This is a genomic window from Pontibacter diazotrophicus (assembly GCF_003367245.1).
GTDB classification, from domain to species: Bacteria; Bacteroidota; Bacteroidia; order Cytophagales; family Hymenobacteraceae; genus Pontibacter; species Pontibacter diazotrophicus.
Genome location: NZ_QRGR01000042.1, coordinates 1 through 44,104, shown reverse-complemented (window position 1 = coordinate 44,104; position 44,104 = coordinate 1). Strand labels below are relative to the sequence as shown.

37 protein-coding genes and 1 pseudogene are annotated in these 44,104 nt (G+C 48.6%); 17 read left to right on the top strand and 21 right to left on the bottom strand.

Features of this window, described 5'->3' with window-relative positions:
* Positions 1-258: pseudogene (locus tag DXT99_RS27435) on the top strand (hypothetical protein); the annotation flags it as partial.
* 202 nt (positions 259-460) lie between these two features.
* On the opposite strand, the gene DXT99_RS24755 reads toward DXT99_RS27435, so the two are convergent.
* From DXT99_RS24755 to DXT99_RS24720, 8 genes are all read right to left on the bottom strand, one after another.
* Positions 461-1,258 (bottom strand): DUF6503 family protein, encoded by a 798-nt coding sequence (locus DXT99_RS24755; protein WP_115568285.1) that lies wholly within the window; start codon positions 1,256-1,258, stop codon positions 461-463.
* Positions 1,259-1,375: 117 nt separating this feature from the next.
* A complete protein-coding gene (locus tag DXT99_RS24750; RefSeq protein ID WP_115568284.1) occupies positions 1,376-2,968 on the bottom strand; it encodes a 4Fe-4S binding protein in 1,593 nt (530 codons plus the stop codon).
* 35 nt (positions 2,969-3,003) lie between these two features.
* Positions 3,004-3,228 carry a hypothetical protein gene (locus DXT99_RS24745; RefSeq protein WP_115568283.1) on the bottom strand — a complete coding sequence of 75 codons (225 nt, stop codon included), beginning with the start codon at positions 3,226-3,228 and terminating at the stop codon, positions 3,004-3,006.
* 219 nt (positions 3,229-3,447) lie between these two features.
* Positions 3,448-3,993, bottom strand: a complete 546-nt coding sequence (gene msrA / locus DXT99_RS24740) for a peptide-methionine (S)-S-oxide reductase MsrA (protein ID WP_115568282.1) — start codon at positions 3,991-3,993, stop codon at positions 3,448-3,450.
* 166 nt (positions 3,994-4,159) lie between these two features.
* Entirely contained in the window at positions 4,160-4,570 is a 411-nt protein-coding gene (locus DXT99_RS24735) for a methionine-R-sulfoxide reductase (protein WP_115568281.1), read from the bottom strand.
* A gap of 125 nt (positions 4,571-4,695) precedes the next feature.
* Positions 4,696-5,415, bottom strand: coding sequence for a hypothetical protein (locus tag DXT99_RS24730; RefSeq protein ID WP_115568280.1), 720 nt, complete (start codon positions 5,413-5,415; stop codon positions 4,696-4,698).
* Positions 5,416-5,683: 268 nt separating this feature from the next.
* Positions 5,684-7,264, bottom strand: coding sequence for a PQQ-dependent sugar dehydrogenase (locus DXT99_RS24725; RefSeq protein ID WP_115568279.1), 1,581 nt, complete (start codon positions 7,262-7,264; stop codon positions 5,684-5,686).
* A 237-nt stretch (positions 7,265-7,501) separates the two neighbouring features.
* Positions 7,502-8,059, bottom strand: coding sequence for a TetR/AcrR family transcriptional regulator (locus DXT99_RS24720; protein ID WP_181885253.1), 558 nt, complete (start codon positions 8,057-8,059; stop codon positions 7,502-7,504).
* Positions 8,060-8,352: 293 nt separating this feature from the next.
* On the opposite strand from DXT99_RS24720, the gene DXT99_RS24715 reads away from it, so the two are divergent.
* Positions 8,353-9,387, top strand: coding sequence for a PDDEXK nuclease domain-containing protein (locus DXT99_RS24715; RefSeq protein ID WP_115568277.1), 1,035 nt, complete (start codon positions 8,353-8,355; stop codon positions 9,385-9,387).
* A gap of 276 nt (positions 9,388-9,663) precedes the next feature.
* Here the strand turns inward: DXT99_RS24715 and DXT99_RS24710 are convergent, their stop codons facing one another.
* The gene (locus DXT99_RS24710; RefSeq protein WP_115568276.1) at positions 9,664-15,528 is read right to left on the bottom strand and encodes a DUF3320 domain-containing protein; all 5,865 of its coding nucleotides are present in this window, start codon (positions 15,526-15,528) and stop codon (positions 9,664-9,666) included.
* A gap of 309 nt (positions 15,529-15,837) precedes the next feature.
* Between DXT99_RS24710 and DXT99_RS27225 the strand changes: the two genes are divergently transcribed.
* Positions 15,838-16,068, top strand: a complete 231-nt coding sequence (locus DXT99_RS27225; protein ID WP_181885252.1) for a hypothetical protein — start codon at positions 15,838-15,840, stop codon at positions 16,066-16,068.
* Between the two features lie 812 nt (positions 16,069-16,880).
* Here the strand turns inward: DXT99_RS27225 and DXT99_RS24700 are convergent.
* Complete coding sequence (locus DXT99_RS24700) at positions 16,881-17,795, bottom strand: poly(ethylene terephthalate) hydrolase family protein (RefSeq protein ID WP_115568275.1); 915 nt, start codon at positions 17,793-17,795, stop codon at positions 16,881-16,883.
* Between the two features lie 832 nt (positions 17,796-18,627).
* On the opposite strand from DXT99_RS24700, the gene DXT99_RS27220 reads away from it, so the two are divergent.
* From DXT99_RS27220 to DXT99_RS24690, 4 genes are all read left to right on the top strand, one after another.
* Positions 18,628-18,774 carry a hypothetical protein gene (locus DXT99_RS27220; protein ID WP_181885251.1) on the top strand — a complete coding sequence of 49 codons (147 nt, stop codon included), beginning with the start codon at positions 18,628-18,630 and terminating at the stop codon, positions 18,772-18,774.
* Between the two features lie 709 nt (positions 18,775-19,483).
* Positions 19,484-19,669 (top strand): hypothetical protein, encoded by a 186-nt coding sequence (locus DXT99_RS24695; RefSeq protein WP_115568274.1) that lies wholly within the window; start codon positions 19,484-19,486, stop codon positions 19,667-19,669.
* 64 nt (positions 19,670-19,733) lie between these two features.
* Positions 19,734-19,859, top strand: coding sequence for a hypothetical protein (locus DXT99_RS27800; protein WP_262511382.1), 126 nt, complete (start codon positions 19,734-19,736; stop codon positions 19,857-19,859).
* 61 nt (positions 19,860-19,920) lie between these two features.
* Entirely contained in the window at positions 19,921-20,175 is a 255-nt protein-coding gene (locus DXT99_RS24690) for a hypothetical protein (RefSeq protein ID WP_115568273.1), read from the top strand.
* Positions 20,176-20,217: 42 nt separating this feature from the next.
* Here the strand turns inward: DXT99_RS24690 and DXT99_RS24685 are convergent, their stop codons facing one another.
* Complete coding sequence (locus tag DXT99_RS24685; RefSeq protein WP_246001027.1) at positions 20,218-21,294, bottom strand: Fic family protein; 1,077 nt, start codon at positions 21,292-21,294, stop codon at positions 20,218-20,220.
* Positions 21,295-22,496: 1,202 nt separating this feature from the next.
* Between DXT99_RS24685 and DXT99_RS24675 the strand changes: the two genes are divergently transcribed.
* The gene (locus tag DXT99_RS24675) at positions 22,497-24,812 is read left to right on the top strand and encodes a TonB-dependent receptor (RefSeq protein WP_115568271.1); all 2,316 of its coding nucleotides are present in this window, start codon (positions 22,497-22,499) and stop codon (positions 24,810-24,812) included.
* An 86-nt stretch (positions 24,813-24,898) separates the two neighbouring features.
* On the top strand, positions 24,899-26,023 hold the full coding sequence (locus tag DXT99_RS24670; protein WP_115568270.1) for a PepSY-associated TM helix domain-containing protein: 1,125 nt from the start codon (positions 24,899-24,901) through the stop codon (positions 26,021-26,023).
* 528 nt (positions 26,024-26,551) lie between these two features.
* Here DXT99_RS24670 and DXT99_RS24665 read toward each other — a convergent pair.
* Complete coding sequence (locus tag DXT99_RS24665) at positions 26,552-26,953, bottom strand: hypothetical protein (protein WP_115568269.1); 402 nt, start codon at positions 26,951-26,953, stop codon at positions 26,552-26,554.
* Between the two features lie 155 nt (positions 26,954-27,108).
* Between DXT99_RS24665 and DXT99_RS24660 the strand changes: the two genes are divergently transcribed.
* On the top strand, positions 27,109-27,552 hold the full coding sequence (locus tag DXT99_RS24660; protein WP_147294305.1) for a hypothetical protein: 444 nt from the start codon (positions 27,109-27,111) through the stop codon (positions 27,550-27,552).
* A 72-nt stretch (positions 27,553-27,624) separates the two neighbouring features.
* Positions 27,625-28,197: a heme NO-binding domain-containing protein gene (locus DXT99_RS24655; RefSeq protein WP_115568267.1), complete on the top strand. Its 573-nt coding sequence runs from the start codon at positions 27,625-27,627 to the stop codon at positions 28,195-28,197.
* Positions 28,198-28,415: 218 nt separating this feature from the next.
* Here DXT99_RS24655 and DXT99_RS24650 read toward each other — a convergent pair whose 3' ends face one another.
* Together DXT99_RS24650 and DXT99_RS27215 are read right to left on the bottom strand one after the other, a co-directional pair.
* Positions 28,416-28,658, bottom strand: a complete 243-nt coding sequence (locus DXT99_RS24650) for a hypothetical protein (protein ID WP_115568266.1) — start codon at positions 28,656-28,658, stop codon at positions 28,416-28,418.
* The gene (locus DXT99_RS27215) at positions 28,655-28,813 is read right to left on the bottom strand and encodes a hypothetical protein (RefSeq protein WP_181885250.1); all 159 of its coding nucleotides are present in this window, start codon (positions 28,811-28,813) and stop codon (positions 28,655-28,657) included. The genes DXT99_RS24650 and DXT99_RS27215 overlap by 4 nt, the downstream gene beginning before the upstream one ends.
* A 397-nt stretch (positions 28,814-29,210) precedes the next feature.
* On the opposite strand from DXT99_RS27215, the gene DXT99_RS24645 reads away from it, so the two are divergent.
* Both DXT99_RS24645 and DXT99_RS24640 read left to right on the top strand, forming a co-directional pair.
* Positions 29,211-29,714, top strand: a complete 504-nt coding sequence (locus DXT99_RS24645) for a GAF domain-containing protein (RefSeq protein ID WP_115568265.1) — start codon at positions 29,211-29,213, stop codon at positions 29,712-29,714.
* Positions 29,715-29,740: 26 nt separating this feature from the next.
* Entirely contained in the window at positions 29,741-30,313 is a 573-nt protein-coding gene (locus DXT99_RS24640) for a heme NO-binding domain-containing protein (RefSeq protein WP_115568264.1), read from the top strand.
* A 47-nt stretch (positions 30,314-30,360) separates the two neighbouring features.
* Here the strand turns inward: DXT99_RS24640 and DXT99_RS24635 are convergent, their stop codons facing one another.
* Positions 30,361-30,747 (bottom strand): response regulator, encoded by a 387-nt coding sequence (locus DXT99_RS24635; RefSeq protein ID WP_115568263.1) that lies wholly within the window; start codon positions 30,745-30,747, stop codon positions 30,361-30,363.
* A 196-nt stretch (positions 30,748-30,943) separates the two neighbouring features.
* On the opposite strand from DXT99_RS24635, the gene DXT99_RS24630 reads away from it, so the two are divergent.
* Positions 30,944-31,159 (top strand): hypothetical protein, encoded by a 216-nt coding sequence (locus tag DXT99_RS24630; protein ID WP_147294304.1) that lies wholly within the window; start codon positions 30,944-30,946, stop codon positions 31,157-31,159.
* Between the two features lie 44 nt (positions 31,160-31,203).
* Here the strand turns inward: DXT99_RS24630 and DXT99_RS24625 are convergent, their stop codons facing one another.
* The 3 genes from DXT99_RS24625 to DXT99_RS24605 all read right to left on the bottom strand — a co-directional run bounded on the left by DXT99_RS24625 (position 31,204) and on the right by DXT99_RS24605 (position 34,613).
* Positions 31,204-32,289, bottom strand: a complete 1,086-nt coding sequence (locus DXT99_RS24625; protein ID WP_115568261.1) for a sensor histidine kinase — start codon at positions 32,287-32,289, stop codon at positions 31,204-31,206.
* A 570-nt stretch (positions 32,290-32,859) separates the two neighbouring features.
* Positions 32,860-33,246: a response regulator gene (locus tag DXT99_RS24620; RefSeq protein ID WP_115568260.1), complete on the bottom strand. Its 387-nt coding sequence runs from the start codon at positions 33,244-33,246 to the stop codon at positions 32,860-32,862.
* A gap of 1,118 nt (positions 33,247-34,364) precedes the next feature.
* Complete coding sequence (locus tag DXT99_RS24605) at positions 34,365-34,613, bottom strand: hypothetical protein (RefSeq protein ID WP_181885249.1); 249 nt, start codon at positions 34,611-34,613, stop codon at positions 34,365-34,367.
* 564 nt (positions 34,614-35,177) lie between these two features.
* Between DXT99_RS24605 and DXT99_RS24600 the strand changes: the two genes are divergently transcribed.
* From DXT99_RS24600 to DXT99_RS24585, 3 genes are all read left to right on the top strand, one after another.
* On the top strand, positions 35,178-35,966 hold the full coding sequence (locus tag DXT99_RS24600; RefSeq protein ID WP_115568256.1) for an IS5 family transposase: 789 nt from the start codon (positions 35,178-35,180) through the stop codon (positions 35,964-35,966).
* Between the two features lie 993 nt (positions 35,967-36,959).
* Positions 36,960-41,048 carry a DUF7619 domain-containing protein gene (locus DXT99_RS24595; RefSeq protein WP_115568255.1) on the top strand — a complete coding sequence of 1,363 codons (4,089 nt, stop codon included), beginning with the start codon at positions 36,960-36,962 and terminating at the stop codon, positions 41,046-41,048.
* Between the two features lie 738 nt (positions 41,049-41,786).
* Positions 41,787-42,839 (top strand): hypothetical protein, encoded by a 1,053-nt coding sequence (locus DXT99_RS24585; protein ID WP_115568253.1) that lies wholly within the window; start codon positions 41,787-41,789, stop codon positions 42,837-42,839.
* Between the two features lie 116 nt (positions 42,840-42,955).
* Here the strand turns inward: DXT99_RS24585 and DXT99_RS24580 are convergent, their stop codons facing one another.
* From DXT99_RS24580 to DXT99_RS24570, 3 genes are all read right to left on the bottom strand, one after another.
* Positions 42,956-43,393, bottom strand: a complete 438-nt coding sequence (locus tag DXT99_RS24580; RefSeq protein ID WP_181885248.1) for a PepSY-like domain-containing protein — start codon at positions 43,391-43,393, stop codon at positions 42,956-42,958.
* 101 nt (positions 43,394-43,494) lie between these two features.
* Complete coding sequence (locus DXT99_RS24575; RefSeq protein ID WP_115568251.1) at positions 43,495-43,719, bottom strand: hypothetical protein; 225 nt, start codon at positions 43,717-43,719, stop codon at positions 43,495-43,497.
* 118 nt (positions 43,720-43,837) lie between these two features.
* A partial coding sequence (locus DXT99_RS24570; RefSeq protein ID WP_147294302.1) for a transposase occupies positions 43,838-44,104 on the bottom strand: 267 nt, incomplete at its 5' end.

Here is a 44,104-nt window from a genome sequence, read left to right as displayed (position 1 = left end):
TATGGCCTGCGCAACATCAATGTGCTGGGAAAATCAGGCGCTCATAAGGTCATGCTCCTGGCTGCCGCTGCCTTCAACATAAGAAAGTACATGAGGAACAGACCGAAAAAGTCTGTGAGCATGGCAATAGCAATGGAAAGGGAGCAGCCACATGTTCATACCTTCAGCTATTGGTTTCACCCCTGTCGCTTGACCACAATCAAAGAGAGGAGCATTATATGCTTATTCCGAATAATGGCTGCAAGAAAGTCGTACTAAAAGCTGAGTTGTGCAACAGCCACTAACGTTTTGCGATACAAGATAAGGCAGATGCCTAGGGACTAGTGCTGGGCCAGGTCAGCGCAAGAAGAAAGGATATGTGTAAACCAGCTGAAGGATTAGCAAAGAAAAGCCGTTACCCTACTTCAGGACGAGGCAGCCACTTTAAAGAAAAAGGCTGGCAGTTATTGCATCCGGCAAGCTAATTTTCAGCAGGTACCCTGTAGGATGTAAGAGGTTCTGCCTTGATGATGGTGTCGGTGCCGATGTATTCTTTGTTTTTATTCCAGTACCACTTGCGCACCTTTGGCATCCGGATGCCGTCTACCATGACCTCCTCTTCCAGCAGAATGTACTCCCCGCTTTCCGGCTCACCGTGGTTAAAGCGGTAAGCCTCCATGGCATATGTCTCTGGGTTGAGGTAAAAAAACCAGTTATCAGAACCCACGGCATCATCATAGTTTACCTCCAGCACCCGGTATTCTTTCCCCTCGATTTCCTCGCTGCTGGCGGCCTCCGCTACGTTTACCCCTTCATCCGTCAGCTTCATGGGAAGCCCGTACAGGTAGCTGTAGAAACTGTGTACCCACTTCAGGTCATCGGGGGTAAGGCCGTATTTTTCCCTGTCTTCTGCGCTTATATCTCCTTTGCCGTCCAGCAGGTAAAACTCCTTGCCGTCGGCGATGCCTTTCACCGCTTCTTTCCCGTCCTGCCGGCTGATGTGGGCGAAATAGCCGGTGCTGTTGTCCAGCTCTATCTCGAAGGGGTTCTCTTGCCCGGCGGTATCGGCAGAGCTTAAGTAAAGGCGGGTTTTCAGCTCTGGCCAGTTGCCCTCCGGGTCGTGGTAAGCCAGCGTTTTCTCAAGCAGTTCTGAGTCAACGGTTGGCTCCTGCTGGCAGGAAATCAGCAGCAACAAAGACAGAAAACCAGTGATGCGCAGAAGGGGCCAGAAGCTGTTAGAGGTCATAAAGTAATATGGATTAGAACGGTTAGACTGCATAGTTTTGAAGTTTACGTAATTTGTTTTTAACTCATAAAGGCTGAGCGAAATATATTCCCGGCAGAGCTCTCTTCCTTCATGAGCCCGAGCCCAAAATGCGCTAAGTTGAGAAAAATGTTATCTTATATAATCGAGGTCTGAAAAGACCTGCACGCTGTTGTTGCCAATAAGTATAGGCTTCCCGAACCGCCCTTCCTCTTCCCCATTCTCCAGCTTCAAGACACCGCGGGGGCAGACGGAGGCGCATACACCGCAGCCCACACAGGAGGAACGCACGATATTCTGCCCTCTCTGCGCATACCACCGCACATCGATTCCCATTTCGCAGTAGGTGGAGCAGTTGCCGCAGGAGATGCACTGCCCGCCGTTGGTGGTAATCCGGAACCGGGACTTGAACCTTTGCACAATACCGATATAAGCCGCCAGGGGACAGCCGAACCTGCACCAGACCCTGTTGCCCATTATCGGGTAGAAGCCCACCCCTACCACCCCGGCAAAGGCGGCCCCTATCAGAAAGCCATAGGTAGCCCGCAGGGTATAGGTGTCGATGAACAGAAAGGTACCACTGCCAGTGAAATATGTGTACAGCACGCCAGCCGTCATCACCACAGCGAACACCAGCACACTGTGTATCATCCACCGCTCCACCTTCCATGCCTTTAGGGACTTGTTGGAGAGCTGGCGGTAGGGATCGCCCAGCGTCTCGGCCAGCCCGCCACAGCCGCACACCCAGGAGCAATACCACCTTTTGCCATAGAAATAGCTGAACAAAGGCACCGCCACGATGACAAGCAGGATACCCCAGATAAGCATGAACAGACCCACTGAGCCGCTGCTGGTAAACTGCTCAATGTTATAGTCGAAGAAGAAGTTATAGTTGAGGGGCCAGATATTCTTAAAATCGAAGTAAGGCTGGTTGAGCCGGATAAGGATTTCCGGTATCATAAACGCGAAAGCGGTCTGGAAGAACATCACCGAAAGGGTGCGGATGATGTGGTACCGGCTGTGGCGGTACTTGATGATCATGCGGACGCCCATGACCAGGATGGCCAGCGTGTACAGCAGGCCATAAAAAAACCACTGGCTGGCCTCGTTGCCGCTGATACGCTTGCTGATGGGGTCTGTGAGGACCATCCATTCCGTGATATACTCCGGGTACCAGTAGAGGAGCACATAAAACAGAATAAGGAGTGTGCCGATGGTATACCCGATCCAGCCCAGGCCGGTGTTCTGGCTGTGGAAAATGTGGTCGTTCTTGATACCCGGGAGCAGGCCCAGTTTAGGCAGTATATACAAGAAGGCACCCAAAGTGCCCAACCCAATAGTGAGGAGCAGCCACAGCCCGGTGTGTTCCTGAATGGTCCCGGTGGTGGCTTTCCTGGTCAGATAAAACTTATACTGCCCCGCCATGTACTCCTCCAGGTTATTGACCTCTGTTTCCCGGTTGTCTATCTGGTTGTAATCCTGGATTTTAGTGGCACTGGTGGAGAAGGCATCATCCAGGTCGCTGATGTAAGCGAACTTGGAAGAATACGTTTTCCCGAGCATTTCCTCCAGTTCAGCGCTTACGTACTCCAGCTGCCCGGTGTCTGTGACTACCTCTTCCACCATCTGGGGCGTCAGCCGGTACTGTCCCATGAAAGGGATAGCTGTGAGCAGCGCTATTGCCAGAAGAAACAGTGCCATTCCGGCTTTTTGTATTATAGGCATATAGTTAGTTCCCACCCTTCTTTAATCCTTTTTATCTAGAAAACGCCAAACAGCTTTTTTCTTATCTTCACCTGTTGTGGCTGGAATTTTCCTTTGAATTCCCTCATGATTTCACCTTCATGTTTCCTGTAAAACTCCGGTTCAAAACTGGCCGCCTTTAGTTCTGAAAATACCTGCTGTACAGTGGCGTTTGATTGGAGCCACCGGTCACACAGCTCATGGCGGTAGCGGATGCCCATCAGGTTAATGCCCGTCACCACTCCATCTGTCTTCCTGTAAATGATCCGGATAGCTTTCTGCCCGCTTTCATGCTCCCAGTACAGGTGTTCCTCGCCACGAGGAGCCTCTCTTGCTTATAAATAAGTATGTTACTTTATGATCTGCGGGCTTTCTTGATAAAAGTTTTTGTCTTGTGTCTCAGAACACCAGTTCTTTTCCAAATGACTGCCTCATCCGGAATGAAGTCGTCCTTACTGGTACTATTTGTTACTGAACTCAGGCTTCAGCTTATCCTTAAACACCTTCCTGAACTTTTCTACCTTCGGCCTTACCACAAAGCTGCAGTACGGCTGCGAGCCATTTTGATTGTAATAATCCTGATGGTAACCCTCGGCCGGATAAAATTCCGGCAGGGGCTCAATGCCGGTTACGATGGGGCCGTTGAAAGCACCCGAAGAATCCAGCTCCTGCCTGTATTTCCCTGCCCTCTCTTGCTGCTCCTGGTTATGGTAGAATACAACTGAGCGGTACTGGGTGCCCACATCGTTGCCCTGGCGATTTAGCGTAGTGGGGTCATGCGTATTCCAGAATACCTCCAACAGCTCGTCATAGCTTATTCTTTGAGGGTCATAGGTGATTTGGATCACCTCTGCATGGCCTGTAGTGCCAGAGCATACTTGTTTGTAGGTGGGGTTCTCCACGTGGCCGCCCGCATATCCCGACACCACTTTTTCCACTCCTTCTAAATCCTGAAAGACAGCCTCCGTACACCAGAAGCATCCGTTGCCGAATGTTGCTAATTCCATACTTGATATTGTCTTTATTCTTTGTCTTTATCTAATTTAAGGGAGACTGCATTTATGCAATACCTAGCCTGCGCAGGGGTCTGTTATCGTCGAACAGGTGCCCCATGTGCGCTTATAGGCGTAACGAACAGCGAACGCATCTGCGCATCTGCTTCATGCCTTGCTTTTACTTGTCCAGTTCTTCTACCGGCACAAAGTTCATAGACAGTGAGTTCACGCAATGGCGCACGTTCTTTGGCGTCATGTATTCGCCTTTGAATACATGTCCCAGATGAGCACCGCAGTTGGCGCAAACAATCTCTGTGCGGCGACCGTCTGCATCCGGCACCCGCTTCACGGCTCCGGGTATCTCATCGTCAAAGCTCGGCCAGCCGCAATGCGACTCGAACTTATATTCGGAGGTATAAAGGGGGTTGTTGCAGCGCTTGCACAAGTACACCCCTTCTGCCCTGTTGTGTTCATATTCGCCCGTGCCTGGATACTCCGTGCCTTTATTGACGATAATGCGGGCTTCTTCCGGAGTTAGCGTGTTATATGCTGATGGGTCTTTTGCTACTTTGATATTCGTTGTTTTCATTGCTTATTTCTATTTTTCAATTACATTATTCGGTTTGCTATACAAAAACAGGTTCCAGCTGAGTGGGCTGATTTAGAACCCGTATCTTGCTCTATCCTGTTTGGAGATGGCACAGAGGGCGGGAATCACAGCATTATCAAAAATGCGTACGCTGTTGCTCCAGCAAAGAAGAAGCCGTAATTGCTTTCTTTGTCTTTGGGAAGCTCTTCCTTGAAGGAATTGACAACAATGGCACCTGCAAGTAAAGCAAACAGTGAAGATGAGATGACATCAGGGATAGTGTAGACTAACCCAATGCCCCATCCTGCAACTACTGCCCCTGCCATTATCCAGCGACCGGTGTTATGGTACATCTTCTCATGGTGTTGGAGAAGTGAGTAATCGTTAATCAGGAAGTGAAACCCTAAAGCTATAAAAGTAAGGAAAGAGCTGGTGCCGTTTACTTGCAACTCATGGTGGAAGTAATAACCAATAAGAATGTTGAAAGCGGCAAACATGCCGATGTGCCACCAGAATATACTGTCCTCTATAGCCATTCCTTCATCTGATGCGTTCTTCTCTTCATATTTTATTATCGCCTTTTCAAGACCATAAAACAGGAGGACTCCTGCCAATGCCATCACATACAAAAAGTCCATGCTGAAGATTGCGGGCTTGCCATCTTCCTTTAGCGACTCCTGTAGGCTGTGGAGTTCCGGTAATATATGGACAAAAACGAATGCCACTGATATTCCTCCGGCCAGGGAAAGCCACTTGCATCTTGACAGGGTATGCAAGTGGGAAATATTGTTTGCGAACACGTGGATACAGGCAAGCATTGTAACAAAGAGAAGAGGTAAAGCCATAAGCAGCAATATCCTTAGGTGTATCTTATGAATTCACTATAAAATAGAGCAGATAACAACCACCAGAACGCTGTGTTTATTATCTGTTCTTAGGACCAGTTAAAGCAAATTTTACTGTTATCAATAAAAAGAATTTCTTTCAGGATGCATATTCATGCTTTCAAACATGAAGGCACCCCTTCTTTTCAATGAGATACCAGTAAAGCTGTGTGCAGCGTGCTTTTAATCAGGCTGTAGGCATTACAAAGCCCACAGCCTGATTAGGGATTCATTTAGTTTTAGCCACTCTCCAGACCATGCCTGTTCCCCTATCAAAATCAATAGGGAAATGCCCCTCCGCTATGCGCTTCAGGCTTGTTCTGTGCGAGCCAAAGTCAACGATGTACATGGCCCCGTCCGGGCCGAACTTCACATCGTACGGCCTTTCGATTCCCTCCCCAAGCCGGCCCTGCTGGGAAGCGGGGCCAGATTTCTCGTTCTGAATAAAAGCGTGCACGGTGTGCTCCCCGCTGCCGCTGGTCTTCATCCGAACAATACGGTTGCCTGCGAACTTGTCTCTCAAGGGGTTGGTGATCCACTGGAAGTCCCCGTACTCAGGCACAAAGAGGTGATCGGCATAGTCCCCCCAGCCCTCAGGCGCCACATCGGGCTTTGATGGGGAAGCGTTCACTTCATGCAAGCCAAGAATCAGCGATGTGTCTGGCTGCTCCAACCCGCTTGCCTTATGGTCAATGAGAAAATGCAGCTCTTTTGCCACTCTTTCCCTGCCTTTATAGGTAGGCGGAATGGCGGAGCTGTTGGGCTTGAACCTGGCATCGGTAACAGGGGAGAAATTAGCCGCGAAATCAGGCCAGCCGTACCAGGCGCCTTCTCTCACCCGGTAGGTGCCGTCGTGGTAGTCGTTGATGGGCCTGCCGGCGGCATTGTCATAACCATTTACCGCGATAAACATCTCATTGTCCCTGTTCCATGCGATTCCTATGGCATTGCGGAAGCCCCAGGCATAGGGCTGCACGGTCGCCTCGGCATTCTCAGGGTCGAACACCAGGATGGTGCCTCCCGCTTTTCTGCTGCCCTTGACTACCTGGCCCGGTTCTGTCGCTGTCCCAAAGGGCATGAAGGCACCCGTCAGTACCGTTCCCTTGCCGCCTTCCCGGAAATCAGGCAACTCGATGTTATAGCCTGTGAGCACGATGTCTCTGGCCGGGGTGGGGTGCCCATCAGGCGCCTTCAGCACAAACGGTATCATATTCTCGTCCATGTACCCGGAGTTGCCGCCTATGCCCACACACACATACATCCTTCCGTCCCTCCCCACGCGCACGTCATTGGGCTGGTGGTCAGACTTGCTGTCAACAATTCCCCCGAGTATCTGGGTAATCTCCCCGTCCGGGGTCACCCGGGACACGCAGCCGTATAGTTCCCTGTCCCGGTGGGTGATGTAGAAAGCGCCGTTGTGCCAGGTCATGCCGGATATGGCGGGGTAGATTTTCCCGTCCAGGTTGGCCACTTCCGTTGCCGTGCCGTTGGCTTTAATGCGCAGTATCCTTGCCGAAGCATCCTCCTCATCGAGGAAGGTGCCGCCAGCCTCCGCCACATACATGTTGCCCCTGTCATCCCAGGTGACAGAGGTGGGGTAAGTAAGGCCATCTGCTATCTTCTCAATCTCATAGCCTTCGGGTAGGCGGATCATGGGGAAGTTAGCCGATGCCTTCAGCCTCTTGCTGTCAGCGTCGTGTTTCAACTCTGTAAACTTTTCCCCCAGCATGTTCGCGCCAACACTCACTGCCCCTGCCATTGCAGAGGCGATAGGTCCTCGTCTCGGTTCTTTTTCTTCGTTTTCTTCCATAGCTTATTTGTTTATATGTTGTTAGATGATGTCGGTTTCCTTCATGAACGGCCTGTACAGTCTCCAGCCTGAGGGTAAAGGCCTGTGGACAGACAATCTCTATTGCTCCTGGGCCCTTGGAGCAATAGACCTGGGGTTTCCTCAGGGAAGCAGCAACAAGGCCCCGGCTTTTCTACCAAACGTTCGTTTGAATTTTAAGTTTGAACGAGGGCCTGCTTCACATTTGACCCGGTACTTTTACTTTAGGTAGGAGAGCACTTTTTGAGAGGTGGAGAGGAAAAACCTGTTGTCTTGGAAGAGCACCGAAAGCATGATAGCCCCTTCTATTTCCTGCACGGCCTGCTCAGCCATTGACCGGGCTTCCGCCTGGTCATACCGGGATTGGAAAATATGAGAAAAAGCGGCAATCCAATCTTCGAAGAATACCCTGATAACCTGAGTGAACCCAGGCACTACCTGGGCTGACTCTAAACCTATATTGGCCATCAGGCATCCCCCCGGCGCGTCAAAGAAGCAGCTCTCCAGTGCCTCCAGGACCTGGTTGAGCCGTTCCTTGTAGGGCAGGTGGTCTACATAGGCGAGCGCATAGACTTTGCTTTTCATGTACTCATGGTCGCTTATCAGCACTTGCCGCATCAGTTCTTCCTTGCTTGGGAAGTAATAGTAAATACTCCCTTTCAGCAACCCGCAGGCCTGCCCTATATCAGCCATGGAGGTATGACTGTACCCCTTCTCCCGGAACAGCTGGTAAGCTTTTCTGATGATTAACGCTTTGTCTACTCGTTTACTTTTCATGAAAGGAGCCCTGGTGAAGGAAGTTAGACGAGTCATCTTAGGAATAGTTTAATAGGTACACGAGGCGAAAACAGTATAGCACCAAAACTTTACATTTCAATTCCAGGCTGTAGAGCGGTTTCGCCCATAACAGACATTATGTGAAGTAGGGGAATTGATTGAGCAGTTTTCTTCTACTTATTTAGGCTTTATATTTACGCAACAGCCTGTTGCGCAATTACTCTAGGCGTCACGTTAAGCATTCCTGTAAGCACCTATCAAGAACGCGTATAGCAGACCCCTTATTTTTGATAATGGAAGAAATACAGAACAGTACACTACTTGTAAATGACGTTAAGCAACTTATCGCGCATAGCCGTGAGAAAGTGGCTTCTACAGTCAATGCCGAAATTACGCTGCTTTACTGGCTGGTAGGTAAACGCGTTAATGATGAGATACTAAAAAATAGTCGGGCTGAGTATGGCAAGCAAATAGTAACTACACTTGCCCAACAGTTAACGCTGGAATACGGTGCCGGGTGGAGCCAGAAGCAACTATTGCACTGTATCCGCTTTGCCAGTATTTTCAAAGATGAGCAGATTGTCTCCGCAGTGCGGAGACAATTAACCTGGACGCACATTAAGACGATTATTTACTTGGAAGATGAGTTAAAGCGCAATTTCTATATCGAGATGTGCAGGCTGGAGAAATGGAGTTCACGTACCCTGCAGGATCGAATAAGATCCATGCTCTACGAGCGCACAGCTATCTCTAAACACCCGGAAGTCACTATCCAGAATGACTTGCAACAGCTGAAGGAATCCGGTCAACTCACGCCTGAACTGGTGTTCCGGGATCCGTACGTCCTTGATTTCTTAGGTTTGGCAGATACCTACTCCGAGAAAGACTTAGAGTCCTCCATATTGGCGGAACTACAGCGCTTTATAATTGAGATGGGAAGTGACTTTGCCTTTTTATCTCGTCAGAAACGCATTACTATTGACAATCGTGACTACTACATTGACTTGCTTTTTTACCACCGGCGTTTGAAGTCCCTAGTGGCCATTGATCTAAAAATAGGTGAGTTTGAGGCTGGCTTCAAAGGGCAAATGGAGTTATATCTACGGTACCTGGAGAAATATGAAATGGTGGAAGGGGAAAACCTGCCCATTGGCCTTATCCTCTGCACCGGCAAGAACGAGGAACATGTAGAGCTGTTGCAACTGGATAAAAGCAACATCCGCGTAGCCGACTACCTGACGCAACTCCCGCCGAAAGAGCTACTGCAGGCAAAGCTGCACCAATCTATCGAAATTGCCAGAAGCAGGTTGGCAGATGAGAAGAGCTAGCGTGACGATGCTGCAGGGACTACAGTTACCCTAAACCCATTCCTGCTACTTTACTTACCTCTCAACAGAAGGAGCTACTAAACATAAAATTACTTATTGGCTTCAAACAAGGAAGCTCCTCGTGAAGAGGAGCCTCCTTGCGGTCTTTTCAGAGTGGAGGCAGTTTGCATTGGCCTCAACCTCGCTATCGCTCCATGTATCACTGCAAGTTGGTAACTAACTCATTTCCTAAAAGAGGAGCAGATTAGCGCTTGGTTCTAGTACATTAAACTTGAATTACTCTGCCAGTATTAGCCTTTCATTCTCTTCAATGGCATATCCTTTATTCACTGCATGGGCAATGCCAGAAGTCATGGCTGCTTCCACGTTAGCACCCAAGCGGGCATAGCCAAACAGTCGTGACACCTCGCGTATTAATTCGCTTTTGGGAAGGCTTATCTGGTTTACAAGAATTTCCCTGACGCCATTCGCAACTTCTTCAGGAGGTAAGTCATCGGCTTCTCTTTTCTGTGATTCCAAATCACTTACCCTAAAAGAAGAATAGGAATCAGGGTTGTGTTCATCTTTCCAGAAAATAGTGCTCTTGCCTAGCTGAGTCTTTTTTATAGGTAACTGTGGGAATAGATTCTCAAAGTGAGTATTTACCCTTGACCCGTTCCGTGAAATGCCCCATGCCGCCAACACCCGCCTGCACAGTAAATTCTGGCTGATGGGGGACTCAGTATTCACTACCTGGATTATTTGCTGGGCTACTTTTTCACAATTCAAGGGTTGCAGGAAGTCTTCAGAGGAGTTGGTCAAGACAGTTTCCAATTGGCAAACCTCATAGATTCTGGCGGCGGATACGGTTGCTACGTCAGATGTGTTCTCTGCCTCTTCTATGAAAGATGATGAGTTATTAGCTACGTGTTGGAAAGCCAGATTACCTGTGTTTTGGGGAGCAAAGCTTTCAACTGTGGTGGTTGGTTCATGCGCCAAAGCTTTCTGTTCCTCTGCCTGCTTAATAGCCATGAGAATATCATTGACTGTTCTTTCCGGGTTCTCCCACCAGTCTATAGACCAGATTTTGTGTATGTTCCAACCGAGCAAGCGCAGCACGTCGGCCTGCACAATTTCACGGTCTCTGGAGGTTTTGGCGCTGTAGTAACGATGGCCATCGCAGAGGATGCCAAGTACATATTCAGATGGATTGGCCGGATTTACTACTCCAATGTCAATTTTATAGTCCGAGCAGCCAATGGCTGTATGAACTTCATAACCCTGCTTCCTTATTTCTTCAGCCAGGGTATTTTCAAAGGACACTTCCTTGCTTGACGTTATTACAGAACGACCTGGGAGGGCTGACTTGCCCTTTTCGGCATAGGCTAAAAAGGCTTTCAAACCCGCAACACCTTCTGAGGCGGTACGCGTAATGTCTATCTGGTCTGAGCGCAGGGTAGAGAACACCTTCATTTCATACCGGGCCCTGGACACCGCCACGTTCAGACGACGCCAGCCGCCCTCACGGTTAATAGGACCGAAGTTCAGGCTTACTTTGCCCTCTTTGTCTGGCCCGTAGCCCACAGAGAAGAGAATGACATCCCGTTCGTCGCCCTGCACGTTCTCCAGGTTCTTGATGAACAAAGGTTCTTCAGTCTCCAGCGCTGCTTTCTCAAGATCTGGCCTTGCCTTAAAAACCTCCGTGAGTAAATCTTCTATTAGATTTTGCTGTACCACACTAAACGTAACTATGCCCAGGCTTCTCTTAGCCATTTCCGGATGCGACAGGCGCTGAATGATTTCCTCTACAATGGCTTTTGCCTCCGCCTGGTTCTGGCGGGTCTTTCCTTTATCGTAGAACCCTTCCACGGCCACGTGCTGTACTTTGGTGGTGATGTCATCTGTTGAAGGGAAAGTGAGCAGCTGGTTGTCATAGTACTTGGCGTTGCTGAAGGCAATAAGGCTTTCATGCTTGCTTCGGTAGTGCCACAACAGATAGTGTGAGGGCATAGAGAGCGCCAGACAGTCGTCCAGAATGCTTTCCAGGTCTTCCAGTTCTATGTTGTCCTCATCAACGGCATTCGTGCCGAAGAAGCTGGTAGGGGGCATTTGCTTAGGGTCTCCTACCACAATCACGTTTGTGCCCCGGGCAATAGCGCCGACCGCCTCGCAGGTAGGCATTTGGGATGCTTCGTCAAAAACCACCAGATCAAACTTAGTGGAGTTCGCATCAAAATATTGCGCCACAGAAATAGGGCTCATGAGCATGCACGGGCAGAGGCGCGGTAATAAGTTAGGAATGGAGTCAAAGAGTTTCCGGATAGAGGTAGCACGGCCATTGTTCCTGATGTTGCGCTGCAGAATCCCTATTTCAGAGCTTTGAGAAGCCTCCTGTGCAAACGACGGTACCTTGGCAGCCAAGCGGGCATATAGCTCTTCTTTGGTCAGCTGCTCAAAGCTGTTGCTCAGTTCCCTGAACTTCCTTATTTTCTCTTCAAACAGTTTTCCGTTGAAAGCAGAAAGCTGCGGGTCCTGGTCTATTATGTATTCTGCACAGGAGCGGTAAAGACCTTTCTTGAAACTGAGGGTTATTTCCTCGACGGCTATGCCTCCATTTTCATACACAGAGATAAGAGGCTGCAAGCCTACGGCTATGGCTTTCTCTCTTATCTGCAGCCAATTAATCCAGTCCCGAACATCGTCAATGGCGTTCAACCATTTGTCGGCATAGAATAGAGAGTTGCTCACCCAATGCGCATCCTCTACCTTAAGCCCGCCGAAATCGATGCCCAACAGCTGGTGCAGGTCTTTTTCTTTTTGGCCAATCTCGTTGAAGAGCCGCTGAAAGTTAGTCAGCGTCTGTTTATGTGAATCGAGATAGGCTTTGCTTCCCTCAGAAAACTGCTGCGCAAGTGCATTCCGCCATTCTTTTGTCCTGGCAGGGGTGTTTAGGGTGATGCCCTGTCTGTTGATGTCTATGAGGGTAGTGCAGATGGCTACTAAGTTATCCCAGTCACTGGTGCCATCCTGCCACAAAAAGCCTAGCAGTTGTGGCAGGTGTGTAGCCTTTTCAAGCGGTTCCTTTTCTGCCTGGTAATCAATGATCTGCTGCAGAAAGGCAGTGGTTTCCTCTTTCGGCAGGCTACCTGTTAAGCTAATTTTCTTCAGCCCTTTTGTAACAGCGCTTTGTTTCAGGAATTTAGGAAGAAACCATTTCTGATCTGCTATGGTCCAATCCTGCAGGGCTTGCTCCGCAGGATAGCTTAGAACAGTTTTATTAAACTTTTGGAGCAGTTGCTGGCTAAGAGCATCTCTTTTCTTGCCATGGGCTGTCAGCCCCAGTACCTGAGACAAAGTTTGCTCTACATGGTCTACATTCAGAAGTGAGGCGGGCACATCTGGCAGGCGGAGCAAAAGTGTGATGAGTTGCGACAGGGCCTCTGCCTGCTCCCTGCTGGTGAGCTGAGGTTCAATTTTGAGGATACGGCAAACGGCAGCCACTTCTTTGTGGTATTGGGAAAGGAGACTTTGGTAACTGCTGATGAGTTGCCTGGCATCGGTTTTTAGTTGCTGGGCATACTGATTAACCTGTACTGCCTCCAGTGGATGTTGGTGCGGATGCCCGCAGACTGCCCCAATCACTTGGATCTGATCTACGATATCCTGCCATTCGGCTAACTGGGAAGGGGTAAGCTGTTCTAATGCGGATGGAGTAAAAGAAACACTGCTTGGGGTGTGGGCTAACTGGCTGTATTGGGTGAACGCTTCAAAGAGCGAAAACCCAAACCCATACTTTTGATGCAGGGCCTGCACGTAACCATTTAACTCTGTGCGGGTAACCAAAAGCCTTTCCGCTTCCGCTTCAAAATCCTGTGGAGACGACTTCCTGTTTATCTCCGCCGCCCTCTTCAGTTGTTCCAGGACAGCGGACTTTTTGGACTTGTTGGAGTGAAGCTCCAGGCAGAACGAACCTATCCCGATGGACTCCAGGCGTTTCTCCACCACGTCCAACGCGGCTTTCTTAGCGGAAACAAACAGCACTTTCTTTCCCGCATATAAAGCATTGGCAATGATGTTGGTGATGGTCTGTGACTTACCTGTGCCGGGAGGGCCGTGCAACACAAAGCTTTTATCTTTAGCAGAGCTTAGTATAGCCGCGAACTGAGAGGAGTCTGTGCTGATAGGCAGGGCTATTTCTGCCGGGTGTAGCTCGGAGTCAAGTGCTTCTATCTCTGGCAGTGCTTCCGGTTGCCATTCCAGCATGCCTGAAATCAGGCTTTTTACAATTTTATTCTGGCTGAGTTTGTCTGCGTTATTATGTATGTCATTCCAGAGAATGAATTTGCTGAAGGAGAAAGTACCCAGAAGCGCCTGCTCTTCCACATCCCAGCGGGAGTGGGACATGATGCCTTTTCTGATGATGTTGAATACAAGCTTCACGTCTACGCCGCTCTCGTCCTTGGGCAGGTTTTCAAGCCCGCCTATGTTGATTCCAAAATCCTGCCGCAGCATCTCCAGTAAAGTAATGTTCATCATAGTTTCCTCTTCCCTGCTCCGGATGACATAGCCTTTTTGCGCTGACTTACGGATTATTTCAACCGGCAGCAGCAGGATGGGGGCGTAGCGTGGACGTTCGCTGGCTGGGGTTTCATACCATTTTAGGAGGCCTAAGGCAATGTAAAGGGTATTGGCACCATTCTCTTCTATAGCCTGGCGGGAGCTGCGGTAGATATTGGTAAGACTGTGCTGTAATTCTGTTTCAGTGAGGTATGAGCGAAGTCTTTTCTGAGTGAACTCATGCTTCACTAAGTCAGCAATAGGGTCAGATTGGTTAAGCGCCTGGTAAATACCTGTGTTACGGAGCGGGTTGTCCCAGTCTGCAGGCTTGGGTAATACCTGAAATTCCTGTCCGCTCGCTAAGCTGTCTTCAAACTGACTAAGATTTATTGAAATTAACTGAAGAGTTCCTTTGGTTAGCCTGATGTTCAATAAATTGTTGCGAAGAGTAAGGTCTAAGAGTTTCCGTTCCCAGAGTCGTTGCTTAGAGACTTTTATCTGCTCTACCTCCAGTATCTCAACTCCGGTGGTCAAGGCTTCCGGGGCGTCACTTTTGCGTTCTTTAGTAGGTTCTTCCTCAATGGTTTCCCAACCGTTGGGTGTATGGACTCTAAGGGGTAAAGGTCTGATGCCACTAAAGCGGGTACGCTTGATGTCGACAAACAATCTGAAGTCCTCCTCTTTCTTCATGTGTTGATTGGCTGCGGCTACCGCCTCATCAAATGAAGCTTGTTTCCCGGCATTCATGCAGGTAGCCTCCACCAGCACAATTTCATCAATGCCCTCTGCTGTTCTCTTGGTCAGCAGGGAAGGGTCATCATTGACAGGGTCCGCAAAAGACTCTTCTGTAAGCCAGCCGCCTATGAATGCATGACCTTTTGTAAATACCAGGAGAGGATGGATTCCCACCGCCTCTAAGCAAGCGGCATAGAGCAAAGAGATGTCCAGGCAATTTGCGAGTTTATGTGAGAAAATAGTATCACACATTCTGATGCGCTGCCCGTTTTCCTCAAAGCTGGCGGGGACACTGCAATACACCAACTGTAATTCCGCAATGGCTTCATATAGCGCCGCCATCTGCTTCCGTACCCGGTCTGGGTTTCGGCTTTGGTATTCATCAAAAGAAGGGCTGCCTGTCCATCTTTCCAAAACGGGAGCGGCCTTTCGTATAATTTTCTGGACCTCCGCATGGTTGGGAGTGATGAAGGCGGCTATCATCTCGGGGAGAATAGCCGCTCCGCTCCACTGATCGTAGGCCAAAACGGAAACAGGATAGTTGCCTGTGAAGAGAGGGTGATTTTCTGCTGAAATGACAAGGGTAAAGTTACCCGAAATCCGCTCTGACAGGTTGGATAAATAAGAGGATGATATTTTTAAATGAACGGCATTTAACTCAAAACTCTCCCCGGCTTTCAGTATATCTATTTGGTGTTGCCATACAGCTGCAAACGCTGGCTCATTGGTCAGCTCAATAGAGATATTTTGTAAATCAATTTCGCTCGTGTTCTTTATCCATAATTTACGCACCACCGAAACGTGGTTTTGTTGCATGGCAAAATTGATGGAGGGGGAGTAAATGAATTCAGTTTCTAAAGGTGCCGTCATGTTGATAAAATATCAGTTATTAAGTTTGAACGAATGATTAGTGATTCACAAACCGAGGACAGGTGATACGCGGAGGTAAGTTTTGTTTTTTAAAATGAACCAATTGTCCCTTGAATGTTCCGTATTTGTATTAAAAGAATCGAATATAAGGTTACAAATTCTAATATAAAAAGTATCCCCCGCACCAGTGAGAGAGCAGCAGTCTTTTCATAGAGCTGCGCCAATACAAACTCTTGCAGGCATAACAGGTTAGACTAAACAAGCTCAACAAATAAGCTTCAATGCTGATAACACCTGCCGCTAGTGCTCGTGGTCGTACGCTTACATTGCGCACCTGCTTTGGTCGTTCCGGAGCACCGCACACTTCCTGATGAGTTACTACTACTGCTAGTGGAATTAGTGCTTCCTTCAGTTTCAGTGGTGAAGGAGCTGGAGGTAGCAGCACTTGGTTTTCCTGTACCTGGCCGGCATACACTGCAGGCAGTTAATCCGTCGGCCTGCGCTTGTGCTACCGTTGTCTCGATCGAGCTTTTCAGGTAGCGGCACGTTTCTATATGGTATTTGCTGCCCGTCCTGGTTTTAAAGACCGTCTGCGCCTGGCAAAATAGAGCGAATAAAAAGAAGAAAAGGAGTAGTACGTGCTTTCTCATTGTTTTTTTAGCGGGATATACGAACATACTAATATATTTTATAAACAATTGCACTTATTGTTTTAGCCGCTCGGAACTTATATGCATGCTTTTATTACTACGTTTGAGAGAAAGGAACAAACCCTTCAGGTTTGGTGCAGGCTGTCGGTGTTTGTCATATACTTGCTATACTAAACCTGCGGGACAAGTTATGCAACAGAGAAAAGTCTGAGATAAGGATACTGTTACCTGAGAGGGTTGGGCCTCATCTGACAAAAGGGAAAAACATATGATGGAGATGCTTGAATGGTCAAAGTTTAAATGTGCTAAGCAAAAGCGAGTAAACTATTCTATACCCAATCTTTATGTAAGCAGCCTCACTTCCTTGGGGTGAGTTATAACCTCCAGTATGCCTTTGGTATTCATTAAATCAGATTTTTTTACATTTCTTAAACGGACATTAAAGGACTGTAAAACCCTTGCGGAAGGTGACACACAATTACCTTCTGAAATATTTAATTCATCAAACTGCCTGTACTGGTCACAAATTACCGACGGGAAGCGCACCCACTGATATGGCACTTTTAAAATTGTATGAAATTGCTGCTTGCTAGAGTAATCTTGTAGAAAGACAAATTTAGAACGCTTTGCTTTACCTAGTGCCAAATTGTTAAGCCCGACCACGCCTCACAGTATAGAGTTTGAGAGAGCCAGGTTTTGGCCCTAAGGCATGTTCTTTTTCTCAACTCTCCAGATTGGGTTCTTAGATAAACCTGCAGGTTCACCTGTAAATAGCCTGCCTGCCGCGCTGTCGCCCTTCAGCTGCCATTGGTACCAGGCGGTGGCAACTTTAGCAAATTCACCACCATGCGGCTGGCTGTAAGTTCCGGCATGCCCCACATCCATATTCGCCATGAAAACCGGTACATGGTTGATTCGCTTGTAATCGTCCATGCCATTGGCATAGGCTATGTCCTTTTCGCCTCCAAGCATATACAGGGTAGGCGAATGAATTTTCTTGAGGTTTTCTTTTGTAAGGTTCGGCATAGCACTCCTCCCGTTTCCGGGGGTATTAAAAATACCGCTATTATAAACCACTACTGTGCTTACACGTGGGTCGGAGGCTACTTCAAGCGTTTGCAGACCACCGCAGGACATGCCGCTTACGGCTACTTTGGTGACATCAATTTTATTGTAGTAAGGGCTTTTCTTGTCTTTATTCTGAGCAACCGTCCAGTCAATCGCATCTAGAAGCTGGGAGGATGTCGATTTCCCGGTCCCTTTTTCCCCTTCCTGTGGCATGGGGCCAATAGCGACGACTAAAAAACCATAAGAGGATACCTCAGACAAAAAATTAACATGTTCCCAGGGAGAATTGGCACAGGCTCCATTACCCCAGGCAATGATGGGCAGTTTATTTTTTTTACCAAAAGCGCTCAGGTCTTCCGGACGGAAGACGGTATGCGTGGGTAATGTACCTTCGGTAAGCATAATGGCGCTGTATGGACCGGTTCCGCCGTCTTCCACTACTCTTGACGCAGTTTGAGCGGAGGTAGATGGCCGCTGTGCATAGCCAGGACTAAAAGCGCTTAACAAAGACAAGGACAGGAAAGCAGAGAGTAAAATTTTAGTCATCATATAGAACTTGATTTTGTGTTTACTGTTAATGCACGTCACGTCATCTTTGACCTGAATTTCGATTGTTTGGACGAGTGACCTCTATCAGACCGCTTGTTATGGCAAGCGCCAGCCTCTTGGAAAGGCACCCGCTGGTTTTGCACGTTAAAGAAAGGATATGCTATACAATAGCACAAGCTTAAAGATAGACAATTTCCGGATGTTTTGCTTCACCTGGTGCGAAGCTGCTGATGACGCCCAAGCCTGGGCACCTAGCGCACAACAGTGGATGACATCGAGCAGGCTACCGGCTATGACCTGTTATCCGCCCTGTCAGTGCAGGTGCTGCAGGCGCTGGAGAGCTAGGTGGACATTGGGCCGACACGGTAGGCTTAAAATCCGAAAGTGATATTTTCATGAACCGGAGCTGCATCCTCAAACTCCTCCTTTAGGTTGGCTTGATGCATGCTTTTTGGACATGACCTCCTGGGATAGTCTACCACTTCCTTTTCTTCCCTTTTGTATCAAGCTTGTAAGAGCACACCAGCTCAGCGTAAGAAGGTTTAAAGAGGCCCTGCTATCAATTCATAGGGAATGAGGGGCAGGCAACAGAGAACACTGCCAAGCTAAAGGCCACCTGAAGCAGCTCTCTGGCCTTTGCTGCGCAAGACTGTCGTTCAGCATGACAGTCATACTGTATGGCAGTCATACTAAACGACAGTAATATAGCCCCATGCATGAAGGAGCAAACCGTTCAGGTCGTGTCATTGCATGAGGCAGGTGGAGCTTCTATAACAAAAGGGAAGAAGAAGTCCTCCATGGGGGTTTAAAGAGCCGTGCAGGCCTATCATTTGTGCCGATGATTAATGTGTGGCTCTACACAAACTGTTCCCTGATACCGCTGCTGGCTGATTTCTTCTCGACACCGGGCGTGAAAACAGTTCTGGAGCCTGCTGGTATCAGCAGCCAGTCTAACAGGGGCTTTCCTGACGCGCTTTAACAAGTCGAGCAATAGAGATATCGGCTGAAGCTTATATCAGCACCTGAGCGAGAAGTTAGGGGCGAGCTGCTGATACCATTATCCGAGAGAACACGCCCCACAACGTAGCCGTGATACAGACGCAGGACGTATACTCCTGCAACACGCAGGCAAACGGAGCAGTGGACTAGAAAAAGCTGACAGCGGAAGTGTCCGGAGTGCATCCTTTAGCAAATACTACGAATGATTTTATAGCGACAGAAGCAACATCCAGGGATAACATTTTCATTTTTATAGGTGATGTAGTCCCTTATAAAAACAAAGCCTCCAGGTTGGCAAGGGCTAGAGTGGAGAGGTTTGAAGAAGACAGCAAAGGCTCCGACTGGTGGAGGGTACTGATGTGGACACAGGGGTACAGGTCTTCTGCCCGCTTGACGATACATTCGGTCTTATAGATCAAGGACACAAGAAAAACTAATGTCATTCATGAGGTTCATGAACCCCTTATTCCTCGCGAACCGGTCGCAAGACACAGGCAACAAGGGCAAAAGGAAAAGACAGGCGAAACCAATCATCCGGACTTAAGACCGGAGGCAAATCACTTAGTGAGCTCATCTACTCGAAAGATAAAACGAGAGCGGAGCCGGAAGAGACCACAAACCAGGCACCAGCTGGCCAGGCAGTAGAGGAGGGAGGCGTTAGCGAGCAGGACTATCTCGATGCGGCCGACGTGCGGATTCCCTTCTCCACTATCATGCGGGCGGACCTGTACCTGAAGGCCAAGCGGGTGGAGTACTGGGACCGCACCTCGCTGCGCGAAATCATCATGGAGACTGCACTGGAAGCATACCTGAAAGACAATCCTTCTACTCAGATGCCGCTGCCAATCAAAGAACGTAAAAACCAAAGTCCCTGAAGCGGCCCGGTGACTACAAGAAGACAGCAGCCGCCAAACGGAAGAGTGAGAAACAGGGGGCAGTATGAGCAAGTTCCTCTTCTTCATAAAAGCCGGACTTGTCATGCTGTTCACCAGGCCCGCCAGCTGGCAGTGGGAGCGGGAGAAGCTGCGGCGGGAGTATGAGCAGAGGTTTATTCAAGACTACTGACGCATAAATGCGTCATGAAGGTAATTAGGTTGATTAACTTCATTATGTAAGAATCCAGGTTATGAACCTCTACCAATTCAACTACTGTGACCTGAGCCGCAGAGCAGAGCTAGTCTGGCAGAACGGCAACTACCTTTCCGTGCGGCACGATGGGGGATACAGCGTGGTGCTCTACCACATGGGCGAGTTCTTTGCCGAGGTATGGTACTCTCCGGAAGATAACCAGGTGAAGAACGTGCGCGGCTTTAAAAGCAAAGCCTGCCTGGAGCCTTACCTGGAGACGGTCAGCCTTCAGGAGCTGATGGGGAAGAAATGAAGAGCCCCTCCGGTGTGGACAGGCTTCAGACTGGTGATGGCATCAACTCTTGAAAAGCTCCAGGTATGGGGCGAAGAGGTAGATGCGGTTGCGGCTCTGACCGGTCTGCTCTACCAGTATTCCTGCCTTCTCAAAGCTTTCAATCAATTCTCCTGCTGCTTTCTTACTGAGCTGGCAGATGGTCTGGGCATCTTTCACCGTCACGACCGGATGCTCAAACAACTGGAGGAGCAGTTTCAAGGCCGACTGCGTGCGCCTTCCCCATTCCCGGTGTATGCTGTTCTCCAGGTCCTGCTTTAGCGTGATAACCTTTGAGAGCGTATCTACCGCCTCCTGGGCTGTCTTCTCCACGCCGATGAGAAAGTACTTCAGCCAGTGGAGCATGTCGTTCTTTTCCCGGACCCGTGTCAGGTTGTCGTAATAATGGGACTTGTTTTTCTCGAAATAGGAGGACAGATACAAAAGCGGCTGATGCAGGATGTCCTGGTCCACCAGAAACAGCGTGATAAGCAGCCGGCCAATACGGCCGTTACCATCCAGGAAGGGGTGTATGGTTTCAAACTGATAGTGCGCTATACCTATCCGCACGAGTGCCGGAACGCTGATCTGGTCATTATGCAGGAAGTTCTCCAAATCACTCATCAGTTCGTCCACATGAACATGTGCCGGCGGAACGAAGATGGCATCTGCCGGCCCGCTGCCGCCAATCCAGTTTTGGCTGCAGCGAAACGCGCCAGGCAACTTGTGGTCTCCTCTTACACCCGTCATCAACTTTTGGTGCGCCTGCCTGAGCAAACGGGAAGACAGCGGCAGCTTGCTCAGGCTTTTGATGGCGTCGTTCAGGGCATGGGTATAGTTGTTTACCTCCTTCCAGCCATTTCTTCTTTCAGGTCTGATCTCCTCTTCCGGTAGCATTGCTTCGGCAATGTTGGTCTGCGTGCCCTCTATTCTGCTTGAGACAACGGCTTCTTTTGTGACGTGGAGCGATATGAATAAATCGATGTTAGGCACTAGTCTGGCATAAGAGTTAAGCTCTCCTAGCCGGATGGAAGCCCTTTCCAGCAATGTGTTGAGCTGAGCATCCGCCCATTGCCACTGGTCGTTCACTTTTACGGGCAAAAAGATTTATACCCCGTTCCTGGCTGCCAATGGCCTGCCTTGTATTTCTCAAGCTGTATCGCCATGATTGCTTTTTTCTTTGCGAAAGTAAACTATAAATATCGTTAGTTTACTTTTGAGCTTAAAAGTAAACAGGATTATAAGAAGCATAGCAGGATGTCGGGCTTTGTAATCGGCATCATCGAAGGCCTTGAGCAGTACTTCAACGAGCGTGATAGGGTACGAGCTGATGGGGCCAGAGGGCTATGCTGAATATAAGGCCATAACAGAAAGCGTTAATAATCACGCTTCTGATTAGGATAATGTAGGTAATGAGGTTAATTAATTTCATTATTTCTTTCCCCTTTTCTAATAAAAGCCATGTACCACTGAAACTAGAGCGCAGGAGAAAATAGAATTCCAGCTCCAGGGGAGGAGCTGCCTTTCCCGCCAGACATGTGGCAGGCAGTAACTCTTTTCGAACGCGCGTTTGTAAAATGCTATAATAACTTAGTTTCGGGCTTGCTGTTCGAGGTTGGCGCTGCCAAAGCGAAGCCTTGCCGGCAGATTAATTTGATATTCCAGTCTTTTATATTAGGTGTGAAGGTCCAAGAGATTCGTTACAGTTTCACCCGCACTAAACACGCTACAGGTGATGTATAACATCAATCCATCCTTCTGTGAAAGTACCAAAAGCCCCCTCCGGGAGGCCCTGGAGACTGTACTTATCATGTTATACGGGCTATGATGGCCATATTTGTTATTTAATCTTACTCCTTCCTTTCTGCTCTTTATATTCAAGTTAATATACAATGGCAAACATAGGATCTGTTATGGGAGAAACCGCACCTACAGCCCGGAATCCGGGGTAGAAGTTTTGGTATTTTCAGAGGGGCATCGCCTAATGCGGTGTCAAGACCACTAGACAGAAAACAGCATTGCATCAAATTTTAAGAAGCTTAGCATGTTTCGGGTGCTCGCAGGTACTTTCGTCTTTACCTGTGTCCCATTATTTCCTCTATCTGTTCCTTCACTTGCCTTTAAAGAAGTTCAACCCCTCTAAGTACACTGAATTTCAACAAAAGGAAGTGGTTATAACTCTTGTAATGTCAAAGACTTTTAAATTGAACTATTTAGAATTTTTCTAAATAGTTCTTTCACTTCTGGGCATCCCTTCCTAAGTTTGTCGCTCTTTAGAATGTTTCTAAATAAACTTAAAGCCTATGTACCGTATTTTTACTATTCTTTTTGCTGTTATGGTGACAGCACACATGACCTTTGGACAAGGCTTTGGCCGTATTGAAGGCCGCATTGTCTCTGAACGGAATGAGCCGCTTACCGGCATCAGCGTGTCGCTGGAAGGAACCAGCCTGGGCACGACCACCGACGAAGAGGGCAAATTTGCCATTAGGATGGTTCCGCCTGCTAACTACACACTCGTGGCGAACAGCCTGGGCTACACGACCGTGAAGCGTGAAGTAGCCGTGGCAGCAGGTACTACTACCACAGTGTACCTGCTTTTGCCTTCCTCCGCTACTTCCTTGAACGAGGTGGAGGTATCTGCCAACCGCAGTGGCGAGTTTATTCAGCCGATCGGCTCTACGGCCACTAAAATGGAGGCGCCTATCAAGTCTGTGCCGCAGTCGGTGCAGATCATTTCGCGCCGTGCCCTGGACCAGATGCAGGTTATCAGATTGGAGGATGCCATGCGCAACGTGAGTGGCGTGACCATGGAAACAGGCTTTGGTGGCCGTACGGATATTTTCCAGATCCGTGGTTTCAGAACCAACACCGAGAGTATTTTTAAAAACGGCTTCCGGAACAGCGTGCGTACTTATCGCGAAACGGCTAACATCCAGCAGATCGAAGTGATGAAAGGCCCTGCCTCTGTGCTGTATGGCGTGAGCGACCCGGGCGGCATGATCAACATCACCACAAAGAAGCCAACCGCCTACACGTTCCAGGATGTGCAGGTAACAGCGAACAGCTTTGGGCAGGTACGCCCTGCGGTTGACCTGGGCGGTGCTTTTAACGAAAGCAAGACATTCAAGTACAGGCTGAACGCGGTGTACGAGAAAGGCGACACCTACCGTGATTTCGTAAGCACGGAGCGCATTTTTGTTGCCCCGGCCCTAACCTATGATTTCTCTGACAAAACATCACTTACCGTAGAAGCTGAATTCCTGAACCATGATCAGGCCTCTGACCGCGGTATATTTTCTGTAGGGGGTGTGGTAGCCGATGTGCCTGCCAGCCGTTCATTGGGTGAGCCCGACAACGTAGGCATTCACCAGAACCGCCTGGCGCAGTACAACCTGCAGCACCGCTTCAACAACATCTTCAGCCTGCGCCATGCGTCTAACTTCAACTACTCTTCTGAGCAGAGAACCGTTGTGGAGCAGCTTAGCGTGGTGAAAGGGTCGAACTCTAAGATCAGACGCCGCCTGCAGGACCAGTACAACTTCGAGCGCAACTTTGCCACGCAGAACGAATTGTACGCCACGTTCAATACGGGCCGCTCTTTCGAGCACAAAGCCGTGGTAGGGGTTGAAGCCGCCAAGTCGATGTTCGATATCTGGTTCAAACGTGCCGCCTACGACACACTGGATATTTACAACCCGCAGTACAGCTCTAAGCCAAAGCCTTTTGATAAGCTGAAACTGGGAAACGCTTACCGCGACAATACAGACCTGTTAGGTTTTTATGTGCAGGACTTTATCTCCATAAATCAGCGCCTGAAAGTATTACTGGGCGCACGTTATGATATCTGGGAGCAGGAAAATATCAACGCAAGAGATAACACGACCACGACGCAGCGTAATACAGCGCTGAACCCGCGGGTAGGGGTACTGTACGAAATGTTTGGTCCTGTATCGGTGTACGGTAACTGGTCCAGAGGATTTCAGCCGGAAACGGGCCAGACAAAAGACGGCGATGTGTTTGAGCCTGTTGTTTCTGACCTGTTGGAAGGTGGTGCTAAGATCGGCCTGCTGAACGACAAAGTAAACTTCAAGGCAGCTTACTTCAACATTACGCGCAGCAACGTGCCGGTAACGAATCCGGAAGATGTGAACTTTAACATACAGGTTGGTGAAGTGCAGAGCGAAGGTGTGGAGACCGATATTACAGGTGAAGTACTGCCGGGCCTGAACGTGATCGCCACGTACAGCTACACCGATGCACGCGTGACCAAGGATACGGATGAAAGCATGATCGGAACCGCTTTCAGAGGAGTAAGCAAGCACAGCAGCAGCCTCTGGACGACTTATGAGCTGCAGAGCGGCATGCTGAAAGGATTTGGCTTTGGTGGCGGTTTCTCCAGCTTCGGAGATCGCCCCGGCGATGCAAAAGACAGCTTCAGACTGCCAGGCTACACGCGCTACGATGCCACCGTTTTCTATGGTAACAAGCGCCTGCATGCGGCTGTGAACGTTCGAAATTTAACCAACATCAGATACTATGAGGGTTCTCAGTCAGCCACTGCCATCATGCCGGGAGCGCCGCTTCATGTGCAAGGTACTGTGGGCGTGAAGTTCTAGAAATAGGGTAACAACATATCATATTTATTACCAGCGGCGCAGCTCCTTTCGGCATCTGCGCCGCTGGCATTTTTGATTTAGAAGTCATGCGCAAATTTATCCTTCAGGTACACCTCTGGGTCGGCTTAGTAGCCGGGGCCGTGCTGTCGGTGGTCGGCATTACAGGCTCTGTGTATGTGTTCCAGCCAGAGTTGACGGTGGTGCTGTACCCACACTTGTACAAAGCAACGCCTGCTGCAAAGGCTGTGGAGGTACGGGAGGTACTGCACCAGGCCGAAGAGCAGTTCGGAAGTGAGGTGGTGACTATTAATTTCCCTTTGCGGGAGCTGGAAAACTACATCCTGAAGGTAAAAAGGAAAAAGGAGTGGCTGTTTTACGATGCCGGTACCGGAAGCTATCTGGGGGAGATGGAGCTGCGCAGGGGCCTGCTGGACGAGGTACTGGAAGTACACCGGACACTGACAGTAGGGGAGAAAGGCTCTGTTATTACAGGTACCTGTGCCTTATTGCTAGCCTTCGTGCTGGTCTCCTCTGGCGTAATGCTGTGGTGGCCTCGCAAAAAGCGCCGCCTGAAGGACGGCCTTCGCCTAAAGCCCGATGTCTCCTTTAAGCGCAGGACCTACGACCTGCACAATGTATTTGGCTTCTACTTTAGTATTCCGCTTGCTATCGTGGCGATCACAGGGGTCTATTTTGCTTTCCCGAATCAAACACAGGAAACGGTCAACACCATCACCCGCACCGCGGAGCCTATGCCGGACCCAAAGCAACTGAAGTCTGTATACCGCTCTGATGTGCCTTCTATGACGATCTACCAGGCCCTGGACCTAATGGACAGCAAGTACGGCGACTACTACAAGCGATACCTCATTCTGCCGAAAGACAGCGTGGGCTATGTGTATCTCTCTTACACCTACCAAGCTGCTATCAGTGCTGGTGCGCAATATCGACCTACCGTTTACCTGGACCAGTACACAGCCGATGTGCTGTATGAATACGATCCTACTGCTGCACCACTCGGGCACAGGGTAACGAGGAATTGGTTCATCCCTCTTCACTTTGGAGAAGTAGGTGGATATCTTACAAGAGGGCTGTGGTTTTTGCTCGGGCTGATGCCAGGTATGCTGTGGGTGACAGGCATCATTATCTGGCGTGGCAAAGCCCGAAAAGGCAAATATGTTAGAAGCGTAAGAAATAAGGTTGTCTCGTAGAACGGCCGGTTAAACTTCCGCCTACTTGTCTTTCACACCCTCGGATGATCTTTTCTAGCATGAGCAGTTCTCATACGCACAACCGCAAAACATCAGCCCCTGCTTTACACAAAAAAGCTTGTAGGCTAAAACAAGAAGGCACTTTGGAAACTGTGAAAACAAAAGAAGTAGTGCAATTTTTTCAGGGTCGTATAACGAAAGTTATGTAAAGGAGGAGAGAGAATAACCAGGCGATTAAATGAATGTGGGAGGGGGAACAGCCTATAAAGCAGCAGAATTCCCCTTACCTAGATACCCACCTCATGCTATACATATAGAATAGAATTTTCCTAAACCACCGTGTTAGACACATTTGAATAATAATATTAAAAAGCCTTAGAATAACCCTGAGGCTTTTTTAATGCCCGGTATAGCACAATTTACACTTCAATATCTATCCGCAGGTGTAAAATTTAAGTGTAAAATATTTTACTAACCTATAACCTTTACTAGCATAACCGCTGCAATAGCGTGGCTGACATCGGGAAATTAATCCAGCACCCATGCCCTTGCCTCACTATAGTCTTCAAACTCCTGACACGAGGCAGGCAATTTGCCATCAATGACATTCTTCCACATGCCATCCATGCCTCCCCCGCCATAGAAGCTTCCCTCCTTCACTACCGCCAGTTTCTCCAAGTTTGAAGCAAGTGGAGAGAACACCGGGTACCACTCTCTCCTTGCCCACACTTCGTCTGCTATCCGGAAGGCTCCTGCTTGGCTGATATCGCAGAGCCACCGTTTCACATCATGAGCCTTGGTGATTTCAATCAGAGCGACAAGTGACTCTCTATAATGGATATCTGTCGCTGTGCCGTAAAAGAAGGATTCCAGCAGTTTCTCCTTTTCACTGTAATGAATTTCAATGTATGTTGTCTGGTAAAGAATCATTCTGATTTTATTAATACTGCTTCACTCACTCCTATACGGTTGAATGGGGCACCCGAGAAATATTTCACCATAGCGCCTCAAACAAAATAAAAGACCAGCAGCACTAAAATGCCCTGCCAAATGTTGTGAAGTCCAAGAAAAGAATCCACATATATTTGAAAACTGATTTACTCCGTACACAGATGGTCCTGTTTGACAACAGTATTATCCGGTTAGACTACAACCCGGCTACCGATATCATGGAGGTAGAGTACCCTGACTTGCATGATTACCTACTCTCCGAGATAAAGCGCAGTATCGACACGCTGCTGGACACAATGAAGCACTATGACGTAAAGCGGCTCCTGCTCGATTCGACCAGAACCATCATCTCCGTTGACGATGAACAGAGACGGGAGATAGCCACCTATCTTGCTGCGGGAATGACGATGACCCGGGTGCAGAAAGTGGCACGAGTTCAATCAGCAAGCGCTTCCGAGGAGACAACAGCGCAGAACAACATCAGGCATATCCAAAAGGCGCTGACGCTCCCGTTCGAGTTGCAAAATTTCATCAATAAGACACTGGCTGTTGAATGGCTGATAGGTAAGTCTAAATAGTGCCCTCTTTTGCCTACATTATTCTTATCTTGCGTGTTGCTACCTTTTTCATGTAGCTGCAAAGGATAGTATATGAAGAACAACATTACCCACGAAGACAGGATGCACGGCTCTATTTTCGTCTTGCTCAAACGCTTCGTGGAAAGCTTATATGGTTATAGCACGTGGGTGAATCTACGTGAAGCAGCAGGTGTAAAACATGCGCCTTACCAGATGAACGAGATGTACCCCACCAGTGAAATCTTCGCCATTGTAGGCAAAGCCTCTGAACTGATGGGGATTCCACCGCACGAACTGATGGAACAGTTCGGAGAGTCCTTGGTGCCAGATTTGCTCCTGATATATAAAAAGTACGTTCGCCCGGAGTGGCGCACTTACGACATGCTGCTCAACACGGAAACGGCTATGCACGCTGCCGTCAGGAAAGAGGACAGCCGGACTACGCCACCCATACTGCTGGTCACAAAGATAAGCGACAGGCAGTTGCTTATAGATTACCATTCCAAGCGCAGGATGGGGGGAGTAGCGGTAGGAATCGTAAGAGGCATCGCTAAGCACTTTGACGAAAGCGACAAGGTAGAGGTAACGCTCCTGACGCCAGCGGGCGAGGAAGACGTTCAAGTAAAGGTAGACTTTCTGCCATAACATTCTCCTATAGAACAAACAACGAATCCGCTGCTTTCAAAAATTCATCACACCGGAACCTCTGCTATCAAGTGTGCTGGCAAATAAGCTTCTCCGTCCCGCCATCCTGACCTCGGCTCGAAGCTAAATTGAAACAGATGGCGTACCGATGCAGGCAGTGCAGGAGATATGCAGCACGAGGGAAATTGAAGAACAGCAGTAAGGCAAGGCTTCTGCCCCTACTTCAACACAGACAAACCTTCTAACAAGGCTAAATACAATCCGGAGGGATGTTTTTTGAATGTGAGTTGTGCTGTCAAATCTGTCCATTCACCATCAATGGGGATGTCATAGTCGACAGCGTAGCTACCATCGTCATACCCAATGAAGCATATTCTCTCCTTTTCCAAGTCCATCCGGTAAGGGTCGCTAATGGAAGGCATCCGCCTTTGTCCGGAGTACTCTAAAAGTGCCTCTGTCATGGTTTCGGCATCCAAAAGACACTTCTGCCATTGTCCTCTGGTTCATCTAACATATCACAGGCTTCATCCAGCTTGTTTTCAGACAAAAGCTTTACCCACTCCCTCATGAAGAGCGTGCATTCATCAAAAAAGTTCTTCTTTGTAAACATTCTCATAGCGCAACACATTCTTTCCTGCCGCTAAACATTGCAGTGAGTATCATCTTCTTGCAGAACGAGAGGGGCAACTCGACTGTTTATTGTGTCGAGGAAGTTTATGAATTTTCTAAAAAAAGAATTAAGTACTTATTCGGATTCAATTTAAGTAGTAGTCCCGCTGAAAGCCATGAATAACTACCGTAGATTTACATTGGCATTTATGAACAACTACATCAAAGGGTTGTTTGTAAGCAGGTTATCGGCAAACTGAGCCGAATAGGTGCTGCTGAGACTTTATCACATATCCGAGGTTCTCTGGATGACTGAGCGAGTTACTGTCAGGTAGCACCCAAGGATTAGCCGCTATAAGCACCGTTTCCAGCTTCAAAGCTGGTCCGAATCAAAAACTGCGACCATGGAAAACTCTTTAGGCAAGCCTATCATCCCCCAAAATGAAGAGCAACGGCTGGCAAAGCTGCGCAGCCTGAACATTTTAGACACCTATGAAGAGAACGGCACCTTCAAGCATATCGCAGCCGTTGCCTCCCGCATGTTCGGTGTGCCTATTGCGCTGGTGAATTTCGTGGTAAAGGACTATGTCGTAACAAAAGCCGGGGTTGGCATGGGCAGCACAAAAGAGGTGAGAAGAGATGTAAGCCTCTGTTCCCTTGCCGTGCTACGGTCTGATGTCACCGTTTTCGAGAACACCCTGAATGAACCCTGCCTACTGGCGAACCCTCTGGTGACTGGTGATTTCGGTCTTAGGTTTTACGCTGCGGCACCCTTGACCACGACTGATGGCTATAACATCGGGGCTGTCTGCATTGTGGACAAGAAGCCGAGGGAGTTTTCTGCGTCTGACCAGAAGATGCTGGAAACTCTCGCATCTGCCGTGATGGATGAAATAGAGAAAAAGTAAAGCGGCAACAGTGAATTATTACCCCAATGGGAGACAACTTTTCATATGAAGACCAGATGCACGGCACTATTTTCGTGCTGTGCAAACGCTATGTGGAGAGTTTGTATGATGACAGCACTTGGGCGAAATTACTTAAAGCGGCAGGCATAGAGCATGCTTCCTACCAGATGCAGGAGATGTACCCCACCAGTGAACTCTTTTCCCTTATGGCGAAAGCATCTGAACGCACAGGAATACCGCTGCACCAACTGTTGGAACGGTTCGGGGAGTTCTTGGTGCCTGACCTACTGCTAATGTACAAAAGGTATCTGCGCCCGGAATGGAACACCTATGATATGCTACTCAACACGGTAGCGGGTATGCACGCTGCCGTAAGGGAGAAGAACAATCGGAAAAGCCCGCCAATGCTACTGGTGACAAAGAAAGGCGATACGCAGTTAATAGTGGACTACCACTCCAAACGAAAAATGGCGACTTTTGCCGTTGGTGCTATCAAGGGACTCGCCAAATACTATGACGAAGACGATAAGGTAGAAGTCACGCTCCTGACGCCAGTAGAAAAGGAAAGAGTCCAGATAAGGGTGGACTTTCTATCGTAATGAAGGGGCGTGATAGCAAAACATCAGAAAGTAGCTTTTCCTGCACCTCAGTCTATAATTCTGAGCAGTTTCTCCCTCGTGAGCGGCTTGGAGAAGAAGGTCACTGCCGAATCCACGCCTGCCCTGTCTACACTTTTGTAAATCAGGCTACTGCTATTGAGTACAAGCTTCGTGCTGTTGAAGTCGACAAGGTTCAGTCTATGCAGTTCTTCCATGAAAGTGAGTCCATTCATAACAGGCATCTCAATATCGGAGATGATAAGTTCCGGCAACAGCTTTTTTTCAGTCCTCTCCTTCAACAGTTTCAAGGCATCCTCCCCGTTCGCAGCGGTTTGTACCTCCACCACCGCCCACAGTTGCCTGAGCAACCGCTGCGTGATGTATAAATAGACTGCGTCATCATCGACCAGTAATATTCTTGAAATCACCTTCATGCCTCAAATCATCTTTCCCCCGGCACCTCTTCTCCCTTCCCTCGCAACGGAAAGTAGACAAAGTAGATGTTTTCTGACCTGAGAATTGTTCAATTTAAGTAGTAGCACCTGCATTCTCAGTATTTTACTCCATGACGTTCATTATTAATCCGGCAGCAATAAAAGGGCAAGTGCCGTAATTTTGTAGATGAATTTTTTGTATGAACATATCAAGAAAGTAGAGGTAAAGCGGCTGAGTGCGTTTGAAGTCGCTCAATGCCTGTTCTACCTTCACGCTCTGACAAAGGAGGACCATGACCTGCACTGTGAAAGCCAGCCGCTCCGGGAGGAGTTGAAGGACAGGCTGCGGGAGTTGCGGAACGAGAAAGACAAAGTGCGAGGAAACTCGAATACGTTGCTGGCGGAAGATTAAGTGCCCTGCCTGATGGAACAGGAATTCTGTGCCTGTCGCTGCCTTTACCGCTGCCCTTTCAGACAGACGTGAAAGGTGGTGCCCTCGCCCAGTTTGCTCTCCACCTCAACCTTCCCCCCTGTGTCTTCTGCAAGCCTCTTCACGATGAACAGTCCCATCCCCGTGCCTTCTACATCCTTCCTGAGTCTGGTGTGCCGCTCGAAAATCGCCTCCTTCTTATCATCTTCTATGCCCACCCCGTTGTCGCTGACAGAGAGCAGAATAAAATCACCTGACGCCTCGGTTTTGATGAAAATATCTGGTGCTCTGTCAGGTGCCCTATACTTAACTGCATTGCTCAGAAGGTTATAGACGATGCTCCTGACATTCTTGCGGGACAAAATTATCTCGGGTACGTTTATTTCAGCCTTTATCTGTGCCCCTGCTTCATATATTTTGTCTTTCAAGGCGAGTTTGGCATCTTCTATCATATTTCCGAAATTCACCCGCTCTGGCACCTTGGCGAAGTCGGTGTCGCTCTCCCCTATGTCTGAGAGTTCCACAACCGTGCTGCGCAGGTTGCGCACAGACTGGCTCAACATGTCCATGACAGGCTTAGTGTCGGCTTCCTCTCCCTGCATGTCCCTCAATGCATCAACTAACCCTTCGATGTTGGAGAGGGGACCTTTGATGTCATGGGACATGGAGAAAATGATATTTTCATACCTCTTGTTGAGTTTCTCATACCGCCTCAGCATATCGATGCGGTCGTTGATGTCGATGAAGGTGATGATGACGCCATTGGTTCTGTTCTCTTTCCGGACGATGTAGGGCAGGATGTTCAACTGGTACCACCTTTTGTCGGTGGTCTGGATTTCCTTCTCCAAGTCCTTGCTGCTTTCAATCACTTCTTCGATGTTCTCGATGATGGTTGGGAAGCGGATGTTGCTGGACACATCGTCTATGTGTCTGCCCACGTCTTCGGCTGAGAGGTTAAAGTGCTTCATGGCAGGAGGGGTGAACTTGCGCAGTATCATGTCCGCATCTACAAATAGCTGAGGTATAATTGTGTTACTGAAATAATTTTCCAGTTCATCGTTCAGTTCTATAAGCTTTCTTTGTGACCGTGACTTCTTGGGTGGTTGCTCCATGTATAAAGATAACAGGTGAACGCCTAAGCACAAAGTAGCAAGGGTAAAATGCTTTTACATAGATAAATGACTGGCACAGGCAAAATGGCTTGAACCGATTAATATGCGCCCTCCACACAAACCCTGCTTCCTAATCTCCGGCAGCGTAGAATTGATTCTCACTTCACCCCTCACGTCAGCGACCAGACTTGGACGCAGGAAGTTCTGTTCCCGCAGCTTAGGCAAGCCAGCCTTCGAAGTTTTGGGGTGGTCGTGTAAGAGGCGTTTTCCGGCAGACTGTCACAGACAACCTATGCAGTAAGTCAAACCGGGGATTCAAGGAAAAAATAAAGATAATAGCTTTCATTGACTCGGCAAGCGCAGAAGACTGGCTGCTGGCAAAAAAATACTACCAACGGTTTCCTATTCCCTTGCTATCCCTCTGGAAAAGGCAGCGCCCATACTTTTCTCGCTCTATAAGGAATATTGTATTGTGATACTCCACGTAGTGTTTTGATGATAGACCAACCGAGGTCAGCAGGAGGCTTGGCTTTAATTCCTCCTGCCTTGCACATTTTAACGGGGCTGACGTCAGGCAAGAATATCGAGTAGGCTTTGCTTGGTGAGGGGCTTTGGCAAGTATGTTGCCGCCATGTGTCTTTTGGCTGAGGCAATGTGCAGAGGGTCCACAGATGAAGTCAGGAGCACGATTTGCGTATCAATCAGGTTCACCACCCGGAGCTTCCCAAGTTCTTCCAGCAGGGTTAAGCCACTCATATCGTGCATGTTGATATCTAGAAGGATTAACTGTGGGAGCAGCCTCTTTTTCTTTGCCTCTACCAGCAGTTTCATACCTTCCGAACCACTTTGCGCTGTCTGAATCTCCGCACCAGCGCACATGTTGCTCACAACTCTCTTTGTAAGGAAGACGCTGGTAGCATCATCATCGATGATTAGCACTCTTCTGATGTATTCCATGCAACTGCTGTAGGTGCTAATTTAATCTAAGTGTATAAACATACAAATAATAACTGTGCTTGCAAAAGTAGCCCCATCTTGCTCCGACCATTCCTGCTTATCTGTTCAAAATGGGTTATGATTCTGAGATAAGCTAAGTAACCACCACCCCTGCGTCAGTAAAATGGAGGCTACGTTTGCACCTCTAATTGGTAAGAATCGCTGTTCAACAAACTGTGGCTTTATCCCTTCGATACTGGATAAGCGTAACCTTACACCAACTGTTAATGCTTATGGAGACTTTTTGTGGTGAATCCAGCCAAAAACCGCAAATAATTATCCATAAACCATATAGTTCGAGTCCACTGCGGAGTAAAAGGAAAGGGGCTGTATGTAAAGGACTTTCTTTGGCTGGATAGTGATGGCATAGACTGTTCCATGTACAGCCAAAAGCTTCTCCGGGTAAGAAAGGCAGAGTTTACTACTTACCTCCTGCGGTAAGTTGCCGTATCCCTTATCATGGCGTACATGCTGGAATATATTAGGAAGTTGGATGTGGGGAAGCTGAGCGCAAACGAAGCAGGTCAGTGCCTGCTGTACCTTCATTACTTGTGCAGGGATAATCCTGACTTACAGAGGGAGTTTCAGCCGACAAAAGAGAAGCTGAAAGAGAGACTGGCGGAGTTAAATCACCTGTGATAGACACTACACAATCATACAGGTTACCATTCACAGTCTAAATAAAAACAGACAGATGGATGGTTTACTTTGGCTGCCGATGTAATACGCTCTCTGCTCAAAGTTGCTTCTTTTGTCTGATTCCTGCATTAGTGAGTATAGCATAGTACTCTCTTTCTGTGACTTCGCAAACGGATTCACCGCAAATACAAAAGAGGGTGTCCATGCATCTGTCATCTGCAATAACAATTGCCTCTCCCTCACTGCTGGCTTTGACTGCAACCCATGTCTTTACCGAACTATGAGAAAGCGTAAGCATAACCTTGAAGAATGTTTTCATAGTAGAAAAGTAGAATGTGGTATGTATTAAACAAGTAAGATTAGCAGTGAACACCACTAAGCATTTTTTGACAAAACTTTGCTGCCTGTACCAAGGTTGGCAGGTTACACTAATGGTATAATTACTTAGGCAGAATGATGTAATACTCTTCCTGAATAAATGTAAAGGAGTTATTTTTTAATGCATCCACATCCGCACACAGGTTGTGGTGCAGGTGGCGAATAAGATAGGAGCTAACACTTTGCTGGTGAAGGTATGAGCAGAATTCGTCAAGCCTTTCCAGATAAACTTCGTCACTGCCTGCTTCTGGAAGGGGTGCGTCCAGAAACCTTTCTATAGTAACCAGTTCCGGGAAAGAAGCCTTATGCATGGCTATGGTAGCATAAAGTTTTCCAACTATGATGCTAAATCTTTCCTTTGTACCACCGCTATCAGGCATATGCAATACTGTAGGCATCGTTGCTTTGTTTGCATCAACTTACAGCGCACAGATACAAGCTATGGTACAGGCAGGCTTAAATCAATCGGTTTACATATACACCTTGTCTGTTTATTGAAAGTTTAGCTATAGACAGGAAGTGTTGAGATTTAAATACAAAAGTTTTTGGTGAATAGTTCGCATTAATCGCAAAAGATACTTAGAATGATTATAAGTATTTTTAACATACTGTATAAGTATTTTTTATATACTGTTGTAAGTATGCTTATTAAAAGTCTAACCCATTACGTCAGCAAAATAGCATAGGTAAGAGAGTCGGCTTACTCAAGTTCTTTGTTCATAAATCCTAAAAGAGGGTCTACTTGTACGGTGATGTGATGTTTTATTCTACATAGGTGTAAGCTCAACTAATGATTATTACACTTAGAGGCTGTTTTGATTTAGCTGGATAAAAAAGCAGGTGCCGGCTGTTGGGTAAGAAAAGTTTGCAGACTTATGGCTTACCCCAGTGATTTAACCGACACCCAATGGCAATGTATAGAAAAGATACTAGAAGATGAAACACTTGACAGGAAGCGCATCTGGCCGCTGCGCAGCATTCTTGATGCCATCTTCTATGTGAGCAAAGGAGGCATTCAGTGGCGCATGATGCCCCTGGAGCTTCCGCCCTGGCAGACAGTCTACTACTATTACCGCAAATGGCGCCAGAACGGCGTGTGGGATTTGCTCCATGAGAGCCTGCGCAGCAAGGTCAGGGGCAAGCACGGAAAGGCAGACTCCCCGAGCGTGGGCATTCTAGACTCGCAGAGCGTGAAGACCGCTGAACAGGGAGGGCAAAGGGGCTATGACGCGGCCAAGCGGATAAAAGGGCGCAAGCGGCACCTGGTGGTGGACACGCTGGGGCTGATGATAATGGTGATTGTGCACCGGGCCGACATCAGTGAGCGGCGGGGAGGAATGTACCTGCTCCTGCGCATAGCCTCCAGGATAGCCCAATTTAGCAGGCTCCGGGTCTTCTTCGCCGACCAGGGCTACGGCGGGCAAAGGATGCGGGACTGGGTCAGGAGCACCTTCCAGTTGTTGGGCTGGAGACTTCAAATAGTGAACAAGATTCACAAGAAGGCTTTTGTGGCCTTGCCCAAACGATGGATTGTGGAGCGCACCTTCGGCTGGTTTAACCTCTACCGAAGGCTCTCCAAGGACTATGAACGCAGCACCAAGTCAGCCGAGACAATGATACAGATTACCATGATACACATCATGCTTAAGAAATTATCTAAATGAAATCAAAACAGCCTCTTAGGCCGTATTAAAATACCCCCGGTTTCTGTGACTGCATTTCAACCAGAGCAAAGCGCACATTAGGTAAGTTTCCCAAGAGGTTGCCCTGCTTTGAAAAGAGACTGCCGGTGATATGCTTGGATATATGAATATTGACTACCTTGCGCGCCTCAAGAGCTTTCTGCTCTTTTCATCATAAATGGTCCCTGCGGACTTATGCTTTGTAAAAGGAAAGGCTGCCCGATAAAGGCAGCCTTTCTTGTTCCGCTGAAAGCCAGGCGATGCGGCAGGAGGCAAAAAAGTACCGCTGTTTTAAACGCACCTCCTACTGTGCAGCACTATGTCAACAAAAGGGACACAACATCACACATCAAAAGCGGCACTCCGCAGCAGTAAAAGAAGCTATTGAGCGGTAGAGTAGGTTGATTCCCGCCATAACCGGCTGTGAACGGTCATGCTGCAGCTTTTTATTACACCTGTTGCTGAGCCGCCAAGGCTCCAGCAAGGCTTAGCAAGGCCCAAAAATGATGCAGCAACAGCCAGCAACAGCCCAGCAACAGCCCAGCAACAGCCAGCAACAACCCAGCAACAGCAGCACTAAGCGTTGCTCGGCTTAAACGGTCAAAATAGAAGAGACCCTATAAGCCGTCTCAAAATCTTCACGTTTTCTGGGAAAAGTTTGTCAATCTATATCAGGACGAGGCAACATAACAGCAACACTTTAGAAGGGTACAGAAGTAGCCAGAAGGGCCAGGAATGATGGGCAACACTTTGTGTTAATTATCATGAACGGGCGCAATAGAAAATACCCCTTAATCCTTATCAAGAACTCCCCGCTTTGTGTGACAGCAAACCATTGCAAGCCGGATAAAGCTGGGAAATATACTTCAACAGCAAGATTGTTGTGTAGAAACTATATATTATATTTAAAATATCTACCTTTAGAGCCTGTTACTGAATCACCTATACTTCATAACCGACGTTCATTTTTAGCCTATGAGAGCATTTATACTTTTTTGCTTTTTCACTTCACTCTCCATAACTGCATTTGCCCAGGTAGCCATTCAACCAGTAATTTTCAGTAGCATAGAAAACGACCGTATAGCAGATGCCGCCACAGCAGAGAACGGGGATATGTATGTGCTCATGAGCCTGGGGCGGTCAGAATATCCGGGACCTAATTGGGGTGATATCATTACACCTGACACCACAAGATCTGCCCTTTACTCTGATTACATGGTTATGATCTTTGATAAAACGGGCAAGCTTAAAGGACAGAGAAATGTAAGTAATATAGGAAACTACCTTAATTCAATAGCGATAGACAAAGCCGGCAATATTTACATTACAGGAAGGGAGTTTTCGTATTCTTTCGTAGTTGCCAAACTTGACCCGGACTTCAGGTTAATCTGGAAAGTTACTGAGGGTTCCAGCTCTACCTTTGCAGGTAATAAAGTTTTGGTGGATAAAGCGGGTAATGTTTACGTGGCTGGTGATATAAGCGGCTGGTTCGTATTTGATTTAAGACTTCGGGAGAGGATGTGCTGTGGCTCCTCCGCTTTCCTGGCCAAGTTTAGTCCAGATGGTAAATTGATTTGGGTGAAGGCCGGAACAGGAGATAGCCTCGATTCACACGCCAAATCCATCGCTTTTGACAAGGAAGGAAACATAGTGCTGGTAGGTTCTATGATGTATTCCGGTAAGTTTGGGGAATTTAGTTTGAGCACGGGCTATGGTTATGAGCGGTTGCTCGCTATAAAGTACACCCGGGACGGTGAAGAGGTGTGGGCTAAAATTTATGGTGAATACAAAAGCTATTCAGAAGCCAGCGATGTTGTTTTTGATGAGTTTGGTGACATGTACATAGCCGGCACCTATGCCTATAGCTCCACGTTTGGTTCCCATCCACTCCCGAATCGCGCTGACGTGAGAGACGCCCTGGTAGTAAAAATGGATACCAATGGGGAAGTACTCTGGGCAAAGGAGGCGGGCCTCTCTAAGGGCTTCTGCATGTTTACCAGCATCGCCTACAGCTTGGGAAAACTACATGTAACGGGCTACGAAGACTATGGTGGTTCCTACTATGAAAGCAAGCCTGTTATAGCCAGCTTTAACCAGGACGGCACCCATAACTGGACGTCCAGCCTGGGCCAGGGGAATAGCGCGAAAGGCTCCAAGATTCTGCTCTCACATGATAAGGTAAGCCACGTATTTGGTTCATTCAAATATGAATTCAACGTTTCCGGCCACACCTTTCCTACCTATGGTCCGGAAGGCAACTTCTATGAGGACAACTTTTACGTTCAGGTTAAAGACACGATTGCTTCTCCCTACGTTAATTCTATAAGCGGAAAAGTCTATCAAAATAACAGTGCCGACTGTAACCCGAGTGGTTCTGGCAGGGGCATCGAAAACACAGTCGTGATAGCAACTCCTGGCCCCTTCTTTGGCATAACAGATGCGGATGGCAACTATAGGATTGATGTGGCACCTGGCACTTACACCGTTAGCCCGGTACTGGAGGAGAGAGTTGGATTTGCAATCGCCCCCTCCTGTCCGGGCTCTGGGCATGTAGAAAATGTGGATGTGGAGGCGCTTGGCGGTGCTATCTCTGGCATCAACTTCGGCAACCGGGTCACACTCTCTCCCTACCTCTCCGTCAGCGTCTCCTCCACCCGCCGACGTCGCTGCTTCGAAAGCACCACAACCGTTCGCTATAGCAACTCCGGTTTTGCCACTGCACCTGATGCCAAAGTGTATGTAAAGCTCCCGGCGGAGGTAGGGTTGACCGCTTCAGACAAAGCCTATACCCGCCTGCCGGATGGCACTTATGTATTCGCCGTGGGTGACCTGGCAGCCGGCCAGCGTGGAACGATCACCATCGAAGACATTGTAACATGCGGCGACGAGAGCGTGCGTGGCCGCACCGTCTGCACCCGCGCCTGGATGACGCCTTCTAATAACAAACCTGCCCAACCGACACCGACCATCACCATCACCGGCCGCTGCGACGCCGAGTCAGGTATGATTCGCTTCGTCATCCGCAACTCCGGCGCAGCCGACATGGAACAGCACGAACTGTTCCGCAAGTTTGCCAACGGAGAGCTATCCTCCATTGAGCAGTTCCGCCTTGCCGCCGGCGACAGTATGGTACTACGGGTTCCTTCAATGGGCTACACCTGGCGACTGGAGGCGGACCAGCCGAATGGCAACGGCGACAATACACTAGCCAGCGTGACAATAGAGGCCTGCACCGCTGCCAATGCAGGCACAATTGTGAGTTCTGGCTTAGTGAATCTTATGCCAACAGATGACGAGGAAGCCGAAGTATCGGAAGAGTGCATGATGATTACCGACTCCTATGATCCAAACGATAAGCTGGTGACACCCGTGGGAAGAACATCTGAAAACTATACCCCTACCAACACCGCGCTCAAGTACAAGATCCGCTTCCAGAACACGGGCACCGATGTAGCCTACCGCGTGGTGGTGGTCGACACGCTTTCTGAGCACCTGGACCTGAGTACGCTGCAGGTCTGGGCCGCTTCGCATGCCTCCCGCTTTGAGGTGAGCGGCAAGGGCCAGCCGGTGCTTACCTGGACCTTCGACAACATCATGCTGCCTGACAGTACCACCGACGAGCCGGGCAGCCATGGCTACATTCAGTTCAGCATCAAACCGAAAGCAGATCTGCCGGAGAAAACTGCTGTGGAGAACTATGCCGACATTTTCTTCGACTTCAATTCTGCTATCCGCACCAACGTCACCGTCAACCGCATCTACGACATGCCACCAGTGGTGAACGAGGCGGTGCGGATGAACCTGGAGGATGTGCTGGCCACACCGGCCATCGCGGCTTTTGAACCTGCTGCCGGCAGGTTTGGTGCGGAGGTCATCATCACAGGCAAACGCTTCGTCGCCAATGCCACCGACAATAAAGTATACCTGAACGGGAAAGCCGCCACTGTTGTCAGCGCCACCACCTCAGAGCTGCGCGTGCTGGTACCTGCAGGTGCGACTACTGGAACCTTAAAAGTAATTACCCCGGACGGTGGAAACAACACTTCAGGAGCCTTTGAGGTTTACCAGCCACCTGTGTTAAACTCCTTCAGCCCTGCAGAGGGTTTGGTAGGCCAAACGGTAACCCTGCAGGGGCAGCACCTGCAACCGGAGCTGTTCGGAGTTCTAAGGCTGGGGGACCTAGAATGCGAGATTATACACCACAGTGGCAACTCGATAACGGTAAAGGTTCCTGCCGGAGCCACGACAGGTACCTTCGGGATCAGCACAAAAGGCGGTGAGGCGATGAGCGCCGCTCCTTTTGCTGTGTGGTACAAACCTGCCATCAGCAGACTGAGCAAAGAGACGGACATTGTAGGGGTTTCTATCACCATCACAGGCGAAAATTTTGCCGCTGACAAGGCACGGAACAAAGTGCTTTTTGGACAGGTAGTGGCGCAGGTGCTGGAGGCAACCCCTCAACAACTGATGGTGCGGGTGCCGGAGCAGGCAACGTCCGGCTTCATTACAGTAGAGACACCAGGCGGACAGGCAGCTACGCATTTCGAGGTGATTCCAGGGCCGGGATTCACGGCTATGCAGCCGGCACAGGGAAGCGTGGGAACGGTGGTGGAGATCAGCGGCCAGCACTTCGGCATTAAGGGGCTGCAGGACAGGATCGCATTCAACGGGCAGGAAGCGCTGGTTCTGGAAGCCTCAGGCGACAGGTATAAGGTAAGGGTTCCACGCGGTGCCACAACCGGCAAGGTACAGATAACGGGCTATGGTGGTAAAGCCTATAGCAACGCAGACTTTGTGGTGGTGGAGCTCCAGCCGGCAGAGGCCATACAGGTATACCCGAATCCTAACTCCGGCTACTTCACGCTTAATCTACAGCACGCCGACTTTGATGTGCAGTCCGTGGAAATCTTTGATAGAATAGGCAAGTTAATCCATACCACCACCGTTGATGGGCCACGGCCAGAAAAACTGGAACTGCAGATCAGGTCGGTAAAACCTGGCCTCTATACCTTACACGTTAAATCTGAACGCGGGATGATCATTAAGAAGATAACATTGCTCTAGTTGCCACATATTTGTAATAGTTCTAATAATCTTCATTGCTACCTCTTGTGAGAACAGGGAGGTAAAGTACTCTGGTTTAAATGATTTTATGGTAAGAGACCAGCAAGTCGTACTCTTTTAATAACGGCAAATTTTAGCCATAATGACCTTATGTATTAGCCGTTAACCTACTCTGTGGCTCCTTTCTTAACATAGCAGGCGTTATACGGCTTTGAAGTCTGTCGCCCGCCCAACTTTTGCTAATCCATAAACATGTGTGTCCGTATGGAAGGGTGTGTTTAAGTGATTTTAGAAAACAAGAAAGGCTCCTCGCGGTGAGGAGCCTTTCTTGTTTGTAGCCTATAAGCTACTTTATGATAATTACGAGCAGCTAAAAATATACACCCACGCGCAAAAGGTGGCCCAGCTCGCTAAAGCGCAGCTAGAAAAAAGGTTATTTAAGGAAAGTGGGTACAGGCTTACAATCTACCTGCCTGGGCCACTACCGAAGCACCGCTCCGGGCTCTGTTCCTTGTATTTTATAAAACATCAGAGTGAAGACAAAAATAGCCTTACAGAGCTATAAACCCTACTTTAGGTCTTGTTCTTGAGAAAGAGTGGCTACTATAGACTTCCAGATAGCTTTTATTCCTTAACTCGTACAAGCGTATCAGGCATTGGAAATAGTGTTTGGACTTCTTCAATACTCAACTAGAACCGTAGAGAGAAAAGAAAGTAACCTTAAAAGGCTTTCTCATCATGATTATAGTTCAAATGCGGGTTTACAACTTTAAAATCTGGATGCCCCTGCGCCTTGCTTGTGCTTTACGCTCTACTGATTTCTTTGCTTTCACCCGCTTTCCTGCTATTTACTGTCTATTGTTGGGCATAATTCTGCTAGTTAGCAGCTGCAACACCGCTACTCTTTCTTTAGACCCTGAAAATATACCTGAAGAAAGTGAGTGTGCCACCCGCACGCACGTTATGACTACCCGTGGCCATACTGTGCTGTCAGATGCGGAACTGGCCGCTGATTCTCTTCTCGCCCGTACCTTCTCAGATGATGCCCTCCAAACGGCCAATCTCTGTGGCGTAGCGCCCCTGCTGAGGGAACTGTTAGCCACATCCCCTGGATCGGTGCAGCGGCTACTGGTTCGCCAGCGCATAAGCGAGCGGTTGGATGATGTCTCGTTGGAAATTTCCAGCACCGCAGCTGTGTTGGATTGCGAGGAGGAACGCGCTGACCAAATCGCTGATTACCTGTTGGACGCAGCTCAATCGCGTGTTAAGCAGCTTACCTTCCTGACTATCCTGCTTGGGGCACTGGGTACGGTAGCCACGGGGATAATGGCTATATTGAAGGTGCGTAAAAAGATTTACCGCTCCTTAGGCATTGCTGTTGGTGTGATGACAGCTGGTCTTAGCTACACTGGCATGCGTACATCCGCTGCGGCCGATGTTCCCTTTTTACACGAGCGCAACGCATTGGGCGATATATGGCATGGAGAAGCTGAATCACAAATATTTCCGGCCACCGTCTGGCATTTCCTGTCTCGGCCCGGCATTCGCGGAAAGGGGCAGACCCCGCGGCGGGAACACTTGCTGAACCGGTGGCTGTCAGCTGGAGAATTGGGGGCTAAGGAAGAGGAAGAAAAGCAGCGGCTGGTGGATTTACTCTTCGGAGAGGGCGGTATCTACAAGGCGGATGAGTTACGCATCCGCGCCAACCTCCACGACCAACTTGAATCAAGTGTCAACTTAATGAAAAATGACCTACAGAAGCTCGTCTGGGAGATCTCAGAGGTGGAATAAGGCAATCTTGTCTTCTGTGTTATACCCATACATAGACTGTAAGGTAAAAGAGGCTGCTCCGGAAGTACGGGCAGCCTCCTGCTGTGCTAAAGTATACCTTTTAGGGAATCACCGTCTTAATCTCTTTCCCGATTAACCAGCTCACCCTCGGGTGTGAAGTACAAATTGTACTCCTGATCACCTCTTTCAACCTCAATTTTATATAGCTTTGCGTGTGCAGGTGTCTCCACCTCGTCAAAGTTATCACCCTGTTCCCAGGCAGCATACTCCGAGTTTGCAAGCGCAGTCAATACGGCCTGCGGCACTTCTGACCTGTTGACGTCTCGTTCTGTTTTTAACCATTCGCCATTAGCGCTAAATTTGGCTTCATAGGTCTTGCCGTCTCTGTTAAATGTGGCCTCGTACTTATTATCATCTTCTCTGTCCCAGGAAGGAGCAGTCATGTTCGGATATTTATTTTTAAAAGCATCCTGCACTCCCTGCGGGACAGAAGATTCCTGTGCAAAAACTATAGTAATACTGGCAATCAGGAAAATGAGAGTTGTTTGTATCATTTTTGTTTTCATAATCAGTTTGTTTCGTTAGCAGTAAAAAACCTGTTTACTATGCGAACAGTGCTTTTTTAAGTATTCTGCTCGATATTGTCCTATTTTTTTTACGCTGTATTGGGGGAAGGGTTTATGAGGTGCGCCTCCACTGGCATAGGCAGTTTGTAGAGCGGGAGCCGGAGAAGCTCTTCAGCCGGACTGAATTGTTGTAGTTCCTGCTGCTCTAGCGGCTCTCGCTGAGGATCATCGCCCGCCTGCTCGAGGTGAGTGTGGGGTGGCTGGTGCCGCGCGTGAAGGCGCTCTGGCAGCAGAGGCTTTGCCTTTAGAATCACTGGAAAGTACCAAAACCTTATCCTTCGATTCCAGCCTGTGGAGGGAGTTTCACTTATAACTCATCTTATGAACTGTGTCAAAAAGCAAGTGTTTTCGTCTGTTTTTTAGCAGTTACATTCAACTATTTGCACAGTAAACCTCCCCTGAATTTACGATACCAAACACCTGCTTAAGGAGTTTATTGATCACCGCTACCAAAGCCACTTTTTTTGCTTTCCCTGCCGCGACCATCCGCTCATATAGCTCTCGGCAACCTTTATTGTAAACCTTTGCTGCCATGGAACACATGTAGAGCGTGGCTCTTATATTTTTGTCACCTATCCGGCTAATCCCCCTGTAACCTCGGATTGATGTTCCTGACTCATTGATGCAGGGGCAGATCCC

What these genes read in the sequence shown, in the direction of transcription:
- DXT99_RS24605 (WP_181885249.1), bottom strand. Translation starts at nt 34,613, where the DNA reads ATGCATAAGGCTTCTTTCCCGGAACTGGTTACTATAGAAAGGTTTCTG.
- DXT99_RS24645 (WP_115568265.1), top strand. Translation starts at nt 29,211, where the DNA reads ATGGAAAACTCTTTAGGCAAGCCTATCATCCCCCAAAATGAAGAGCAA.
- DXT99_RS24670 (WP_115568270.1), top strand. Translation starts at nt 24,899, where the DNA reads ATGCGCAAATTTATCCTTCAGGTACACCTCTGGGTCGGCTTAGTAGCC.
- DXT99_RS24585 (WP_115568253.1), top strand. Translation starts at nt 41,787, where the DNA reads ATGATTATAGTTCAAATGCGGGTTTACAACTTTAAAATCTGGATGCCC.
- DXT99_RS24600 (WP_115568256.1), top strand. Translation starts at nt 35,178, where the DNA reads ATGGCTTACCCCAGTGATTTAACCGACACCCAATGGCAATGTATAGAA.
- DXT99_RS24580 (WP_181885248.1), bottom strand. Translation starts at nt 43,393, where the DNA reads ATGATACAAACAACTCTCATTTTCCTGATTGCCAGTATTACTATAGTT.
- DXT99_RS24655 (WP_115568267.1), top strand. Translation starts at nt 27,625, where the DNA reads ATGAAGAACAACATTACCCACGAAGACAGGATGCACGGCTCTATTTTC.
- DXT99_RS24620 (WP_115568260.1), bottom strand. Translation starts at nt 33,246, where the DNA reads ATGGAATACATCAGAAGAGTGCTAATCATCGATGATGATGCTACCAGC.
- DXT99_RS24730 (WP_115568280.1), bottom strand. Translation starts at nt 5,415, where the DNA reads ATGGCTTTACCTCTTCTCTTTGTTACAATGCTTGCCTGTATCCACGTG.
- DXT99_RS24690 (WP_115568273.1), top strand. Translation starts at nt 19,921, where the DNA reads ATGAACCTCTACCAATTCAACTACTGTGACCTGAGCCGCAGAGCAGAG.
- DXT99_RS24750 (WP_115568284.1), bottom strand. Translation starts at nt 2,968, where the DNA reads ATGCCTATAATACAAAAAGCCGGAATGGCACTGTTTCTTCTGGCAATA.
- DXT99_RS24725 (WP_115568279.1), bottom strand. Translation starts at nt 7,264, where the DNA reads ATGGAAGAAAACGAAGAAAAAGAACCGAGACGAGGACCTATCGCCTCT.
- DXT99_RS24595 (WP_115568255.1), top strand. Translation starts at nt 36,960, where the DNA reads ATGAGAGCATTTATACTTTTTTGCTTTTTCACTTCACTCTCCATAACT.
- DXT99_RS24710 (WP_115568276.1), bottom strand. Translation starts at nt 15,528, where the DNA reads ATGACGGCACCTTTAGAAACTGAATTCATTTACTCCCCCTCCATCAAT.
- DXT99_RS24720 (WP_181885253.1), bottom strand. Translation starts at nt 8,059, where the DNA reads ATGAAAAGTAAACGAGTAGACAAAGCGTTAATCATCAGAAAAGCTTAC.
- DXT99_RS24700 (WP_115568275.1), bottom strand. Translation starts at nt 17,795, where the DNA reads ATGATGACTAAAATTTTACTCTCTGCTTTCCTGTCCTTGTCTTTGTTA.
- msrA (WP_115568282.1), bottom strand. Translation starts at nt 3,993, where the DNA reads ATGGAATTAGCAACATTCGGCAACGGATGCTTCTGGTGTACGGAGGCT.
- DXT99_RS24650 (WP_115568266.1), bottom strand. Translation starts at nt 28,658, where the DNA reads ATGACAGAGGCACTTTTAGAGTACTCCGGACAAAGGCGGATGCCTTCC.
- DXT99_RS24735 (WP_115568281.1), bottom strand. Translation starts at nt 4,570, where the DNA reads ATGAAAACAACGAATATCAAAGTAGCAAAAGACCCATCAGCATATAAC.
- DXT99_RS24715 (WP_115568277.1), top strand. Translation starts at nt 8,353, where the DNA reads ATGGAAGAAATACAGAACAGTACACTACTTGTAAATGACGTTAAGCAA.
- DXT99_RS24665 (WP_115568269.1), bottom strand. Translation starts at nt 26,953, where the DNA reads ATGATTCTTTACCAGACAACATACATTGAAATTCATTACAGTGAAAAG.
- DXT99_RS24635 (WP_115568263.1), bottom strand. Translation starts at nt 30,747, where the DNA reads ATGAAGGTGATTTCAAGAATATTACTGGTCGATGATGACGCAGTCTAT.
- DXT99_RS24625 (WP_115568261.1), bottom strand. Translation starts at nt 32,289, where the DNA reads ATGGAGCAACCACCCAAGAAGTCACGGTCACAAAGAAAGCTTATAGAA.
- DXT99_RS24640 (WP_115568264.1), top strand. Translation starts at nt 29,741, where the DNA reads ATGGGAGACAACTTTTCATATGAAGACCAGATGCACGGCACTATTTTC.
- DXT99_RS27800 (WP_262511382.1), top strand. Translation starts at nt 19,734, where the DNA reads ATGAGCAAGTTCCTCTTCTTCATAAAAGCCGGACTTGTCATGCTGTTC.
- DXT99_RS24755 (WP_115568285.1), bottom strand. Translation starts at nt 1,258, where the DNA reads ATGCAGTCTAACCGTTCTAATCCATATTACTTTATGACCTCTAACAGC.
- DXT99_RS24675 (WP_115568271.1), top strand. Translation starts at nt 22,497, where the DNA reads ATGTACCGTATTTTTACTATTCTTTTTGCTGTTATGGTGACAGCACAC.
- DXT99_RS27215 (WP_181885250.1), bottom strand. Translation starts at nt 28,813, where the DNA reads ATGAGAATGTTTACAAAGAAGAACTTTTTTGATGAATGCACGCTCTTC.